Annotated in this window: 47 protein-coding genes and 1 pseudogene (1 of these 48 only partly in view); 33 read left to right on the forward strand and 15 right to left on the reverse strand. The window is 73.7% G+C overall.

Annotated features, from left to right (window positions below; translation table 11 throughout):
- Positions 1 to 700, reverse strand: the 5' portion of a protein-coding gene (locus IE257_RS10685) for a DUF2218 domain-containing protein (protein ID WP_189967114.1). 248 nt of this gene lie to the left of the window's left edge; the window shows 700 of its 948 coding nt (coding positions 1-700); the start codon lies at positions 698 to 700; the stop codon falls past the left edge of the window.
- Positions 701 to 820: 120 nt separating this feature from the next.
- Here IE257_RS10685 and IE257_RS10690 point away from each other — a divergent pair, with 120 nt between their 5' ends.
- From IE257_RS10690 to IE257_RS10700, 3 genes are all read left to right on the forward strand, one after another.
- A complete protein-coding gene (locus tag IE257_RS10690) occupies positions 821 to 1,423 on the forward strand; it encodes an ArsR/SmtB family transcription factor (protein WP_189967117.1) in 603 nt (200 codons plus the stop codon).
- 64 nt (positions 1,424 to 1,487) lie between these two features.
- Positions 1,488 to 2,324 carry a class I SAM-dependent methyltransferase gene (locus tag IE257_RS10695; RefSeq protein WP_189967119.1) on the forward strand — a complete coding sequence of 279 codons (837 nt, stop codon included), beginning with the start codon at positions 1,488 to 1,490 and terminating at the stop codon, positions 2,322 to 2,324.
- A 106-nt stretch (positions 2,325 to 2,430) separates the two neighbouring features.
- Positions 2,431 to 3,225, forward strand: a complete 795-nt coding sequence (locus IE257_RS10700) for a 3-hydroxybutyrate dehydrogenase (protein ID WP_189967121.1) — start codon at positions 2,431 to 2,433, stop codon at positions 3,223 to 3,225.
- Positions 3,226 to 3,256: 31 nt separating this feature from the next.
- Here the strand turns inward: IE257_RS10700 and IE257_RS10705 are convergent, their stop codons facing one another.
- The gene (locus IE257_RS10705; RefSeq protein ID WP_189967123.1) at positions 3,257 to 3,514 is read right to left on the reverse strand and encodes a hypothetical protein; all 258 of its coding nucleotides are present in this window, start codon (positions 3,512 to 3,514) and stop codon (positions 3,257 to 3,259) included.
- Complete coding sequence (locus tag IE257_RS10710) at positions 3,501 to 3,785, reverse strand: DUF6400 family protein (RefSeq protein WP_189967125.1); 285 nt, start codon at positions 3,783 to 3,785, stop codon at positions 3,501 to 3,503. Before IE257_RS10710 ends, IE257_RS10705 begins: the two co-directional genes overlap by 14 nt.
- 328 nt (positions 3,786 to 4,113) lie before the next feature.
- Between IE257_RS10710 and IE257_RS10715 the strand changes: the two genes are divergently transcribed.
- Both IE257_RS10715 and IE257_RS10720 read left to right on the forward strand, forming a co-directional pair.
- Positions 4,114 to 5,460: a serine hydrolase domain-containing protein gene (locus tag IE257_RS10715; RefSeq protein ID WP_372453060.1), complete on the forward strand. Its 1,347-nt coding sequence runs from the start codon at positions 4,114 to 4,116 to the stop codon at positions 5,458 to 5,460.
- 138 nt (positions 5,461 to 5,598) lie between these two features.
- Positions 5,599 to 6,654, forward strand: coding sequence for an NAD-dependent epimerase/dehydratase family protein (locus IE257_RS10720; protein WP_189967128.1), 1,056 nt, complete (start codon positions 5,599 to 5,601; stop codon positions 6,652 to 6,654).
- On the opposite strand, the gene IE257_RS10725 is transcribed toward IE257_RS10720, so the two are convergent.
- Both IE257_RS10725 and IE257_RS10730 read right to left on the reverse strand, forming a co-directional pair.
- On the reverse strand, positions 6,651 to 7,763 hold the full coding sequence (locus IE257_RS10725) for a sensor histidine kinase (RefSeq protein ID WP_189967130.1): 1,113 nt from the start codon (positions 7,761 to 7,763) through the stop codon (positions 6,651 to 6,653). The genes IE257_RS10720 and IE257_RS10725 overlap by 4 nt on opposite strands.
- Positions 7,756 to 8,598, reverse strand: coding sequence for a response regulator transcription factor (locus IE257_RS10730; protein ID WP_189967132.1), 843 nt, complete (start codon positions 8,596 to 8,598; stop codon positions 7,756 to 7,758). Before IE257_RS10730 ends, IE257_RS10725 begins: the two co-directional genes overlap by 8 nt.
- A 123-nt stretch (positions 8,599 to 8,721) precedes the next feature.
- On the opposite strand from IE257_RS10730, the gene IE257_RS10735 reads away from it, so the two are divergent.
- From IE257_RS10735 to IE257_RS10745, 3 genes are read left to right on the forward strand one after another with little or no spacing between them, the layout of a single operon-like run.
- Complete coding sequence (locus IE257_RS10735; RefSeq protein ID WP_189967134.1) at positions 8,722 to 9,438, forward strand: glycosyltransferase family 2 protein; 717 nt, start codon at positions 8,722 to 8,724, stop codon at positions 9,436 to 9,438.
- Positions 9,435 to 10,055, forward strand: a complete 621-nt coding sequence (locus IE257_RS10740) for a TIGR04282 family arsenosugar biosynthesis glycosyltransferase (protein ID WP_189967136.1) — start codon at positions 9,435 to 9,437, stop codon at positions 10,053 to 10,055. The genes IE257_RS10735 and IE257_RS10740 overlap by 4 nt, the downstream gene beginning before the upstream one ends.
- Positions 10,052 to 10,798, forward strand: a complete 747-nt coding sequence (locus IE257_RS10745) for a class I SAM-dependent methyltransferase (protein ID WP_189967138.1) — start codon at positions 10,052 to 10,054, stop codon at positions 10,796 to 10,798. The genes IE257_RS10740 and IE257_RS10745 overlap by 4 nt, the downstream gene beginning before the upstream one ends.
- 79 nt (positions 10,799 to 10,877) lie before the next feature.
- Here IE257_RS10745 and IE257_RS10750 read toward each other — a convergent pair whose 3' ends face one another.
- Both IE257_RS10750 and IE257_RS10755 read right to left on the reverse strand, forming a co-directional pair.
- Entirely contained in the window at positions 10,878 to 11,300 is a 423-nt protein-coding gene (locus IE257_RS10750; RefSeq protein WP_189967141.1) for a hypothetical protein, read from the reverse strand.
- Positions 11,300 to 12,442 carry a molybdopterin-dependent oxidoreductase gene (locus IE257_RS10755; RefSeq protein ID WP_189967142.1) on the reverse strand — a complete coding sequence of 381 codons (1,143 nt, stop codon included), beginning with the start codon at positions 12,440 to 12,442 and terminating at the stop codon, positions 11,300 to 11,302. Before IE257_RS10755 ends, IE257_RS10750 begins: the two co-directional genes overlap by 1 nt.
- Before the next feature lie 113 nt (positions 12,443 to 12,555).
- On the opposite strand from IE257_RS10755, the gene IE257_RS10760 reads away from it, so the two are divergent.
- Genes IE257_RS10760 through IE257_RS10770 form a run of 3 tightly spaced genes read left to right on the forward strand, consistent with a single transcriptional unit; the run spans position 12,556 to position 15,520 of the window.
- Positions 12,556 to 14,013, forward strand: a complete 1,458-nt coding sequence (locus IE257_RS10760) for a glycosyltransferase 87 family protein (protein ID WP_308278261.1) — start codon at positions 12,556 to 12,558, stop codon at positions 14,011 to 14,013.
- 33 nt (positions 14,014 to 14,046) lie between these two features.
- Positions 14,047 to 14,916: a metalloregulator ArsR/SmtB family transcription factor gene (locus IE257_RS10765; RefSeq protein WP_189967146.1), complete on the forward strand. Its 870-nt coding sequence runs from the start codon at positions 14,047 to 14,049 to the stop codon at positions 14,914 to 14,916.
- 22 nt (positions 14,917 to 14,938) lie between these two features.
- The gene (locus IE257_RS10770; protein WP_229920251.1) at positions 14,939 to 15,520 is read left to right on the forward strand and encodes a dihydrofolate reductase family protein; all 582 of its coding nucleotides are present in this window, start codon (positions 14,939 to 14,941) and stop codon (positions 15,518 to 15,520) included.
- A 63-nt stretch (positions 15,521 to 15,583) separates the two neighbouring features.
- Here IE257_RS10770 and helR read toward each other — a convergent pair.
- A pseudogene (gene helR, locus IE257_RS10775) lies at positions 15,584 to 17,746 on the reverse strand (RNA polymerase recycling motor ATPase HelR).
- 429 nt (positions 17,747 to 18,175) lie between these two features.
- On the opposite strand from helR, the gene IE257_RS10780 reads away from it, so the two are divergent.
- Entirely contained in the window at positions 18,176 to 19,489 is a 1,314-nt protein-coding gene (locus IE257_RS10780) for a hypothetical protein (protein WP_189967150.1), read from the forward strand.
- Here the strand turns inward: IE257_RS10780 and IE257_RS10785 are convergent.
- From IE257_RS10785 to IE257_RS10795, 3 genes are all read right to left on the reverse strand, one after another.
- Positions 19,484 to 21,130 (reverse strand): MFS transporter, encoded by a 1,647-nt coding sequence (locus tag IE257_RS10785; protein ID WP_189967152.1) that lies wholly within the window; start codon positions 21,128 to 21,130, stop codon positions 19,484 to 19,486. The two genes, IE257_RS10780 and IE257_RS10785, sit on opposite strands and share 6 nt — an antisense overlap.
- Positions 21,131 to 21,242: 112 nt before the next feature.
- Positions 21,243 to 22,676, reverse strand: coding sequence for a DUF2252 domain-containing protein (locus IE257_RS10790; protein WP_189967154.1), 1,434 nt, complete (start codon positions 22,674 to 22,676; stop codon positions 21,243 to 21,245).
- A 54-nt stretch (positions 22,677 to 22,730) separates the two neighbouring features.
- Positions 22,731 to 23,582, reverse strand: coding sequence for a YhjD/YihY/BrkB family envelope integrity protein (locus tag IE257_RS10795; RefSeq protein ID WP_229920252.1), 852 nt, complete (start codon positions 23,580 to 23,582; stop codon positions 22,731 to 22,733).
- A 222-nt stretch (positions 23,583 to 23,804) separates the two neighbouring features.
- On the opposite strand from IE257_RS10795, the gene IE257_RS10800 reads away from it, so the two are divergent.
- The 15 genes from IE257_RS10800 to IE257_RS10870 all read left to right on the forward strand — a co-directional run bounded on the left by IE257_RS10800 (position 23,805) and on the right by IE257_RS10870 (position 40,785).
- A complete protein-coding gene (locus IE257_RS10800) occupies positions 23,805 to 24,455 on the forward strand; it encodes a GAP family protein (RefSeq protein ID WP_189967380.1) in 651 nt (216 codons plus the stop codon).
- 102 nt (positions 24,456 to 24,557) lie between these two features.
- Complete coding sequence (locus IE257_RS10805) at positions 24,558 to 25,031, forward strand: DUF6325 family protein (protein WP_189967159.1); 474 nt, start codon at positions 24,558 to 24,560, stop codon at positions 25,029 to 25,031.
- A 27-nt stretch (positions 25,032 to 25,058) separates the two neighbouring features.
- Positions 25,059 to 25,358 carry an SHOCT domain-containing protein gene (locus tag IE257_RS10810; protein WP_189967161.1) on the forward strand — a complete coding sequence of 100 codons (300 nt, stop codon included), beginning with the start codon at positions 25,059 to 25,061 and terminating at the stop codon, positions 25,356 to 25,358.
- Between the two features lie 70 nt (positions 25,359 to 25,428).
- Positions 25,429 to 26,097 carry a DNA alkylation repair protein gene (locus IE257_RS10815; protein ID WP_189967381.1) on the forward strand — a complete coding sequence of 223 codons (669 nt, stop codon included), beginning with the start codon at positions 25,429 to 25,431 and terminating at the stop codon, positions 26,095 to 26,097.
- A gap of 319 nt (positions 26,098 to 26,416) precedes the next feature.
- Complete coding sequence (locus IE257_RS10820; protein ID WP_189967163.1) at positions 26,417 to 28,507, forward strand: AfsR/SARP family transcriptional regulator; 2,091 nt, start codon at positions 26,417 to 26,419, stop codon at positions 28,505 to 28,507.
- 150 nt (positions 28,508 to 28,657) lie between these two features.
- A complete protein-coding gene (locus IE257_RS10825; protein ID WP_189967165.1) occupies positions 28,658 to 31,858 on the forward strand; it encodes an AfsR/SARP family transcriptional regulator in 3,201 nt (1,066 codons plus the stop codon).
- A 163-nt stretch (positions 31,859 to 32,021) separates the two neighbouring features.
- Complete coding sequence (locus IE257_RS10830) at positions 32,022 to 33,296, forward strand: cytochrome P450 (protein WP_189967167.1); 1,275 nt, start codon at positions 32,022 to 32,024, stop codon at positions 33,294 to 33,296.
- Between the two features lie 2 nt (positions 33,297 to 33,298).
- Positions 33,299 to 34,432: an acyl-CoA dehydrogenase family protein gene (locus tag IE257_RS10835; RefSeq protein ID WP_189967170.1), complete on the forward strand. Its 1,134-nt coding sequence runs from the start codon at positions 33,299 to 33,301 to the stop codon at positions 34,430 to 34,432.
- Positions 34,422 to 35,693: a GNAT family N-acetyltransferase gene (locus IE257_RS10840; protein WP_229920253.1), complete on the forward strand. Its 1,272-nt coding sequence runs from the start codon at positions 34,422 to 34,424 to the stop codon at positions 35,691 to 35,693. Before IE257_RS10835 ends, IE257_RS10840 begins: the two co-directional genes overlap by 11 nt.
- Before the next feature lie 65 nt (positions 35,694 to 35,758).
- On the forward strand, positions 35,759 to 36,211 hold the full coding sequence (locus IE257_RS10845) for a type II toxin-antitoxin system RatA family toxin (RefSeq protein WP_189967172.1): 453 nt from the start codon (positions 35,759 to 35,761) through the stop codon (positions 36,209 to 36,211).
- A 59-nt stretch (positions 36,212 to 36,270) separates the two neighbouring features.
- A complete protein-coding gene (locus tag IE257_RS10850; protein WP_189967173.1) occupies positions 36,271 to 37,536 on the forward strand; it encodes a class-III pyridoxal-phosphate-dependent aminotransferase in 1,266 nt (421 codons plus the stop codon).
- Positions 37,537 to 37,594: 58 nt separating this feature from the next.
- The gene (locus IE257_RS10855) at positions 37,595 to 37,870 is read left to right on the forward strand and encodes an acyl carrier protein (protein ID WP_189967175.1); all 276 of its coding nucleotides are present in this window, start codon (positions 37,595 to 37,597) and stop codon (positions 37,868 to 37,870) included.
- Positions 37,867 to 39,132: a beta-ketoacyl-[acyl-carrier-protein] synthase family protein gene (locus IE257_RS10860; RefSeq protein ID WP_189967177.1), complete on the forward strand. Its 1,266-nt coding sequence runs from the start codon at positions 37,867 to 37,869 to the stop codon at positions 39,130 to 39,132. The genes IE257_RS10855 and IE257_RS10860 overlap by 4 nt, the downstream gene beginning before the upstream one ends.
- 18 nt (positions 39,133 to 39,150) lie before the next feature.
- The gene (locus tag IE257_RS10865; RefSeq protein ID WP_189967179.1) at positions 39,151 to 40,206 is read left to right on the forward strand and encodes an SDR family oxidoreductase; all 1,056 of its coding nucleotides are present in this window, start codon (positions 39,151 to 39,153) and stop codon (positions 40,204 to 40,206) included.
- 33 nt (positions 40,207 to 40,239) lie between these two features.
- Entirely contained in the window at positions 40,240 to 40,785 is a 546-nt protein-coding gene (locus IE257_RS10870) for an NADPH-dependent FMN reductase (protein WP_189967181.1), read from the forward strand.
- A gap of 8 nt (positions 40,786 to 40,793) precedes the next feature.
- Here the strand turns inward: IE257_RS10870 and IE257_RS10875 are convergent, their stop codons facing one another.
- Complete coding sequence (locus tag IE257_RS10875) at positions 40,794 to 41,894, reverse strand: winged helix DNA-binding domain-containing protein (protein WP_189967183.1); 1,101 nt, start codon at positions 41,892 to 41,894, stop codon at positions 40,794 to 40,796.
- A 12-nt stretch (positions 41,895 to 41,906) separates the two neighbouring features.
- Positions 41,907 to 42,332, reverse strand: a complete 426-nt coding sequence (locus IE257_RS10880; protein ID WP_189967185.1) for a VOC family protein — start codon at positions 42,330 to 42,332, stop codon at positions 41,907 to 41,909.
- A gap of 96 nt (positions 42,333 to 42,428) precedes the next feature.
- Here IE257_RS10880 and IE257_RS10885 point away from each other — a divergent pair, with 96 nt between their 5' ends.
- Entirely contained in the window at positions 42,429 to 43,517 is a 1,089-nt protein-coding gene (locus IE257_RS10885) for a helix-turn-helix transcriptional regulator (RefSeq protein WP_209468371.1), read from the forward strand.
- Between the two features lie 9 nt (positions 43,518 to 43,526).
- On the opposite strand, the gene IE257_RS10890 is transcribed toward IE257_RS10885, so the two are convergent.
- On the reverse strand, positions 43,527 to 44,138 hold the full coding sequence (locus IE257_RS10890; RefSeq protein ID WP_189967189.1) for a TetR/AcrR family transcriptional regulator: 612 nt from the start codon (positions 44,136 to 44,138) through the stop codon (positions 43,527 to 43,529).
- 96 nt (positions 44,139 to 44,234) lie between these two features.
- Between IE257_RS10890 and IE257_RS10895 the strand changes: the two genes are divergently transcribed.
- The 3 genes from IE257_RS10895 (at position 44,235) to IE257_RS10905 (ending at position 46,047) form a co-directional block, all read left to right on the forward strand.
- Positions 44,235 to 44,675: a nuclear transport factor 2 family protein gene (locus IE257_RS10895; RefSeq protein WP_189967191.1), complete on the forward strand. Its 441-nt coding sequence runs from the start codon at positions 44,235 to 44,237 to the stop codon at positions 44,673 to 44,675.
- Entirely contained in the window at positions 44,672 to 45,598 is a 927-nt protein-coding gene (locus tag IE257_RS10900) for an NAD(P)H-binding protein (protein WP_245385038.1), read from the forward strand. The genes IE257_RS10895 and IE257_RS10900 overlap by 4 nt, the downstream gene beginning before the upstream one ends.
- A 95-nt stretch (positions 45,599 to 45,693) precedes the next feature.
- Positions 45,694 to 46,047 (forward strand): carboxymuconolactone decarboxylase, encoded by a 354-nt coding sequence (locus tag IE257_RS10905; RefSeq protein WP_189967193.1) that lies wholly within the window; start codon positions 45,694 to 45,696, stop codon positions 46,045 to 46,047.
- A gap of 94 nt (positions 46,048 to 46,141) precedes the next feature.
- Here the strand turns inward: IE257_RS10905 and IE257_RS10910 are convergent, their stop codons facing one another.
- Complete coding sequence (locus IE257_RS10910) at positions 46,142 to 46,939, reverse strand: VOC family protein (RefSeq protein WP_189967195.1); 798 nt, start codon at positions 46,937 to 46,939, stop codon at positions 46,142 to 46,144.
- A gap of 346 nt (positions 46,940 to 47,285) precedes the next feature.
- On the opposite strand from IE257_RS10910, the gene IE257_RS10915 reads away from it, so the two are divergent.
- On the forward strand, positions 47,286 to 48,323 hold the full coding sequence (locus tag IE257_RS10915; RefSeq protein WP_229920254.1) for a trypsin-like serine peptidase: 1,038 nt from the start codon (positions 47,286 to 47,288) through the stop codon (positions 48,321 to 48,323).
- Positions 48,324 to 48,469: 146 nt separating this feature from the next.
- Positions 48,470 to 48,667, forward strand: coding sequence for a CsbD family protein (locus IE257_RS10920; protein ID WP_030387853.1), 198 nt, complete (start codon positions 48,470 to 48,472; stop codon positions 48,665 to 48,667).
- The last annotated feature ends 9 nt before the right edge of the window (positions 48,668 to 48,676 follow it).

Consider the following 48,676-nt stretch of genomic DNA (forward strand, 5'->3'; position numbering starts at 1 on the left):
TGTCGATGACCGGCTCGTCGTCGAGCGCGCGCAGGGTGTCCAGCGCGGGCGCGATGCGCAGGTCGATCCGGTCGGCGACGCCCGCACGCTCCCAGTGGGGCCGGCCGATCGCGGTCCACTCCTCGCTGACGTCGCAGGCGAGCAGGCGGCCGCCGGCAGCCAGGCCGCGGGCGATGCAGAGGGTCGAGTAGCCGGTGAAGACGCCGACCTCGACCGCGAAGCGGCCACCGGTCAATCGGGTCAGCATCGTGAGCAGGGCGCCCTCGTCGGAGGAGACCTGCATGTGCGCGGCGCCGGCGGTGGCCTCGCGGGTGGCCGCGGCAAGCTCGCCGAGGATGCCGTCCGCCGGTGTGTGGTGGCCGAGCAGGTACTCACCGACGACGGGGTGGACGGCCTCCAGCTCGCCCCCGTCGATCGCGGCGGTCCACTCGACGGTGAGTTCCTCCCGGGTGGCGAAGCGCACCAGATGGCGGGTGATGACGTCCTGGACCCCGGCCAGCGACTCGGCGTCGACCGCGGTGGCGGTCAGCTCCAGCCGGTCCAGGGTGGGAGTGAGGCTGCAGCTCCCGGCGGTGAGCGTGATGACCCCGCGACCGTCCGGGGTGAGAGCGGTGGCGGCCTTCTGGCCCATGTGCGAGACGAGCTGCTTGATGTAGCGGGCGGGGCGGGTGGTGACGACACGAGCTGTGGCGAGGGGCATCGGGCTCCTTGGGTCTCTCGGATCAAGTGACGAGAATCCTCGCCACTTCCTTGAGGGAGGATTCTGGGGTCGGCGGGAGGAAGTTGTCAAAAGCGTTTAGGTTCGTGGACACTTCGGCTCATGGCAGAAGACCAGCCGCCGGCGAACGAAAGCCCCGCGAACGGGAGCAATGTCCATCGGGACGAGCAACTCCACGACGAGCAGGGCCACCTCGTGCTGCGCTCGCCCGAGCAGTTCAAGGCCCTCGGGCACCCGGTGCGCCACCGCATGGTCAACGTGTTGCGCCAGCGCCCGGCGACGCTGCGCCAGCTCGCCGAGGTGCTCGGGATGAGCAAGGGCACCATCGGCTACCACGTGCGCGTGCTGCGCGAGGCGGGCCTGGTCCGGCTGTCCGAGACCCGCCAGGTGCGCGGCGGTACCGAGCAGTACTTCGCCCTGGTCAGCCATGGCTTCAAGCTGCACGAGGATGCGGCGGTCGGGCAGGAGTTCCTGATCAACGCCGCCCTCGGTGAGATGCTGCCCAGCCGGCCCGGCCAGGCCTCCCACACCGCACTGCGCCACCTGTGGCTGACCGACGCCGAGGCGCACGCGCTGGAGGCCCGGCTGCGCGCGATGGCCGCCGAGCCGCATCCGACGGACCTCGCGCACGGCGAGCCGTACGGGCTGCTGGTCAGCCTCTTCCGTGCCGACGTGCCCAACCTGCCGCCGGACGAAGGACCCTGAGCCTGCGGCCCCGGCTCGCCGGGAACACCGATCGGTGCTCGCACGGTGTGCCATCCTCGGGCTCATGACCGCAACCAGGCCCGGCACGGACGACGGACTCGCGCTCAACCGCGCCCTGTGGGACGTGCGCGCCCGCGTCCACGGCTCGACGTCCACCGACCTGTTCTACGACGTCGAGGCGTTCGTCGCCGGACACCAGACCCTGTACGCGCTCGAACGCGAGCTCGTCGGGGACGTGAACGGCCTGGACCTGCTGCACCTCCAATGCCACTTCGGCATGGACACACTGAACTGGGCCCGACTCGGGGCCCGGGTCACCGGCGTCGACTTCTCGCCGACCGCGATCGAACGGGCCCGCCTGCTGGCCGCGCGGACGGGTCTGCCCGCGACCTTCGTCGAGGCCGACACCCAGCGCCTGCCCGCGACCCTGGCCGGCGGCTTCGACGTGGTCGTCGCCACGTACGGGGTGCTGTGCTGGATCGCCGACCCCGGCGCCTGGATGCGCGGCGCGGCGAGGGCCCTGCGGCCCGGCGGAAGCCTGGTCCTGGTGGATCTGCATCCGGCCTGCCAGGCGGTCGCCACCCTTGATCCGCTCGTGGTCGACTGGCCCTACGGCGGGGGCGCGCCCCACCGGGAAACGGTCACCGGCACCTACGCCGATCCGGGGCTGCGCCTGCCGCCCCGGGAATCCGTGCAGTACCCGTACTCGATCGGCGAGATCGTCACCGCGGCCGCGACCGCGGGCCTCACGATCAAGCACCTCGGCGAACACGTCGCCGCCGAGTTCGACCCCCGCGGCATCCTGGTCCAGGGCGACGACGGCCGGTACCGGCTGCCGTTCGGGGACTCCCACCTGCCCGTCCTGTACTCGCTGCGCGCGGTGTCGCCGGACACGCACTGAGGGGGTGCCCGTCCGGGGCCCTGGTGGCGGCCGACACGCCCTGCGGCCCGACTGTGGTGGCCGCGCACATGGGAGCGGCCCACGGCCGTCCCGGATGATTCCGGGCATGACCAGTGGATTCCCTCCCGTGCCCCACGGGACAGCAGCCGCCGCGGGCCTCGACCCGGCGGGCCGTACCGCCCTGGTGACGGGCGCCGGCAGCGGCATCGGGCGGGCCTGCGCCTCGGCGCTCGCCGAGGCCGGAGCCCTCGTACACGTGGTGGACATGGACGCCGCCGCGGCGAAGTCCGTGGCGGCGGCGATCGGCGGGCGGGCGCACGTGGTGGACCTGGCCCGGGCCGAGGCCGTCGGGGAGCTCCCCGCCGACATCGACATCCTGGTCAACAACGCCGGACTCCAGCACGTCGCCCCGCTGACCGAGTTCCCTCCGGACCGCTTCGCACTGATGCAGCGCGTGATGGTCCAGGCGCCGTTCCTGCTGATCCGCCGGACCCTGCCGTACATGTGCGCACGGGGCTGGGGCCGCGTCGTCAACATCTCCAGCGTGCACGGGCTGCGCGCCAGCGCGTTCAAGGCCGGCTACGTGACCGCGAAGCACGGTCTCGAAGGACTGAGCAAGGTGACCGCAGTCGAGGGCGCCCCGCACGGAGTCACCAGCAACTGCGTGAACCCCGGCTACGTCCGCACCCCGCTCGTCGAGCGGCAGGTCGAGGCCCAGGCCGCCGCACACGGCATCGACGCCGGTCAGGTGGTGTCCGAGGTCCTGCTGGGACGCTCCGCGGTCAAGCGGCTGATCGAACCGGAGGAGGTCGCCGCCACCGTGCTGTGGCTGTGCGGCCCGCACACCGGGTACGTCACGGGCGCCTCGATCCCCCTGGACGGCGGCTGGACCGCCGCCTAGGCCGGATCGGCGCGGTGCCGCTCAGAAGCCCTCAGAAGTCGGGCCGGGTGCCCGAGACCCGGTCCCACAGGGAGCGGGTGGCCCCGAAACCGCTCTCGTGCACCCAGACGTGGGTGCACCCGGGGCATTGCAGGTGGAGCAGGCTGCCGGTGTTGGTGAGCAGGTAGCGCCAGTGCGTGGAGCAGGTGCGCCGCTGCTCGCAGGGCTCGCAGCCGCGGGCGTCCGCGCACTTCGGGCAGGCCACCCAGGCGCGGCGCCCGGGATCGGCCTGCGGGTCAAGCGGCAGCACGGCCGTCTCCGCGAGCGGGCAGCACACCGGCCGCGACCAGCTCGTCGTAGACGCGCTGCTGATCGGCGTCGAGCCCGGAGTACAGCAGGTCGTACGCGGCGTCCTCGCCGAGGAGCACCTCGACCGGATCCCAGTCCGGGCCGAGGGCCGCCATCACCTGGGCGCGCCGGAGCACCTCCTGGGAGGTGAGGTCGACGCTGAAATCGACCAGCTCGGACGCGTCGGGGGCACCGGAGGCGTCGGAGGGAGGGGTGGGATCGTGGGGGGCCATGCCATCGAAGTTAGGCAACCCTTCCTTCCCTGGTCAAGGGAGGGTGGGCGGAGTCACAGCGCCGGGCGGGCGACTGCGCGCGCGACTGCGGCCGGGCGGGGCGACGTGACAAATGTAATGGCCTGTCAAGGTGCTCATCGGTCTGGAGGTTGATGCCCGGTTCGTCCTGGCGGACGAGGCCGGACCACGGGGCGGCACGAAAAATGGGAGTGACCAAGATCGCCGGGCCCCACCGGGCCATCGACGAGGAGCCGCCGTGCCCCACACCCGTCCTGCCGACCGACCCGCACCACGACTGCGTCGAGCCGCCTCGGCCACAGCCGTCGCCATAGCCCTGCTCGCGGGCCTCGCCCCGGTCGCGAGCGCCGCGAGTCAGGAGGCGCCGAGCGCCTACGGTCCGGCCGCCGGCCGGCACCTCGACCGGACCCGGCTGCAGACGGGGCTGAACGCGATCCATGAGGCGGGCGTGTACGGCGTCTACTCCGCCGTCCGCGACGGCCGCGAGCGCTTCGACGGCGCCGCCGGCCTCGCCGACGTGTCCACCGGGCGCAAGGTCCGCCCGGACCTCCGGCACCGGGTCGGCAGCGTCACCAAGACGTTCACCGCCGTCGCCGTGCTCCAGCAGTCCGCCAAGGGGCGGGTGGACCTCGACCGGCCGGTCGGCGACTACGTGCCCGAGCTGCTGCCGGGCGAGCGCGGCCGCAAGGTGACCGTACGCATGCTGCTCAACCACACCAGCGGCATCCACGACTACGTCGCCGACGCCTTCCCCTCCCTCCTGAAGGGGACCACGGAGAGCCTGGACGACCACCGGTACCGCACGATCGCGCCCGCCGAGCTGATCGGGTACGGGGTGGCCCGGCCGCAGCTGTTCGAACCCGGCACCGACTGGTCCTACTCCAACACCAACTACGTGCTGCTGGGCGAGGTGCTCCGCAAGGTGACCGGCCAGGACCCGGAGCGGCTGATCACCCAGGACGTGATCCGCCGTGCGGGCCTGCGCGACACCTACTTCCCGGGTACCGACCCGCGCATCCGCGGCGCCCACGCCCGCATGTACGAGAGCTTCTACGGGATCATCGACCCGCCGCGCGACTACAGCGACTACAACATGACCTGGGCCGGTACCGCCGGCGCCCTCGTCTCCACCACGCAGGACCTCAACACCTTCTACCGTGCCCTGCTGGGCGGCGACCTCCTGCCCCGCCGCCAGCTGGACCAGATGCGCACCACCGTCGACGTCAAGGACGAGACGGGGGCCGTGGCCATGCGCTACGGCCTCGGCATCTACACCATGGACACGCCGTGCGGCCCGGCCTGGGGCCACGACGGGGGAGTCTTCGGCGCCGGCACCTGGGCCCTGTCCAGCCCGGACGGCCGCCGCCAGTTCGCCATCGGCTGCAACCTGATGAAGTACCAGCGCATCAACGAGAGCGGCACCGCCTTCGACCCGCACCCGGCCGACGCCGCCCTGAGGGACTACCGCGACCGGTCGCTGTGCGGCACCACCGCGCCGCGGACCCCCGACCCGGCCGGGAAGGACCGCTCCGCCGGCACCCCGCCGGTCCCGGTCCCGGTCCCGGCCCCGTCGGCCGAGGCCGCCCCGGCCGCTCCGCGCGCACTGCCCCCGACCATGCCCGCGCTCCCCGGACCGCTGTCGGGTCCCGTTCGCTGAGCGGGCGGCCAGGTGCGCCGCCGTCCGTCCGCCCGCCCCGGGGGAGCGGACGGACGGACGGCGGCGCTGTTCTTACGGAACCGTGACGTGCGGTCCGGCGAGCCCGTCGCGGGGCCGTACCCGGCATAGCGTCGGGGCATGCGTGTACTTGTGACTGGAGGCGCGGGCTTCATCGGCTCGCACATCGTCGCCGAGCTGATCGCCCGTGGGCACGAGCCGGCGGTCTTCGACCTGGCGGACGACGGGCGGGACGTACGGGACCCGGAGGCGGTGGCCGAGGCGCTGGCGGGCGTGCAGGCGGTCTGCCACCAGGCGGCCAGGGTGGGACTGGGGAAGGACTTCGGGGACGCCCCCGGCTACGTGTCGGCCAACGACCTGGGCACCGCGGTGCTGCTGGCCGAGATGGCGCGGGCGCGGGTTCCGAGACTGCTGCTCGCCGGATCGATGGTCGTCTACGGCGAGGGACGCTACGAGTGCCCCACCCACGGCACGGTCCGGCCCGGGCCGCGTGACGAAGCCGACCTGAGGGCGGGGCGGTTCGAGCCGCGCTGCCCGGTCTGCGGCGCCGACCTGGCGCCGGGGCTGGTCGCGGAGGACGCCCCGATGGACCCGCGGAACGTCTACGCCACGACCAAACTCGCCCAGGAACACCTCGCGTCCTCCTGGGCCAGGGCGACCGGCGGACGCGTCGTCTCGCTGCGCTACCACAACGTCTACGGGCCCGGGATGCCCCGCGACACCCCGTACGCGGGGGTGGCCGCGCTCTTCCGGTCCTCGCTCGCGCGGGGCGAGGCGCCGCGGGTCTTCGAGGACGGCGGCCAGCGGCGGGACTTCGTCCACGTGCGGGACGTGGCAGCGGCCAACGCGGTGGCCCTAGAGGCCCTGACCGGGGCGGACGCGGCCGGCGGGCCCGCGGGATTCGCCGCCTACAACGTCGGCAGCGGGGACCCGAGGACCGTCGGCGACATGGCCGAGGCGCTTGCGGCCGCCTGCGGAGGCCCGGCCCCGGTCGTCACCGGTGAGTACCGCCTCGGCGACGTCCGCCACATCACCGCCGACTCGGCGCGCCTGCGCCACGACCTGGGCTGGCGCCCCGCGATCCCCTTCACCACGGGCATGGCCGAACTCGCCGCGGCCGCGGACGCCCCGAGCCCTGCCTGGGCCGCAGACAGGGTACGGAAAGGGACTGCCTAGCCCGCGGCCGCGGGCAGGGTCAGTTCGAAGCGGCAGCCGCCCGAGACGTTGCGGACGTGCGCGTGGCCCGCGTGGGCCTCGACGATGCCCCGGACGATCGCGAGGCCCAGGCCCGCGCCCGAGGGCGGGGTGCGGGCCGGAGTGCCGCGCCAGCCGGTGTCGAAGACGCGCGGGAGGTCCTCCTCGGGGATACCGCCGCAGGCGTCGGTGACCGAGAGCACCACGGAGTCCGCCCGGCGTTCGGCGGCGATCGCGACCGTACCGTCGGCCGGGGTGTGGCGGATGGCGTTGACCAGGAGGTTCGACAGGACCCGGGTCATCTCCTTGCCGTCCACCTCCACCGGCAGCGAGGCCACCCCGTCGCCGACCAGCCGTACGCCGTGCTCGCGGGCCAGCGCGTCCGTGCCGGCCAGGGCGTCGCCCACCAGGTCGTGCAGGGACATCCGGGTGAGGGTGAGGGACAGCGCGCCCGCATGGATGCGGGAGAGCTCGAACAGGTCGCCGACCATGGAGTTGAGGCGGTCCACCTCCGTACGCATCTGCCGGTGGTAGCGGGCGGGGTCGGCGGCCATGCCGTCCTCCAGCGCCTCCGACATGGCGCGCAGCCCGGCCAGCGGGGTGCGCAGATCGTGCGAGATCCAGGCCACCAGCTCGCGCCGCGAGGCCTCCAGGGCCCGCTCGCGTTCCCGGGAGGCGGCCAGCCGCTCGCTGGTGAGGGACAGCTCGCGGCTCAGTGCCGTCAGCTCCGCGGGGGCGGGTATCACCGGCGCCGCGAAGGTGCCCTCCTCCCCGAAGACCCGCGCCGCGGCGACGAGTTCCCGGCAGCGCCGGACCACCTGGCGGCCCAGCAGCAGTGCGGTGGCCATCGAGACGGCGGCGGCCGTCGCGACGACCATGGTCACCACGAACAGGTCGTGGGAGGACAGGAACATCGCCCAGGCCACCGTCAGCGTCCCGGCGAGCATCGCGGTCACGGCGACCGCGGCGACGATCGCGAGGGAGACGGCAACGCTGCGTCGGCGCAGTATGCGCAGGGCCACGGCCCCGAGCAGGCCGGCGGCGCCCGCGCCGAGGAGGGCGTACAGGGCGATCAGCAGCAGATCACGCATGGCCGTCCTCCGCCCCGACCGCCGGCGCGGTGCCGGCCTCCGGGGCCGCCTCGAAGCGGTAGCCGGCGCCCCACACGGTCCGGATCAACTGCGGACTGCCCGGATCGTCCTCGATCTTCCCGCGGAGCCGCCGCACGTGCACGGTGACCGTCGACAGGTCGCCGAAGTCCCAGCCCCAGACCTCGCGCATCAGCCGCTCCCGGTCGCACACCTGACCGGGGTGCCGCAGGAAGTAGGCGAGGAGATCGAACTCCCGCAGGGTGAGCGCGAGTTCCCTGCCCTCCTTGTGGACCCGGCGGGCCGCCGGGTCCAGCGTCAGTCCCGCCACCGCGAGGCGCGGACCGCCCTCCGGAGCACCGGACGGGCCGCCGGCCTGCGCCCGGCGCAGGACCGACCGGACCCGCAGGACGAGCTCCCGCGGACTGAACGGCTTGGTCACGTAGTCGTCCGCGCCCACCTCCAGGCCCAGGATCCGGTCGTCCTCGTCGCCGCGCGCGGTGAGCATGATGACCGGGACGGGCCGGCCGCCGTTCTCCCGGCCGCCGCTCTCGCGGGCGCGCAGCCGTCGGCAGACCTCCAGCCCGTCCATCCCGGGGAGCATCAGGTCGAGGACCATCAGGTCGGGACGGTGCTCCTCGGCGGCGCGCAGGCCGGCCGGGCCGTCCGCGGCCAGGCGCACCGTGAAACCGGCCCGCTCCAGGTACCCGGCCACGACCTCCGAGACGGTCGGATCGTCGTCCACGACCAGAACGCTGCCCAGGGCGCCGCCCCGCTCGGTGTCGGTCCCGTCGGCGCGGGGCTGCTCGTTCGCACGGTCCACATTGCTCACTGCCATGGCTCCAGGCTGTCATCCACCGGGCCCCTCGTGTGGCGCGGACCCCCTCGGGCGGGACGGCGTCCGCGTTTCGTAAGGTCTACGGGCCCCTTTTCCGCCGTCGCGATTCCTACGGTGTGGAGGGTGACTTCATCAGCCAGTTCTCCGCCCCGCGCGGACCTCGTACTGCCGTGTCTCGACGAGGCGCAGGCGCTTCCCTGGGTGCTGGCGCGGGTGCCGGCCGGGTGGCGGCCCATCGTCGTCGACAACGGATCGACCGACGGCTCGGCGGAGATCGCCCGCAGCCTGGGCGCCACCGTCGTGCACGAGAGCCGGCGCGGATTCGGCGCCGCCTGCCACGCGGGGCTCCTCGCGTCCCGCGCCGACCTCGTCTGCTTCTGCGACTGCGACGGCTCCATGGACCCCGGGCTGCTCGCCGCCATGGCGGTGCGGGTCGCCGCCGGTGAGGCCGACCTGCTGCTCGGCCGCCGCCGCCCGCAGGGGCGCGGCGCATGGCCCGTGCACGCGCGTGCCGGGAACCTGGCGCTGGCGCGGATGCTGCGCCGCCGCACCGGGCTGCGGCTGCACGACCTCGGACCGATGCGGGTCGCGCGCCGCGAGGCGCTGCTCGGCCTGCAACTGACCGACCGGCGCAGCGGCTACCCGCTCCAGATGGTCGTCCGGGCCGCGGACGCCGGTTGGCGCGTCGCCGAGACCGACGTCCCCTACCTGCCCCGCTCCGGGAAGTCCAAGGTCACCGGTACCTGGCGAGGCACGTGGCAGGCGGTGCGCGACATGCGCAAGGTGCTCGCCGAGCCGCCGGGCACCCGCTCCGCACCCACCGAAGGGGTTTCCGCATGAGCACCCTCCTCGTCATCGCCAAGGCCCCCGTCGCAGGCCGGGTCAAGACCCGCCTCACCCCGCACTTCACCCCCGAGCAGGCCGCAGACCTGGCCCGTGCCGCGCTCCGGGACACGCTGGCCGCGGTACTGGCCACCCCGGCCCGGCGGCGCGTCCTGGTGCTCGACGGAGCGCCCGGGCCCTGGCTGCCCCCCGGCATCGAGGTCGTCCCGCAGTGTGCGGGCGATCTCGACGCCCGGCTGGCCGCGGCCTTCGCCGGGGCCGACGGGCCGACCCTGCTCGTCGGCATGGACACCCCGCAGGTCACCCCGGAACTCCTCGCGCGGGGACTCGACTTCAGCGAGGCGGACGCCTGGTTCGGCCCCGCCGACGACGGCGGGTTCTGGGCGCTCGGCCTGGCCGAGCCCGACCCGGCCCTGCTCCTCGGCGTCCCCATGTCCCTGCCGACCACGGGCGAGCTGCAGCGCGGCCGGCTGACCGCCTCGGGGCGCGCGGTACGGGACCTGCCCGAGCTGTGCGACGTGGACACGCCGGCCGACGCGGCGCGGGTCGCCGCCGCCGTCCCCGGTACCCGCTTCGCCGCCCTGCACTCCGGCCTCCGCGCGGTGACCCGATGACCGCCCAGCTCACCGAACCGGCCCGCACCGCATCCGGTCGCACCGCATCCGGTCGCACCGAATCAGGCCGCACACAATCAGGCGGCACCGAACCCGCCGCCACCGAATCCGTCCTCACCTGGCAGGCCGACCCCTACGCCGACGCGCTCCGCTCCGGCCGGGGCCCGCTCTACCTGCGACGCTCCGACGGCTGGCTGCTCCCGCTGGACGTGGAGCGCTGGTGCGCCGAGCCCGACGAGGCGGACGAGGGCGTCCTCGCCCGCTGCCGCGGACCGGTCCTGGACATCGGCTGCGGCCCCGGGCGCCTCGTCGCCACCCTTGCCGCACGCGGGCACCGGGCGCTGGGTGTGGACGTCACCCCGGAGGCGGTGGCCCGTACGACACAGGCGGGCGGCAGCGCCCTGTGCCGGTCCGTCTTCGATCCGCTGCCCGGCGAGGGCCGCTGGGGCACGGTCCTGCTCATCGACGGCAACATCGGCATCGGCGGCGACCCGGCCGCCCTGCTCCGCCGCTCCGCCCGGCTCGCCGCACCGGGTGGCTCCCTGCTCGTCGAGGTGGCCACCGCAGACATGGACGAACGCGTCGATGTGCACGTCGACGACGGCCGCGGCGGCCACGGAGCCCCCTTCCGGTGGGCCCGGCTCGGCGCCCGCGCCCTGTGCGCCGCGGCCCCGGACGCCGGCTGGACCCGGTCCGTGCCCTGGCAGGCCGCGGGGCGCGCCTTCGTGGCCCTGCAGCGCTGACCGACGTACGGGAAGGGGGGTGACGTGGCGACCACGTCACCCCCCTGCTGCGTCGACCGGCAGACGCCGTGGGCCGGCGTCAGCCCTGTGGTTTCGCAGCGCGTCGCCGCGCCACCCGCCGTACGCAGGCGCGCGCACCGGCGTACCCGGCCGCGAGCACGGCGAGGACCGCCATCGCCAGCAACCAGTTGCGCGGATAGTCCAGCGGCAGCACCGTCGCGTTGGCCACGCCGCCGGGCCGCAGGAGCGGCGGCAGGGCGATCACCGTCAGCGAACCGGCGACGATCAGCGCGGCGCGCGCCGCCCCGCGCAGCCGCAGACCCGCGGCCGCGGCGAGCGCCGCGACCGCGATCACCAGCGGAGCGACCAGTGCGTCGTGCACGAGGACGCCGCCCGCGAGCCACCCGGCGATCCGCCAGGGCTCGGGCTCCCGCACCAGCAGGAACCCGCCGAAGGCCATCACGACGAGACCGAAGCCGCCGACCGCGTACCGGAACGCCATCACACGACCTCCAGCCGGCCGACCCATTTGGTCTGGAGCACGCCCGGCCGGTTCGGAGCGATGATCCGCGCCGGGTATCCGTGGTCCAGCGACAGCACCTCTCCATTGAGGCGCAGCGCCAGCAGGGTGAGCGGGTCCTGCGCGTACAGGCGGCCCATTTCCATCACCCGGTACGCCCCCGCCGCTTCCATCGACACCACCCGGCAGCGCGCATCCGGTCCCGCTCCGGCACGCTCCAGCAGGTCCCGTACCCGCACGCCCGTCCACCGGGCGGACTTGCTCCAGCCCTCCACACACGCGATGGGCAGGGTCACCTCGTGCTGCGGGAGCGCGCGCAGTTCGGCCAGGGTGAGGCTGTACGGACGCGGCCCGGCCAGGGTCAGCCGCCAGTCGGCCAGCGAGGCTTCGGTGACCCGCGCGGCGGCCGCCGTACGGTTCACCGGAAGCCCCTGGGGCCCGTGGGCCGGGCTGCGCGGTGCGAACAGGGCCGCCGGGCCGAGCACGGTGACGGACTGTCCGACGGTGGCCAGCGTGACCGCGCCGACCCCGGCCGCGACGGCTGCCAGCAGCTGCCGCCGGTCCGGCCCGTCGGCCTCGGGCAGGGCCAGGGTGCCGGGGGAGCGGCGCGTGAAGTGCTCGCGGATCCGCGGCCATTGCACGGCGACGTGCAGCAGCATCGCCCCGAGCAGGAGCCAGGCGACGGCGTAGTGCACGGGCACGAAGGAGAACGGCCAGGGGTACCACTGAAAGGTGTTCAGCAGCCCGGTGAACAGCTCGAAGATCCCGGCGGCGACGAGCACGGCCACCGAGAGGCGCTCCAGGGCATGCCGTACGGACCGCACCGGGGGCCGGGCGAAGAGCCGCGGGTAGACGGTCCACAGCTTGGCCAGGAGCAGCGGGATCGCGGCGATGCCGGAGGCCACGTGCAGGCCCTGCGTGAGCCGGTAGCCCCAGTACGGGCGGCTCGGGAGCCGGTCGGCGAGCCAGGGCGGCGGGTGCTGGAGGTAGTGGCTGAGCACGCCGGTGGCGAAACAGACGAGGACGGCGAGGCCGAGCAGACGGCCGATGACCGTCGCCGTCCGGGCGTCGTGCAGCCGCGCCCCGAAGGTGACGGGCGGGCCGTGGGGTGGAGTGAAGGGCATGCGCCCATGACACCCCCGGCAGGGCTCCGGCGGGCGGTCGGAACACCTTACGGAATGCGGACATGCGGGGCTGCGGGCCCCACTTCCGGGGCGGTTGCTGGAACGCTGCGGGCGTGAAACCGCGTACCGCCCCCGCCACCGCCCCCGCCGCCGGTCGCGTCGCGACGGCAGGCTCCGCCGCCGCCACCGTCGTCACCGCCGCGGTGCTCGCCGCCCTCACGGCCGTCCTCGTCCTCACCGTCCGCCACGACGGCTACTTCACCGACCCCGCCGGGCTGTTCGGCCGGTACGCGGCCTGCTGGGCGCTGTTCGCCCTCGCCCTCCTCGCGCTGCGCAGGGTTCCGGTCGCCCGCGTCCTGCCGCTGCTGCTCGCGGGGGCCGTCGCCGTCACCGTGACCGGGCTGGTGGCAGCGCCGCGGACCAGCACCGATTCCTACCGCTATGCCTGGGACGGCCGGGTCCAGTCGGCCGGCATCTCCCCCTACGACCACGCCCCGCAGGATCCGGCAGTGGCCCCGCTGCGCGACCCCTGGCTCTTCCCGACCGGAGCCGCCTGCGCAGGACCGGACCGGGCCCGCATCCCCGGTGGCCCCGTCCGGCACTGCACCCGGATCAACCGGCCCGCCGTGCACACCATCTATCCGCCCGTCGCCGAGGCGTACTTCCTTGCGGTCGACCGGCTCTCCCCGGAGGGCGCCCGGCACAAGCCGCTCCAGATCGGAGCCGGTCTGCTCTCCCTCGGCGTGACCGGTGCGCTGCTGCTGATCCTGCGCCGCCGGGGCCGGGGCCGGGACCTGCGCCGGGCCGCCTACTGGGCCTGGTGTCCGGCGGTACCGGTCGAGGCCGTCAACAACGCGCACGTGGACGTACTGGGCGTGCTGCTCGCCGTGATCGGCCTCGGCCTCGTCGCGGCGCGGGGCACCGGCCGCCGGGCGGCCGGGGGCCTGGTCCTGGGTGCCGCCGTGGCCACCAAGCTGATGCCCGCCGTCGTGATGCCCGGGGCGCTGTCCGGGGTGCGGCGGGTCCGCGACGCGGCCGCCGTCCTGGTTCCCGCCGCCGTCTTCGTCCTGCTCGCCTACCTGCCCTACGTGTTCCTCTCGCACGACTCCGTCCTCGGTTACCTGGGCGGTTACGTGGACGAGGAGGGCTACGACGACCCCTCGGCGGGCTCCCGTTACGCCCTGCTCCGCCTCGTCCTGCCGGACGACCGGGCGTTGCCGGTGCTGCTCGTCGCGATGGCGGGGGTGTCCCTCTACGTGATGTGGCGCGGCGACCCGCGCCGTCCGTGGAGCGGGTCGCTCCTCGTCACCGGCTGGGCCTTCGCGCTCCTCACTCCCGGCTACTCCTGGTACGCCCTGCTCCTGATCGCCCTGGTGGGCCTGGACGGGCGCTGGGAGTGGCTGGGCGTTGCCGTGGCGGGGGCGGCCGTCTACCTCCTCGCACCCGTCTTCGGCCACCGGTCGGCACTGAGCGCGACCGTGTACGGCGCCGCGGTGCTCCTGGTCCTCATCGCCTCCGCGGTCCGGTGGCGGCACCGTACGAGCTGCACACGGTCCAGAAATATTCCTTGACGCGAATATGTGCCGTGGAGAATACTTGGACTCATGGACGCACTCCTCGCGGCACTGGCCGACCCGGCCCGCTGGCGGCTCGTCGGTCTGCTGGCCGAGCGACCCCGCCCGGTCGGGGTCCTCGCCCAGCTCGCCGAGGCCCGCCAGCCGCAGACGACCAAACACCTCCAGACGCTCGAACGCGCCGGCGTCGTCACCTCCCGGCGCACCGGCCGGCGCCGCATCTACGCACTGCAACCCGACCCCCTGCGGGACCTGGCGGCCGCGCTCGGCCGGCTCGCCGATACCGCCGAGCGGGCCGGTGGACCGCGCGAGACCTTCGACCGCTACGGGACCGGCGTCGACACCGAGCGGCTGGCCGCGCAGGAGCCGGGGTGGGCGGACGGCCGCTCCTTCGCGTTCCACCGGTCGCTGACCGGGGGTCCCGACCTGGTCTGGCGCCACCTGACCGAGCCCGACCTGCTCGCCCGCTGGTGGACACCCGACGACCTGCGCGTCGGCGAGCTCGTCTTCGAGGCGTGGCCCGGCGGGCGCATCGTCCTGGAGTACCGGGACGCCGAGGACACCGACGGCTCCGACCAGGTCGCCGGGCACGGGGAGGGCGTCGTCGACGACGCACGCCCCGGCGAGCACCTCGCCTACCGGCTCTCCCCCCGGCTGCCCGACGGCAGCATCGCCTTCACCGCGCACGTCGACTTCGACCTCCGGCCCACCGGTGCCGAAACCGGTAGCGGTACAGGCGCCGGCACGGACCTCGACATCCGTTACCGGATCACCGACAGCACGATCGGCTCCGCCGACTTCGTCGCGGGCATCGAGATCGGCTTCGGCCAGAGCCTCGACCACCTCGCCGATGCCCTCGGCGCCTCTCGGCACGCCACTCGGAAGGAAGTACAGCCATGACCGACCCCCCCCCGGACGCAAGGTGACCGCGAACATCGCACTCACCCTCGACGGGCGCTACAACGGGCCCGGCGGGCCCGGCGATCTGGGCGCCATCGTCCGCTACGCGACCACCGAGGTCGCACGGGACCACCTCACCCGTATCCGGGAGGGCGCGACCACGGCCCTCCTCGGCCGGCTCAACGCCGAGGGTTTCCTCGGCTACTGGCCGACGGTCGCCCAGGACGAGAACGCCGATCCGCGCGATCGGGGATACGCGAAGTGGCTGGTCGACACGGACAAGGTGGTCCTGTCGACCACCCTGTCGGAGGCGCCGTGGGACCGCACCCGCGTGGTGAACGCCCCGGCCGCCGATGTCGTCGCCGAGCTCAAGGCCACCGGTGAGGGCGAGATCCTCGTCAACAGCAGCCCGAGCGTCATCAAGCCGCTGCTCGCCGCGGACTTGATCGACCGGTTGTACCTCCTGATCTGCCCCGAGATAGCCGGGGGCGGGCAGCGGCTGTTCGAGGACGGTCTGCCCGGCTCGCAGTGGCGGGTGGCCCGCCAGGAGACCGGGGAGCTGGGCGAGATCGCCTTCGTCTACGACCGGGTCCGGCAGGGCTGAGCGCGGCGCCCCGCCCGCAGCGCGCCGACCACAGCGACCCGACCGCGGCCTCCCGGTTCTGCGTCAGGAACTCGTGAGGACGACGAGTTGCTGCGTCGCGCGGGTCATCGCGACGTAGCGGTCGACAGCTCCCTCGATGCCGGTGCCGAAGGTATCCGGGTCGATGAGGACGACCAGGTCGAACTCCAGGCCCTTCGACAGCGCAGGGGTCAGCGAACGGACCCGCGGCCTCGCCCGGAAGGCGCCCGCCTCGCCGGCGTGCGCGCCGATGACGCAGGCCACTCCGTCGGCGTGGGCTTCGAGCCAGCCGTCGAGGACCGAGTCCAGATCCGAGACGGATCCGTGGACGACGGGAACACCGCTGCTGCGGACGGAGGTCGGCACGTTCGCGTCGGGGAGCGCTTCCCGGATGGCCGGCTCGGCCTCCGCCATGACCTCCTCGGGCGTCCGGTAGTTGATGCTCAGGGAGGCCACGCTGATCCGGTCGAAACCGATCTGCTCCAGGCGTTCCTGCCACGACCGGGTGAACCCGTGCCTGGCCTGGGCACGGTCCCCGACGATGGTGAAGCTCCGGGACGGGCAGCGGAGCAGCAGCATCTGCCACTCCGCGTCGGTCAGTTCCTGGGCCTCGTCCACGACGATGTGCGCGAACGGTCCCGCGAGCCGGTCCGGATCCACGCTCGGCAGCGCGCTCTCATCGATCAGGCTGTCCTGGAGGTCCTTGCCGCGCAGCATCGTCACCGCGCCCTCGCCGTCGTCGTCGGCCGCGAGGATGTCGTCGATGACGCCGGCCATGCGCTCGCGTTCGGCGGCCACCGCGGCGTTGTGCCGCCGCAGCCTCCGAGCAGCCTCGGGATCGCCGAGCCGCTGCCGGGCCGCGTCCAGGAGCGGCAGGTCGGACACCGTCCAGGCCTGGGCGTCCGCGCGCTGCAAGGCCGAGACGTCCTCGCGGCTGAGCCAGGGGGCGCACATCCGCAGGTAGGACGGTACGGACCACAGGTCGCCGACGAGATCGGCCGCATCGATCGTCGGCCACGCGCGGTCGAGCGTCCCGATCAGCTCCTCGTCGTGCCGCAGCGCCCTCCGCAGCACGTCGGCCGACAGGTCCTCGTCGTCCAGTTTGTCGAACAGGATCGTCAGCAGCTCCTCCCAGATCTGCTCGCGCGCCTCGTTGTGCGGGGTACCGGCTGCCGCCCGGAAGGCCTCGGCCCAGTCCTCCGGGCCCAGCGGGACGTCGGACCAGGGGGTCGTGACCGTCATCTCCCCGGTCGGCGGCTCCTCGTAGATCCTGACGGCCTTCTCGATCGCCTTCACCATGTCCGCGGACGACTTCAGCAGCGCCACCCGCGGATCGGCCTCCGCCGCCGCCCCCGCACCCTCGGCGACGAGATCCCGCACCGTGCAGGTCTGCACGCCCTCCTCACCGAGACTCGGCAGGACGTCGGCGACATAGGCCAGGTAGGGCTGGTGCGGGCCGACGAACAGGACGCCGCCCCGACGGTGACCGAGGCGGGGGTCGGAATAGAGCAGGTGGGCGGAGCGGTGCAGCGCCACCACGGTCTTGCCCGTACCGGGACCGCCGTCGACGACCAGCGCGCCCCGGGAACTGGCGCGGATGATGGCGTCCTGGTCCGACTGGATGGTGCCGAGCACGTCACGCATCCGGGGCGACCGGCTGCTGCCCAGACTCGCGATGAAGGCGGACTGGTCGTCGAGCGCTGCGTGCCCCTCGAACCCGTCGGCGGTGAACACCTCGTCCTAGTAGTCGCCGATCCGGCCGCGGGTCCAGCGGTACCTGCGGCGGCTCGCCAGCCCCATCGGGTGGGCGTGGGTCGCGGCGAAGAACGGTTCGGCCGCGGGCGAACGCCAGTCGATCAGCAGCCGGCCCCCCGAGCCGTCGGTGAGGCCGAGCCGCCCGATGTACACGGGCTCCGGGTCGTCCGCACGGACGATGCGTCCGAGGCACAGGTCCAGGCCGAAGCGGCGCAGGGCCCGCAGACGGCCCGTCAGGCGGTGGATCTCCACGTCCCGGTCCATCGCCTCGCGGCCCAGCCCGCCGGGCGCCCGGCGCAGCTCGCCGAGACGGTCGGACAGCTCGGTGATCGCCTGCTCAAGGCTCTCCCCAAGGGCTGCGAAGTGCTTCTCGTCGCCCCCGACCAGGGCCGGGCCGGCCTTGGCGGAGAGGCGGTCGGGAAGGTCGAACGCACTGGTGGTCAGCGAGTTCATATCAGCGGCACGCACTCTGTGGATCTCCCGTTTTCGCAGGTCCTGGCTTCGAGGAGCGATTCTGCGGTACGACCGGGGCCTTGCCGCAAGCCCCCCTGTGCGCTATAAGTTGAGAGTGGAAAGAGGTGGGTTCTCCCCCTTTCCCCTGAGGGTCCGCTCCGTTCGGACGTCCTCCGTACCGATCTTCTCGCCGAGTCGCACCACGCTGCGCGCACCGGCCTGCCCGGCGCTCCCCGGCTTTCCCCTTCCGGCGAACCCCGCACCCGACCCCGTTCATCCGTCCGGCCGAGCACCGGATGCCGCCCGGCGCGGGCCGGGGCAGGCTGTGGGGGCAAGGAGAGCCGCCACCACCGCCTGCCCCGGCGCACCTTCAGCGTCATCCACCGATCCTTCGGGATCCACGGCTCCCGACCCCGTAGGAGGTCAGCCATGCAGGGTGACGAGAACGCGGGCGAACTCGCGGCACTGCGAGCCAGGGTCGCCGCCCTGGAGTCCGAGGCCGCGCAGCGGACCCCGCCGAAACACCGGATGAAGTCCCTGCTGTCCGCGCTGCTGATCATCATCGGCTGTGTGCTGGCCCCGCTGGGCATCGTGGCGTCGTGGACGTCCAGCATCGTGGGGAACACGGACCGCTACGTCTCCACGGTCGCCCCGCTGGCCTCCGACCCCGATGTGCAGGCGGCCGCCGCGAACCGCGTCACGGCCGCCCTCATGGAGCACCTCGACCTCGCCACGCTGCTGGAGGACGCGGCCCCCGAGCAACGGCCGCTGCTCCAGAAGGCACTGGGCAAGCTCGGCGGCTCGCTGGAGAGCGCGGTCAGCAGCTTCGTGAAGGAGAAGGCGCAGGACGTCATCGCCTCGGACCAGTTCGAGACGATCTGGACCAACGCCAACCGCACGATCCACACCTCGCTGGTCAAAGCCCTGACCGGCAGCGGCGACGGCGCGGTGGAGATCAAGAACGATGCGGTGACCATCGACCTCGCGCCGGTCATCGAACAGGTCAAACAGCGGCTCGTGGACGCCGGGATGGGCGTCGCGGCCAGGATCCCCGAGATCCACACCGACTTCACCGTCGTGCAGTCCAACGACATCGGCCGGGTCAAGACCGGCTTCCGGCTCCTCGAGATCCTCGGCCTGTGGCTGCCGATCATCGCCGTGCTGCTCGTCGCAGCGGGGGTCCTGCTCTCCGCCCACAGGCGCCGCATCCTGGTCACCGCGGCCCTCGCGGTGGCGTTCTCCGTCGCCGTCCTCGGCCTCGGGCTGACCGTCTTCCGAACCGTCTACCTCAACGCCCTCCCGGACACCGTCTCCCAGGCCGCGGCCGGCTCCGTCTACGACGCGATGATCCGCCTGCTGCGCACGACGATCCGCATGGTCGTGGTCCTCGGCATCGTGATCGCCCTTGCCGCCTGGCTGTCCGGCCCGGGCAAGTACGCCACCGCCGCCCGCCAGATCTGGCACTCCGGCATCGTCGCGACCCGCGCCACGGCCGACAGGCTGGGCCTGCGCACCGGACCGGTCGGCCCGTTCATCCGGCGCCACCGAGCCTGGTTCACCTGGGGCCTGGTCGCGATCGCCGTCATCGTCTACATCCTGTGGTCCTACCCGACCGGCTGGGTGGTCGTGGGCCTCGCCCTCGCCCTGCTCTTCGCCCTGGCCGTCACGGACTTCCTCGCCGAGGACACCTCCGCCCCCGTAGACGGGACGGACGAGAAGTCCCCGAGCCCGCACCCGTCATGACGTGGCGCCCGCCGGGTCGCGTGCAGCGCCCGGCTGGGCCGCCGGGATGCGCTGGGTGAAGAAGAGCGCGACCAGCGCGGCGAGAGCGAGGATGCCGAGCGAGGCTCGCAGCCCGTCGATCCGCGCCTCCTCGTTCGCGTCCAGCGCCGCCTGTGCCACCGCCGGGTCCGTTCCCGCCTCTTCGAGCGCCGTGGTGAGCTGTGCGTCCGACAGGAAGGGGGCGGTCCCGGCCAGTGCGGTGTGCGCCTGGCTCTTGACCTCGGCCGGGATCGCCGGGTTCTCGTCGATGGTGGCGAGGAACGACCCCGTCAGCACCGCGATCATGATCGATCCGGCGACGGCGGTGCCGATCGAGGCCCCGAGGTTGGTGACGGTGTTCTGGATGCCCCCGACCTCGGCGGTCTGCTCGTCCGGTACGGCCGACACGGTGACGGCCCCGAGCTGCGAGGCGAGCGCCCCGATCCCCAGCCCGATGAGCAGCATGGGTACGGTGACGACCTCCGGGCCGGAATCGGGGGTCAGGGCGGCCATCAGGATGACGGCCCCGGCGAACATCGCCAGGATGCCGAACCGCACGACGCGCCGGGGCGAGGCGTTCGGGCGGAACTTGGGGATCCCGATCGCGGCGGCGAGCAGGGTGACGGAGAGCGGCAGGATCAGCGCGCCCGTGTGGAGGGCCGACAGACCGAGGGCCACGGACAGGTAGAGCGGGACGACGAAGAACACGCCCATCTGCACGAGGTACTGGAAGAGGAACATCGTCAGCCCGCCGGAGAGCTGCTTGTTCCGCAACAGCTCCGGGTCGACCAGCGGTTCGACGCCCCGCGCCACCAGGCGTGCCTCCCAGCGGAAGAACAGCCAGACCAGCAGCAGCCCGGCCAGTACCAGCCAGACGACGGGCGAGAGGTGGAACCAGGAGGGGCCCTGCGGCTTGGGCCGGAACCAGCCCCATTCGCTCGTCCGGAGCACGCCGAACACGAACAGCCCGATGCCCGCGGCGGACAGGATCGCGCCCGGTACGTCGATCCGCGGCCGGTGGTCCGGAGGCGCGTCGGCGATCCGGCGGGCCAGCAGCAGGATGACGAGTACGACCACGACCTCGCCCGCGAACACCCAGCGCCAGGAGAAGAAGGTGGTCGCCGCGCCGCCGATGAGCGGTCCGACCGCGATCGCCACCGCGGCCGCCGCCGCGACGAGACCGTACGCGGCGGGCCGTTGCTCCTTGTCGAAGTTGGACGCGACGAGCGCCACGATCGCCGGCAGGATCAGTGCCGCTCCCACACCCTCCAGGAACGACCAGCCCAGCAGCAGGACCGGCAGGTTCGGGGCGATCGCGGTGGTGAAGGACCCGAGTCCGTAGATGACGCAGCCGATCATGAACGCCCGTTTGCGGCCGATGAGCGCGCCCACCTTGCCACCGCTGATCATGAGCATCGCCATGACCAGGGTGTAGGCCGTGATCGCGCCCTGCATCCCACTCACGGTGGTGCCGATGTCCTCGGCCACCGTGGCGATCGAGACGTTCATCACCGAGCTGTCCAAAGCCATCAGGAACTGCCCGGCAGCGAGCGTCAGCAGGATGGGTTTCGTGTTCCCCGCATTCCCCGCCGTCCCGGCCGGGCCCGCCTTCGACGCTGTCATGGGCGCAGCGTGCCACGGCCGGGCTGGTCGGCCGGGCACCTCGCCCGCCGGGTCAGCCGACTGGCGGTAGCGGCGGCCCGTTCCGGCGCAGGCCGTGGTGGCGGGGTCCGGCTCAGGCCGCGGCGGCGGTCACCTGGCCGGACGCGATGGCGTCCACCAGCTGCTGGTGGTCGCGCTCGTTCAGGTCCGCGTAGCTCTCCGCGAACCGCACCAGCGCCCGGTCGAAGACGTCGCTGCGGCCCAGGTACGCAGCGATCGCGACGCGGTCGCCGGACCGGGCGTGCGCCCGCGCCAGGGTGATGCCGCACAGGCCCGCGAAGGCCCGCATCCCGCGCGGCACCATCCGGGCGGGTTCGGCGATGCCCTTCCAGTCGCGCAGCTGGCGTACGTAGAAGTCGCGTTCGCGGCCGTCGATCCCGTGTGTCTGCTGCCAGCCGAGGAAGATGTCGCTGGCGGCCTGCATCAGCCGTTGGCCCGCGACGACCCGCTCGCCCTCGTTGGCGTACTCGCTGGCACCGGCGAACTCGGCGAGCACCGATTCACCGGCCTCCTTGGCCTGGAGGATCAGCGGGTCCTCGCCGTCGCGTCCCAGCAGCAGCACGATCCAGCAGCGCGTGCCGACACTGCCGACGCCCACCACCTTGCGTGCCATGTCGACGATGGTGAACTGCTCCAGCAGGTGTCGCCGGTCGCTCTGGAGGCTGTCGCCGTACCGTCCGACCAGGTTCCGGATCTGGCTTTCGAGGGCCTCCGGCTTCTGGTCCGGCAGCAGTTCGGACAGCGGTGTGATCAGCTGCGGCACGGCGGCGAAGCGGCGCCGGCCGTCGACCACTTCGGTGAGCTTCTCGAACGCCTGCAGGCTGTCGCGCCCGCGCGCCTTGCTCACCGCCTCCGATACGGTCCGGCGGCCGCGCGTGTGCAGGGCCTCCTCCGCCACCGCCTGGAGATGGGTCTCGTCCACCCTCGCGTACCAGACCTCGAGATTGCGCATCTTGGCGAAGCGACGCATCTGCTGCCGGTAGGAGCTCACCCCCGACCGTACGATGTCCGCGCGCTCGCGGTCGGAGTAGCCGTTCTCCCGGCCGGCGATGACCAGGCTCGTCGCGAGCCGCTTGACGTCCCATTCCCACGGCCCGGGCAGCGTCTCGTCGAAGTCGTTGATGTCGAAGAGAAGGTTGCGCTCCGGCGAGCCGAGCAGCCGGAAGTTCAGCATGTGCGCGTCCCCGCACAACTGGACCCGGATGCCCGAGTCGGGTGTGTCGGCCAGGTCGCTCGCCATGATCGCGGCGGCACCCCGGTAGAAGCGGAACGGTGCCTCGGCCATCCGGCCGTAGCGGATCGGCACCAGCTCCTGGATCCGGGTGGCGGACTGCCGCTCGATGATGTCCACCGGATCCGCCCGGTGGGAGGACGGCTCGAATTCCCCGTGGGCGGACCGTGGCGTCCGCGCCCGGGCGGCCCGGCCGTTCGCGGCCCGCTCCGCCACCGACGGGCCGGGCCCCTCGTTCTTCGGGGCTTTGGTCGTGGTCGTGTCGCGCTTCGTCATCGCTGTCAGCCTCCAGGCGACCAGGGCCCCGTCTCTCAGGATGGCACTCGCCCCCTAGGGGCGCTCCTCGCGCCGCCCGCTCGGCGCGGGACTGCCCAGTCGCCGGGCCAGGTACGGCTCCTGCGCCAGGGTGGCGCCCGTGGTGATGCCGATGGCGACCGCCACGCACAGCACGATCAGCCACGAGAGGATGACGAACACCGAGCCGGTGGACCCGTACGCGGCGAGCGACCGGTTGAGGGCGATCGGCATGTAGACGCGCGCGCCCAGCGACAGCGCGGTGATCGCGGCGGCCGTGAGCAGGGCCCCCGGCAGCAGCGGGGGCCACCGGATCATCCCGTCCAGCAGCAGGTGCTGGCTCCACCACCACGCCCCGGTCTGGAACAGCAGCGTGAGGGGGATCCCGAGCCACAGGCCGAGGCCGAACCCCTCGCGCACCGGTCCCTGGACGATCAGCAGGCCCATCCAGGCGGCGATCCAGACGAACCAGCGCCAGATCGCGATCCGGGTCCCGGCCCGCGGGACCTGCCAGGCCCGGCGGCACAGCCGCTGCATGGCCCGGCTCACGGCCGTGGCCGAGAGGAGCACGATCACGGCGCCGACCACACCCACCGCGTTGCGGACGTCGTCCTCGCCGGAGCCGTCGAACACGTCCTCCAGCTGGGCGTCCGCCTGACCGGTGAGCCCGAACATGGTGCGGACGGACGAGACCATCTGGTCCCGTACGGTCGCCGGGGCGAACGAGGCGATGACGAAGAACAGCGGCACGGCGGTCAGGAAGCACTGGGCGGCCAGCCGGGTGGCGGAGTCGAAGATGTTCACCACGACCATGCGCTCGGTGACGTTGGTGATCACCGGGAAGCGGGTCTCGGCCCGCTCCTGGAGTCGCTTGGCGGACGCGGCCACTTCCCGGGAACGGCCGCGCCACCTCGCTCTGCGCTCGGACGCCATCAGAGGCTCGCGACGGCATGCGGCACGGGCAGCGGATGCCGGGTCGTCGTCATGGCGGTCTCCTTCGTGTGCGTCCAGGTTGGTGGACGCAGCCGGAGGCGGCATCTCGATGGGCAAAAGGTGTCGAGTGCCCGGTGGGGTGCGTAGTGTCGAATGTCGTCGCACGATTGGGGCGCCATGGTCCTCGACCTCATGCTCATCGCACTGGCGATCGCCCTCTACCCGCTGCCCATGATGGCGTTCATCCTCGTCGTGTCCTCGCCGGGAGGCGTGTGGAAGGGGCTGGCCTTCATCCTGGCCTGGCTGGCCAACCTCGTCGTGGTGATCGCGATCGTGCTGGCGCTGACCGGTGGCGAACCTCCGTCGCCGCGCTCCCCGCCCGGTGTGGCGGCGCTCGCGGCCAAGCTGGCCATCGGGGTGTGGCTGGTGGCCTACGGAGTGCGCCGCTACCGCCGCCTGAAGGTGAGAGCCGTCCGGGACACCACGTCGAAGCCCTCCCGCATGGAGGTCGGCTCGCCATGGGCCGCGGCGGGCCTGGCCGTGCTGCTCCAGCCGTGGGGCATGGTCGCGGCGGGCGCGACGACGGTGATCCAGGCGGACACCTCGCACAGCACCACCTACCTCGCGCTGCTCGGCTTCTGCCTGCTGGCCAGCTCCGGCCTGCTGGCGGCGGAGCTGTACATGGTCTTCGCGCCGGAGGCCGCCCAGGACCGGCTGCTGCGGATGCGGACGTGGATGGAGGGACACAAGGACGAGGCCATCGTGTTCGTCTGCCTGCTGCTCGGCATGTGGCTGACCGCGCAGAGCATCTACGAGCTGACCGGGTGAGGCGGCGGGGTGATTCGTGGTCCGCGGTCCGCGGCCAGACGTGCGAGGGTGCGGGCGGCGTGCTGGAATGAAATGACTTTCCCCTCTCCGACAGGAGCTGCCATGAGCAGCGAGACCGAGGCGCTAGCCGATCTGGGCGACATCGAGGAACTGGGGCCCGTCGACTACATCGTGGTCGAGTTCCCGGGCAACCGGATGACGGGCGAAGGCCTCCCGATCCTCGTCGATCTCGTCGACCGGGGAATCATCCACATCTTCGACTTCGTCTTCATCCGCAAGGACGAGGACGGCACGGTCACGGCGGTGGAGCTCGAGGACCTCGGCAGCGAGGTCGACCTCTCCGTCTTCAAGGGCGCTTCGTCCGGCCTGCTCGACCACAGCGACATCCAGGACGCCGCCGGCGCCCTGGAACCCGGGAACGCCGCCGGGATCATTGTGTACGAGAACACCTGGGCGGCGCCCTTCGCCCGTGCCCTGCGCCGCGGCGGAGCGCAGCTCGTGGCCGCCGGGCGGATTCCCGTGCAGGCCCTGCTGGCGTCGCTGGACGCCCTGGAGGACCCGCCCGCCGGAGAGTGAAGCCCACAGAGCCTGGAGATGAGCATCATGCCCGGACTTCTTCGCGGGGTCGCCCGCACCGCCGTCGTCGCGGGCACCGCCACCGCGGTGTCCAACCGCGTGTCACGCCGCCAGGGCGGCCGATGGGCGCAGCAGGAACAGCAACAGCAGCAGGAACAGCAGCAACAGCAGGCGGCGGCAGCACCGCCCCCGGCGCCGGCCGCCGCGCCCCCCGCGGACGACATGACCACCAAGATCGAGCAGCTGAAGCAGCTCAGCACTCTCAAGGAACAGGGTGTGCTGACGGAGGCGGAGTTCGCCGAGCAGAAGCGCAGACTGCTGGGATAGGGCGCAGGCCGCCGTCCGTCATAGGCTGAATCCCGCACGTGACGGACGGGAGGCTGAGGTGGCCGAAACGATGGTGGCCGAGGTGATGGCCGAGCTGGCCGCGCTGGAGGACCCGAAGGCGCGCGCGGTGAACGAGAAGCACGGTGACGATCACGGTGTGAACCTCGGCAAGCTGCGCGCGATCGCGAAGCGCCTCAAGACGCAGCAGGACCTCGCGCGCGGGCTCTGGGAGACGGGCGACAGCGCGGCGCGGCTGCTGGCGCTCCTGATCTGTCGCCCGAAGGCGTTCGGGCGCGACGAGCTGGACGGCATGCTGCGCGACTCGCGCACCCGCAAGGTGCACGACTGGCTCGTGAACTACGTGGTGAAGAAGAACCCGCACTCCGAGGAGCTGCGGCCGGCGTGGACGTCCGATCTGGACCCGGTGGTCGCGAGTGCCGGCTGGGCGCTGACCACCGAACGCGTCGCGAAGAGGCCCGAGGGCCTCGACCTCGTGGGACTGCTCGACGTCATCGAGGCGGAGATGAAGGACGCGCCGGACCGTCTGCAGTGGGCGATGAACCACTGCCTGGCTCAGATCGGGATCGAGCACGCCGAGTACCGCGCACGGGCGATCGGCATCGGCGAGCGCCTGGAGGTGCTCAAGGACTACCCGACCTCTCCGGGCTGCACGTCCCCGTTCGCGCCCGTCTGGATCTCGGAGATGGTGCGCCGGCAGCAGGACGCGAAGCCGGCCTGACCGGCGCGGGCCCGCTGCTGCCCGGCAGCCCCCGGGAGGGTGTACCCCCGGTAACGAAGGCAGGTGGGGCAAGGATCCGGCCAGCCTCCACCTCCCGGCGGCGCGGCGGGGCGGGCCGGCGGGCCCGGCGCGGGTACGGTCGCCGCGGCCGTGCATCAGGGGCGGAAGGCGCGGCCGTCCCCGCGCACCGGTACCCGCACGCGACGCGCCGATGGCCGAACTCACGCGTCCGTATCCCTGTCATGGGAGAAACTTGCTGTTCAGGGGGCTTTGCGCGGTGGGGGCGGGCGCGTCGGCCGGACACGGCACAGCTCCCCGGGTGTTCGCCGGAACGTACGAGGCATGGGGGCACGACATGACCACCGGGGCGACAACGCCGAGATTCACCCTGCTCGGCCCACTGCGGGCCTGGCGCGGTCCACAGGAGCTGGATCTGGGTTCGCGCCAGCAGCGGACCCTGCTGGCGCTGCTGCTGGTGCGGCAGGGCCGGCCCGCGCCCGTCGACGCGCTGGTGGCCGACATCTGGGGCGACCGGCCGCCGGCCCGCGCCGTGGGGTCGCTGCGCACGTACGTCTCGCGGCTGCGCAAGGCGCTCGAGATACCGGACGGTGCAGGGGACGGCCCGCGGGTGCTGGTCTCCGAGCACGGCGCCTACGCCCTGCGGGTGCCGGCGGAGGCGGTGGACCTCGGGCTCTTCGGCCGGGACGTGGCCGCCGCCGACCTGGCCCGTGCGGCGCGCCGCCCCGAGGAGGCGCGGATCCTGTTGCGCACCGCCCTCGCCCTGTGGGGGGAGGAACCTCTGGCGGGGCTGGGCGGGCCCGGCGTCGAGGCGGAGCGGAGCAGGCTGGAGGGGCAGCGGCTCGCCGCTCTGGAGATGCGCCTCGCCCTGGACGTGGAACTCGGCGAACACATCCGGGCTCTGGGGGAGTTACGGGAACTGGCGGAGCGTCATCCGCTGCGGGAGCGGTTGAGTGCCCTCCTCATGCGGGCGTACGTGCTGAGCGGCCAGGACGGGGAGGCACTGGCCGTGCACGAGCGGACCAGGCGGCTGCTGGCGGCTGAGTTCGGGATCGACCCCGGGCGCGAGATGGCCGCGATCGCCGAGGGCATCACGAGCGGTGGCGGCATCGGCGTCACGGGGAGCGACCCCGCGGCAGGGGAGCCGGCGCACGAGGCCCCGCGCGAGCCGCAGGCCGCCGGGACCGCGCGGGCCGCCCTGCCCGGGCAGGGCGGGCCGACCGGGCCGGAACCCGTTCCGGACGGTTTCCGGCGCCCGGCCCAGATGCCCCGCGATCTGGCCGACTTCACCGGCCGGGAGCAGGCGCTCGCGGAGCTGACGGGCCAACTGACCGGTGGACAGGCCGGTGGAGCGGCCGGGGTCCGTCCGGCACCGGTCGTCGTCGTGTCCGGCTCGACGGGCGTGGGCAAGAGCGCGCTCGCCGTGCACGCCGCCCACCGGGTGCGCGGCCGGTTCCCCGACGGCCAGCTCTACGCCGACCTGCGCGCCCCGGACGGTACCGCGGTGCATCCGGCGGTGGTCCTGGAGTCCTTCCTCCGTGCGCTCAGGGGCCCCGACCGGCCCGTTCCCGAGCAGCAGACCGACCGGGCCGCGCTCTACCGGTCGGAGCTGGCCGAGGCTCGCGTCCTGGTGGTCCTCGACAACGTCGGCGACCCGGCCGCCGTCGATGCGCTGCTGCCGGGCGGGCCGGGCTGCGCCGCACTCATCACCAGCACGGCACGACTCTCCGGTCTCGCCGGAGCCAGGCACACCCATCTGGGCGTGCTCTCCCGGGCCGAGGCGCTGACCTGGCTGGAGACGGCCCTCGGCGCGGAGCGTGTCGCGGCGGAACCCGAGGCCTGCGTCGAGCTGACCGAGCGGTGCGGCGGACTGCCCCTGGCGCTGCGGATCGTGGCGATGCGGCTCGCCACCCGGCCGTCCTGGGCGGTTGCCTCCGTGGTGGCGGCCCTCCGCGGCCGGCAGCGGCTGACCGCGCTCGGCATCGCGGACCTCTCCGTGCGCGAGGCGTTCCGGCGGGAGTACGGGCGGCTGCCCGCGGCGCTGCGGCCGGTGTTCGCCCGGGTGGCGCTGCTGCGGGAGCCGGACGGACAGTTCGGGCCGACCGCCGTGGCACTGGCCCTCGGAGTGCCGTCGGGCGAGGCCCGCGCCCTGTGCGAGGAACTCGTGGACCGCAGCTGGCTCGAATCCGCCCGACCCGGCCGCTACCACGTGCACGGCCTGCTGCGCGAGTTCGCCGTAGCGGTCCAGCAGGACGGACAGGACGGCACGGGGCGGGCGGACGGGGAGCGGTCCGCGGCGGTGCTCTTCGCCCCCGAAGGGGCGGATCCCAGCCTGGGCAGCAGCCGGTCGTTGCGGCCCCCGCGCGGCACGCGGGAGGGCCTGGCCTCCTGACCGGCCGACGCTCCGTTCCCCGGCCTCCGACGACAGGCCGCAGCCGTACCCGTACCCGTACCCGACAGCACGACCGTGCCCGCGGGGCCCGCACCCCCGCGACGGTCGTGCCGTCGGTGTTCCCTCCCGTACCCCAGTTGGAGAGTCTCCGTGCCCGCCGCCCACCGCGCCCCCGCCGCCCCGCCGCCCGCCCTCTCCTTCCGGGTGCTCGGACCCGTACGCGTACGTTCCGAAGCGGGGGAGACGGACGTCCGCCCGCCCCTGGCCGCCGCCCTGCTCACCACCCTGCTGCTGCGCCACGGCCGGAGGGGCAGCACCCAGGCCCTCATCGACGCCGTCTGGGGCGACGCCGCGCCCGCCGCGGCAGCCGGAGCCCTGCGCGGCCACGTGGCCGGGCTGCGCCGTGTGATCGAACCCGGACGGGCGCCGCGCACCCCGGCGCGGGTGCTGGTCTCCCGTCCGAACGGCTACGCCCTGCACCTGCTGCCGGACGCCCTGGACCTGACCGTCTTCGACCGCCGGGCGGGCAGCGCCGCGCGTGCCGTGCTCGCCGGGAGGCCCGGCGAGGCGCTCGCGCTGTACGACTCCGCGCTGGCGCTCTGGGACGGAGTCCCCCTGGCCGGCGTACCGGGCCCGTTCGCCGCCGCCCAGCGGGGCGCACTGGTCGAGCAGCGGCTCGCAGCGCTGGAAGCCAGATGGGAGGTCGCGCTGCTGCTCGGAGGCCATGCGCGGGCCGTGGAGGAGCTGCGGGTGCTGGCCCGGTCCCACCCGCAGCGCGTACGGCTCCAGGAACTCCTGATGTCCGCCCTGTACGAGACGGGACGTCAGACCGAGGCCCTGGAGGTTCACGCGCGGGCCCGTGAGGCCCTGCGCGGTCCGGGCGGTTCGGGCGGTCCGGGCGGTTCGGGACCCGGCGCCGAACTCGACCGGATACGCCGGCTCATCCTGGCCGGTCCGGATGCGGGTACAGGAGTACGTACGGGTACGGGTACGGGTACGGGCGAGGACGGCCGTCCCGGCCCGGTGAGCGGCCCGGCGAACGCCGGGCCCCCGCCGCCGGTCCCCGACAACACCCGCCCACGGCAGTCCCGTTCGCGCGGCGGCCGTCCTGCCGCGCCCGTACCCGCCCCGGCGGCGGCAGCCGCACCGGTGTCCGTACCCGCGCCCACCGCCCTGGTGTCGCCGACGCTGAGCCTGCCGCCCGACACGGCGGACCTCGTGGGTCGCGACGCGGAGATCGCACGGCTGCGGCAGGCCCTGGAGAACGGCCCGGTCGCGGCGCTGGGCGCGATCAGCGGGATGGGCGGCGTCGGCAAGACGGCCGTGGCCGTGCGCGTCGCGCACGAGGTCGCCGCGAGCTTCCCCGACGGGGTGTTCTTCGCCGACCTCCGCGGGATGGACGCCCGCCCGGCCGATCCCCACCAGGTCCTGGGCGACCTCCTGCGCGCCCTCGGGGTGACGCCGGCGCAGCTGCCCGCCGAGACCGCCGAGCGCGTCGCGCTGCACCGCTCGCTCCTTGCCGACCGGCGCGTGCTCCTCGTCCTCGACAACGCCCGCGACCTGCGCCAGGTACGCGACCTGCTGCCGACGGCGCCCGGCTGCGGCCTCCTCGTCACCAGCCGCACCTGGCTCACCGGGCTCGGCGGCCTGGGCGGCGCGACCCTGGTGCACCTGGAGGAACTCCCGGACGCGGTCGCGCTGGACCTGTTGGTTCGGCTCGTCGGGGAGCAGCGCGTGCGCGCGGAGGAGGCGGCCTCCCGGGCGCTGGTCGCCGACTGCGGCCGGCTCCCGCTCGCCATCCGCGTCATCGCCGCCCGGATGGCCGCCCGCCCGGCGCTGCCGGTCGCGGAGACCGCCCGGCGGCTCGCGGACGAGCGGCGCCGGCTGGCGGAACTCAGCGGGGACAGCGCGGCCGTGGACGCCACCTTCCGGCTGGGGACCGCGCAGCTCGCCCCGGAACAGCTGCGCGCGTTCCGGCTGCTCGCCCTGCCCGACATACCGGAGCTGGGCGGGCTGAGCGCCGCCGCTCTCCTGGACCGGCCCCGGGACCGGGCACAGGCCCTGTGCGAGGACCTCGTCGACGTCGGTCTGCTCCGGTCCCCGGCGCCGGGCCGCTACCGCTACCACGACCTGCTGCGGCTGTTCGCCCGGTCGTCCGGGGCCGAGGAGCTGCCCGCGGCCGAATGCGGGGCCGCGCTGCTGCGGTTGCTGACCGCCTTCACCGACGTCGCCCGCGAGGCCTACCGCGCCTCGACCGCGGGGGACCCGTTCCCCGCCGACGACCTGCCGACCCCGCGGGCGGGGACGGAGGCGGAGGTGGATGCGTCGGCGGTCCGCCCCACCCCCGCCCCCGGCCCGTACCCCGTCCGCCGGTTCGCCTCCCCGGCGGAGGCCACCACCTGGCTCTACGACGAACGGCTGCACCTGCTCGCGCTCGTCGAGCAGGCGGCCGGCTTCCCCGAGGTCCCGGCGTCCGTCTGCGCGCGCCTGCTGCTGGCCAGCGACCCGCTGGGGCGCGACAGCACCGGCACCCGGAACCTGGAACGAGCCGCCCGCGCCGTACGGACCGCGGCGAAGCGCACGGACGACGCGGTGGCCGGCGGCATCGCCCGCCTGCTGCTCGGCGGCTCCTTCGCCATCCGCTTCGACATGGCCCGGGCCCTGCCCCACCTGCGCACGGCGGCCGACGTCTTCCGCCGCGAGGAGCGGGGGCCGCTGCTCGCGCACGCCCTGAACGCCCTCGGCGGCTGCGCCCTCGCCCACCGCGACTTCCCCACCGCCCTGCGCCACCTCACCGAGGCCCTGCCGCTCAGCCGGGAGCCGTACAGCCCGGCCTGCGAGGCCGCCACCCTCGGCTTCCTGGGCCTGGCCCAACTGGCCGGCGGACGCGCCGAGGAGGCCGTACGGTCGGGCCGCGCCGCCGTCGCCCTGGCCCGGTCCTGCGGCGACGGCCCCGGCGAGGCCAACGCGCTGCGCGCCCTCGGGCAGATCCTGCTGTACACGGGAGCGCGCCAGGAAGCCCTGGCCTGCCTGCGCACCAGCCTGCGGCTGTGGCGCACGACCGGCTCGGCCTTCCGAGAAGCGCTGGTGCTCGGCGGACTCGCCGAGGCCTTCAACCTGCTGGGCCGGCACGAGGAAGCGGTGGCCCACGCCACCGAGGCCCGGGACGTGGCGACCCTGCACGGCGACACCTACCTGATCGGGCGGGCGCTCATCCAGCTGGGCGACGCGGTCGGCGCACTGGGCCGGCCGGGCCAGGCGGCGTACTACCACCGGCAGGCACTCCAGATGTTCCGCGAGCTGCGCATGCCGGAGGCGGCGGACGCCGAGGCACGCCTCGGCGCCGGTTGACGTGCCGTTGATGCGCTGTTGAGGCCGCGCGAGCACGGCGGTGACAGGCTCCTGCCACCGCCCCCCGGCACGGACGTCCTTTCCCCCATCGACCTCCTGCCGGGGGCGGCCCGGGCACCCAGCGGTACCCCGGGACCGCACGCCGAACTGCTGAGGACTCCCTTTGGACCCCCAGGCTCTGCTCTTCTCGCTGTTCACGCCGGAGGGCCGGGAGAACCCCTTCCCGGCGCTGGAGGCGCTCCGCGAGAACGTACCGGTCTACTACGACAAAGACCTCGACACCTACTTCCTGACGACCTACGCCGATTGCCAGGCGGTGCTGACCGACACCTCCTTCCGCACCCCCGACCTGAGCTGGTGCGAGGACAACCTGCCGGACTGGCGCGAACACCCCGCCGCAGACTTCTTCTACGCCTCGATGCTCCGCGCGAACCAGCCCGCCCACACCCGGCTGCGGCGGCTCGTCGGCGCGGGCTTCACCCCCCGCCGGGTCGCCGCCCTCAGCGAGGCGGTCGAGCAGCTCACCGACTCCCTGCTCGACAGCTTCGCCGAAGCCACCGCGGACGGCGCCGCCGCCAACTTCCAGGAACTGGTCGGCTATCCACTGCCCGTGGCGGTCGTCGGCGAGTTGATCGGCGTCCCCGCCGAGGACCGCCTGCGCTTCCAGCGGCTGGGCGGCGACGCCGGCCGGCTGCTGGAACCGGTCCGCACCGAGGAGGACTGGGCCCGCGCCGACTCCGCCGTGACCGAACTGCGCGCCTACTTCGAGGACTTGCTGCTGCTCCGCCTGGTCGAGCCCCGCGAGGACCTCGCCACCGTGCTGCTGGAGACCGGGGAGGGACAGGAGCGGCTCACCCGCAAGGAGGTCGTCGACACCCTGCTGCTCACCTTCGTCGCCGGCTTCGAGACCACCGCCGCCATGCTGGGGATCGCCACCCACGCACTGCTGACCCACCCCCACCAACGGGCCGCCCTGAGCGCCGATCCCGCACTCGCGCCGCAAGCGGTCGACGAGGCCCTCCGCTGGGACACGCCCGTCCGGATGACCGAGCGCATCGCCTCCGCGGCGACCGAGATCCGCGGCGTCACCGTACCGGCCGGGGCCAACGTCACCACCGTGCTCGCCGCCGCCAACCGCGACCCGGCGCAGTTCCCCGACCCGCACCGGTTCGACGTGCACCGCACGGCGAGCAGGGTGCTGAGCTTCAGCGCCGGCCCGCACTACTGCCTCGGCGCGGCGCTGGCCCGGCTGGAGGGCGCCATCGCCGTCCGCCGCCTCTTCTCGCGCTTCCCCGACCTCGCCCTGGCGGGGCCGCCCGTGCGGCGCGAGTCCTTCAGCCTGCGCATGTACGAGGAACTCCCCCTGACCACGACCGCCGGATCCCGGGCGCCCCGTACCCGGGCCGCGGCCGGCGCAACGACAACGGCGAAGGACTGACCATGGGCTTCCTGGACACCGAACGCGCGGTGCTCGACGCGCTGCTCCCCGGCCTCGACGCCGAGCTGGCCCGTCACCGGCTGGCCGACCTGGAACGGACCGGCAGCCCGGCCGTCGCGGCCTTCCGGGAGGCGGGCGGCGCGGCCCTGCTGGTTCCGCGGCAGAACACCGGCATCGGCGCCGACCCCCTCCAGGCGGTGCGCCTGCAACGTGCGGTGGGCGCACGCTGCCCGTCCCTGGCCGTCGCCACGACCATGCACCACTTCTCCGTGGCGAGCCTGGTGGAGGCCGCCAAGAACGGCGCCGGGTTCGAGTGGATGCTCCTGGAGGCCATCGTCGGCAAGCGGATGCTGCTCGCCTCCGGATTCTCGGAGGGCCACACCGGTCAGTCCATCCTGCGGCCCGGCATCCGGGCCGTGCGCCGAGGTGGCGAGGTGGTGCTCAACGGCAGCAAGAAGCCGTGCAGCCTGGCCCGTTCGATGGACCTGCTGACGGCATCGGTGGTGATGACCGACGAGGCCGGAACCGAACGGCTCGGCGTCGCCATCGTCCCCGCCGACACCCCGGGGGTGTCCGTTCGGCCCTTCTGGCGCAGCACGGTACTGGCCGGCGCGGAGAGCGAGGAGGTCGTCCTCGAGAACGTCGTGCTCGACCCGCAGATGGTCGTGCTCACCGAGGTCACCGCCGATTCGGTGCTGGACTCCCTCAACGTGGCGGGCTTCCTCTGGTTCGAACTGCTGATGACCGCCGGCTACCTGGGCACGGCGAGCGCCCTGGTGGAACGCGTCCTGCGGCAGGGGCGCGCCCCCGCCGCGGTGCGCGCGGCGCTCGTGACCGAGCTCGACGCGTCGATGCTCGCCGTCGAGGCCGTGGCCCGGACCATGGGGGAGTCCCCGGACCGGGGCGAGCCGCTGCTGGTCGCCGCGCTCACCGCGCGCTACGCGGCCCAGGACGCCATCGCGCGGACCACGACGGCCGCCCTGGAGGCGCTCGGCGGCATGTCGTTCGTCGGCTCCGACGAGGGCGCCTACCTGGCCTCCGCCGCCGCCGGCCTGAACTTCCACCCGCCCTCGCGGGGGCGGATGGCCGAGCAGCTGTGCGCGGTGCTCGACGGCGGGCCGCTCCGTGTCGGCTGACCGCGGGGCCGCCGCACCCGCCGTACCCGCCGTACCCGCCGCACCCGCCGCGGTCGCCGTACCCGCCGCGGTCGCCGGGGCCCGGCGGGAACCGGCGTACACGGTGGAGCGGCTGGACCGCGCCCAGGACCTGCCCCGCCAGGTGTGGGACGAACTGGCCCCGGCCGACGACCCCATGTGGGGCCGTGACGTGTTCACCGCCATGCAGGGGGCGGAGATCGGCCCCGACGCCTACGCCTACCTGCTCGTGCGCGAGGACGGGCTGCCCTTCGCGGTCCTGCCGCTCAGCGCCGTGCACGGGCTGCGGCTCGACCGGGTCGTGGGGCCGCGCGAACGCCGCCTGATGGCACCGGTGGCCCGGGCCCTACCCCGGCTCGTGCGGGTGCCGATGCTGTTCTGCGGCAACTTCCTCGGGCAGGGCCACGTCATGGGCCGGGGCCGGCTCCCCGCGGCGGTGGCGCTGCTGCTGGTGCGGGAGGTCATGGACTTCGCCCGCGGGCACCGGCTGGGCACCGTCGTCTTCAAGGACTTCGCCCCGGACGACCTCGACGCGCTGCGACCGGGCCTCGACCGGGAGGGATTCTTCACCGTCGCCTCACTGCCGGACACCGAACTGCTGCTGGAGCAGCCGGACTTCGAGTCCTACCTGGCGACGCTGCCGGCCAAGCCCCGGCGCAACGCGCGCAACAAGATACGGAAGTTCCGCCGGCAGGAGGACCTGCGCATGGAGGTGCTGGACGGGTTCGGCCACCTCGTCCCCGAAATGATGGGGCTGTACCGCCAGGTCATGGACCGCGCCGACCAGACCCTCGACGTGCTCGACGAGGAGTTCGTACGGGCCCTGTCCGCAGGCAAGGGCGACGGCGACGGGGGCGAAGGAGGCCAGGGCGAGGGCGCCGGAGCCGAGCAACGGTTGGTCGCCTGCTTCCAGGGCGAGCGCCTCGTGGGCTACCTGCACTGCCTGTTCCGCGGCCGCGGCGCCGTCGGCGCCCGGATCGGCATGGACTACGCGCTGGCCCACCGGGCGCGGCTCTACCACAACCTCCACTACGCGGCGATCGAGCTGGCCATCGCCCGGGGCTGCCGGCACATCCGGTTCGCGCAGACCGCCTACGAGCCCAAGCGCGAGTTCGGCTGCGAACTGGTCGAGCAGACCTACGCGCTCAACCACACCGGCCGGCTGCCCCGCACGATCCTGCGCCTGCTGCTGCCGCCGGCCCTGGAAGCGGCCCGCGCCCAGGCCCTCGCGCCCAGGTCCTGACGGCGCCGCTTCCCGAACGTTGCCCGCGAGCCCCGTACGTCCACCACCGGAAAGAGACCGCACCCATGCCCCTCGTCCAGGTAGAGATCCCCATCGCCGCCCGCCCCGAGGACAGCTGGAACGCCGTCATCGACGTCGAGAGCTACGCCTCCTGCATGGACAGCGTCCAATCCGTCACGATCGTCGACCGCGCCGGCCCGGACGAGCGCACGACGGCCTGGTCCGTCCACCTCAAGGGCTCGGTCCTGGAATGGGTGGAGGCCGAGCGGCTCGACCACGCCGCCCGGCGCTTCGACTTCCACCAGGTCAGCGGAGACCTCGCCCACTTCGTGGGCCACTGGGCGGTCCGCCCGTCCGACGACGGCGGCAGCCACGTCAGCCTGACCGTCGAGTTCGAGATCGGGATCCCGCTGCTCGCCGACATGCTCAACCCCGTCGCCGCCACCGCCCTGCGGGAGAACGCCGAGCAGATGCTGCACGCCCTGGAGCGCCGACTCACCGGCGACACCGCCCGCTGAGGCGCCCGGCACACCGCGTCCGCCCCTTCCCCCACCCCACCCCCTCCAGGAGGTCCCCTGTGGCAGCCCCGACCACGACCGCCCCGCCCACCGCGGGCGAGGTCTTCGAACAACTCCGCCGCCACCAGTCCCCGAAGCTGGCCCTGACCGGCAAGTTCGCGGGCCGGGGAGCCGTGGAGGCCGGCGCCCTCGGCTCACGCGTCACCCTCTCCGACGGCCGCACGGCGCTCGACTTCGGCTCGTACGCGGTCGCCCTCCTCGGCCACCGCCACCCCGGCGTGGTGGCGGCCGTGGCCCGGCAGCTCGACGTGATGCCGACGTCGACGCGCAGCCTGGCCAACCCGGTGGCCGCCCGGGCCGCGGCCCGGCTCTCCGAGTACCTCGGCGGCCGCCTCCCGAAGGTCTACTTCGGCCTCAACGGTGCCGACGCCGTCGAGGTGTCGGTGAAACTCGCCCGGCTCGCCACCGGCCGGGACCGGGTGCTCGCGGTGACCGGGGGCTACCACGGCAAGACACTGGGCGCCCTCTCCCTCACGCACAGCCCGCTGTTCCGGTCCGGGCTGCGGGGCGCCGTCGTCGACGTGGTCCACATCGACCCCGAGGACCCGTACGCCGTACGCACGCAGCTGAAGTCGGCGCCGGTCGCCGCCGTGATCTTCGAACCCGTCCAGGGCGAGAACGGCGCCGTCCCGCTGCGGACCGAGGTCCTGCACCAGTGGTGCGAGGACGCGCACTCCCACGGGGCCTTCGCCATCGCGGACGAGATCCAGTGCGGGCTGCGCCGCTGCGGGGAGCCCTCGGTCGCCCTCGCGGACGGCCTGCCGGTCGACGCCGTACTCGTGGGCAAACCGCTCGGCGGCGGAGTGGTGCCGCTGTCCGCCGCGGTCTGCAGCACGGAGCTCTACGCCCCGCTGGCGCAGGACCCGTTCCTGCACTCGGCCACCTTCGGCGGCCACCCGCTGAGCTGCGCCGCGCTCCCCGCCGCGCTGGAGGCGATCGAGGAACTCGCCGAGCACGGACGGATGGTGTCGGCCCGGCTCGCCCAGGGCCTGCGCGCGCTGGCGGAGCGCCACCCCCGGGTGATGGGGGCCCATCACGGCAGAGGGCTGCTGTGGGGCATCGAGTTCACCACCCCCGGAGCGGCCGGTGAGGCCGTGGTGTCGCTCGCCGCCAACGGACTGCTGGTCTCGCCCTGCCTGGGCCGTCCGACCACGGTGCGGCTACTGCCCCCGCTCGTCACCACCGAGGCGGAGCTCGACGAGGCACTGGACATCCTCGACACCGCTCTGGCCGCGGCCGCCGCCCCGGCCGGCCTTCCCGAGTGACGGACACCGCCGCCCCGCACCACGACGACCACGCCCTTCAGCTCACCGGAGGAAGCAGATGAACCCCACCGAACCCGTCCCCGCACCGCCCGTCGACCTCTTCGGCCTCGTCCGTGAAACCATCGCCGACGTCCTCGGGACCACGCCCGACGTCATCGTGGAGAGCACGGACCTGCGGGCCGAATACGGCATCGACAGCCTGGAGATGATGTCGATCGGCGCGCAGCTCGAACGCGCGCTGGGCGTGCAGATCTCGGTCGAGGACCTGATGCGGGCCGACACCGTCGGCGAGGCCGTCACCCTCCTCGCCGAGCACCGGGCAGGCCGCTCATGATCTGGCACCGCCCCACCGCCGGCCCCGGCCGGCCCGACCCGCGCCCGCGCGTGGTCGTCACCGGGATCGGCGTGAAGTCCCCGGCCGGACTCACCCTCGACGAGGTCATGGACACCGTCCTCGCGGCGCGCCCCACCGCCGAGGTTCACAAGGACCTGATCGAGACCGGCTCACCCGTCCACATCGCGTGCCGGGTACCCGACTTCGACGTCGACTCCTACCTCACCCGACGCGAGCGCCGCCAGATCGACCGGCCCACCGAACTGGCCCTGTGCGCGGCGGCCGACGCCGTACGCCAGGCCGCTCTGCCCACCCTGACGCCCTCCCGGGTGGGCGTCCACCTGGGCACCGGCATCGGCGGACTCCCCACCATGGAGGCGCTCGTCCGGGACAACGACGCGAACCCGACGGCCATGCCCGTGCACTCCGTGCCCCGGACCATGGCCAACTCCGCCGCCGCCCGCGTGGCGATGCACTACGGCTTCCAGGGTTCCTGCGTCACCTACTCCACGGCCTGCGCCAGCGGCGCCACGGCCATCGGCGAGGCAACCCGCCGCATCCAGCACGGGGAGCTCGACGTCGCCGTCGCCGGCGGGTTCGACTCCGCGGTGACCGCCTTCATGCTCAGCGGCTTCTCACGGATGCAGGCCCTCTCCACCCGCAACGACGATCCCCGCAGCGCCAGCCGCCCCTTCGACGCCGCGCGCGACGGCTTTGTCATGGGCGAGGGCGCGGCCGTGCTCGTACTGGAACTGCGCGAGTCCGCACTGATGCGCGGAGCCACCGTCCTCGGGGAGATCGCGGGCTACGCCACCAACGCCGACGCCCACCACATCGTGGCCCCGCACACGGACGGGGCCGTCGCGGCCGCCTGCATGGCGGGGGCCGTCTCGGACGCCGGACTGCTGCCCTCCGACATCGGCCAGATCAGCGCGCACGGCACGTCCACCCAGGCCAACGACAGGGCCGAAGCAGCCGCGATCCACCGGTGCTTCAACGGGCAGGCCCCGCCGGTGACCGCAGTCAAGGGCGTCACCGGGCACCTCATCGGCGGCTCCGGGGCCCTGGAGGCCGCGATCGCCCTGGCCTGCGCGCAGCGGCGGATCGTGCCGCCCGTCGCCAACCTCACCACCGCCTCGGAGTCCGACCGGATCGATGTGGTCGCCGGAGCCCCGCGCGTCGTGGACAGTGCCCCGGTGCTCTCCAACTCCTTCGGCTTCGGCGGACAGAACGTCTGCCTGGTCCTGCAGCCCGCCACCTGAACCCCGGGAGTTCCTGCCATGCGCATCCTCGTCACCGGCGCCTGCGGCGTCGTAGGCACCGAAGTGGCCGGGCGTCTCGCGGCGGAGACCGTCGGCCGCACCGGTACCGACATCGTCCGCACCGCGCGCCGTGCGGGCGCCACCGCCACCACGGGCTCCGGTCCCGTGCCCTGGAACATCGGCGCCGAACCCGCCCCGGACCGCCTCACCGGGCGGCCCTGGGACGCCATCGTCCACACCGCGGCCTCCACCCGGTGGACCATGAGCCGTCAGGAGGCCACCGACGCCAACATCCGGACCCTGCGCGCGGTGCTCGCGCTCGCCGGCCCGGAGACCCACGTCGTCCACGTCTCCACCGCCTACGTGGGCGGAGTCCGCGCTCCCGAGGACCTCAGGGGAGAGGAGTTCGAGGGCTACCGCAACGGCTACGAGTGGTCGAAGTCCGTGTGCGAGGAGATCGTGGCCACCGATCACCGGGGACCTGCGACCATCGTCCGCCCGCCGCTGGTCCTGGGCCGACGCGGCGACGGCCGCATCGGCCGCTTCTCCGGCCCCTACAGCCTCTTCCCGGCCCTCGTCTCCGGCCTCGCGGCGGTCGTCGTGGGGGACCCGGAGGGCTACGCCGAGATCAGCCCAGTCGACGAGGTCGCCGAGGTGATCGCGGACGCCGCCCTCGGCGCCCCGCCCGCCGCGCCGCTCACCGAGGTGATCGCGGCGGGGCAGGACAGCATGCGCCTGTCCGACCTGGTCCGCATCACGTGCGACACGCTCAACGCCTTCCGGGCCGAGCACGGCGTCGACCCGATCGCGCAGCCGCCGACCGTGTCGACCGACAGCTGGAACCGCTTCTTCCTGCCGCTGGCCGCGCAATGGCTCTCTCCCGTCCAGCAGGAGGCAGTGAAGCTCCTCGCGATGTTCCAGAGCTACACGAGCATGAGCGAGCCCTTCGAACCCACCCGCAAGGTCGCCGATCCCGGCGAAGTGATGGCGGCATCGGTGCTGCACTGGGCGCGCAGCAAACCCCGGCAGGCGCTCGGCCGCACCGTGCCGTGGACATTGATCGACGCCGCATGAGGGAGGAACGGACAACGGAAAGGACGGCCGACCGTGCACGCCCTGCTGATCAGCGGAAGCCCCCGGGCGGGCTCCGGAACCAGCGCGCTCGCCGCGCTGGTGGGCGATGCCCTGCTCGCCCGGGGCGCCACCGTGACCCTGCTGGAACTGGCGGAGCCCTCGGCCCCGCGGCTCCGGGACACGCGGCGCAGCCACGACGCCGTGGTCCTGGCCAGCCCCGTGCACCACGCGAGTTACTCGGGCCTGCTCAAGCTCGCGCTGGACGAGGTACCGGGCGACTGGCTCGCCGACACGGCGGTCGGACTCCTCGCCCACGGCTCCGGGCCGCGCACCGGGAACGTGGTGTGCGAACACCTGCGTACGGTGGCCGGGGCGCTCGGAGGCTGGGTGGCCCCGACCCGGATCGCGGCCTGCCCCGCCGACTTCGCCCCGGGGCCGCACGGCGCCCCCGGGCCGCACGCAGCCCTGCTGCGCCGCTGCGACGCCCTCGCCGCGGAACTCCACCGCTGCGCGACGATGCTCCGCACCCCGGTCCCGGCCCCGGTTCGAGTGCCGGCCTCGGCTCCTGGGATCGCCTGACGGGGCGCTCACGCGGGCGGGCCGCCGATGCGTACGCGGTCGTGGGCGTGGTCGGTCAGGAAGGACGCCAGGGCCCGGCCCTCCTCCTCGACGGCGTCGCGGGCGGCGGGGGAGAGGCGGCGCAGCGGGGTGACGACGAGTGCGTCGTCGGACCGGGCCCATGTGGCGGACACGCGCCCGTCGACCAGGACGACGCGCTCGCCGGCGACCGACAGGCCCCGGTGCGCGTCGTCGATGATCCGGGTGCGGTCCTGGTAGCCGAGGATCGCGTTGTCGAAGGCAGGCAGGAACCTGACGGGCGCCGGGGTGTCCGGGTCCGGGCGCGGCGCGTCGGGCAGGTCGAGGAGTTCGCGGCCCCGCTCGTCACGGAAGGCGACGAGTTCCCCGCGCACGGCCTTGACCGCCGCGGGCAGCCCGGCCAGACCGCACCAGGCGCGCAGGTCGGCGGAGGCGGCGGGCCCGTAGGCGGCCAGGTAGCGGAGGACCAGAGCCTGGCCGACCGGGTCGGCGGCGTCCGGGTCGAGGGGCGCGATGTCGCGTCCCAGCCAGGTCGTGAGGAGGGCGTTGCGCACTCCGCCCCCGGTGCGCCACAGGCCGCGCGGGGGCAACTGGACCATCGGGAGGAGCGCCGCGACCAGCAGTTCACCGAGTACCCGGCGCGGCGGTGCGGGCCGGCGGTCGGGGAGGGCCCCGACGAGCTCGGCCATCGTGCGGGGCCGGCCGTCGGCCATGACCGCCCGGCCGGCCGCCGCCAGCTCCTCCGGATCGATTCCGGCGAGCTCGCGGCGGTAGGTGGCCAGGACCCGCCCGCGCAGCATCCTGTCGTGCCGGGCCCGCCAGGCCAGCGCGTCGTCGGCGCCGAGGAGGTGGACGGTGCGGCGCATCATGTGGGTGCGTACGACGTCCCGGCCGGTGAGCAGGTCGTTCAGGTCCACCGGTGCAAAGCCCCGCACCCGCGCCCACAGGCCGGTGAACGGCTCCTGCGGTTCCTGTGCCTGCATGCCGCACAGGTGTGTGACGACGTCGGCCGCCGGGGCGCCGGTGCGGTCGAGCAGGAACTGCCGGGCGAGCGTGGCACGGTTGAGGGCGCGGGTGTCGAGGACGGTCATCGCTGTCGGACCTCAGCCGTTGTACGGGGCGGCGACGACGTCCAGGACCCAGACGATGCCGAAGCGGTCCTTGAGCATGCCGTACAGCGGGGCCCACTGGGCGGGCTCCAGCGGCTGCACGACGGTCGAGCCGACGGACAGTTTCTCCCACAGGGCGGTGATCTCGTCGGCGCTGTCGCCGCGCACGGAGACGAAGACGGCGTTCTCGCCCGGGTTCCACGGCATCCGGGACGGCACGTCGTAGGCCATGACGGCGAAACCGTTGGCCGCGGTCACCTGGCCCCAGGTCACCCGGTCCGCCTCGGCGGGGTCCTGCACGTTGCCGACGTCCTGGTAGGTGACCACGGCGGCGGTCCCGCCGAAGACGGACGCGTAGAAGTCGAGTGCCGCGCGGGCGTCACCCCGGAAGTTCAGGTGGGTCGTGGTCGTGAGGGACATGAATGGCTCCTGGTCCTGGATTCACCGAGCGGTTCGCCGCTGTGTCAGCACGCTCCCACGGGTAGCGGACAGGATCTGTCCGCTACCCCGCGCAGAATGTGCACCGTGCCGAAAACCTCCGCGCGGCTGCTCGCGCTCCTGTCCCTGCTGCAGACCCGGCGCGACTGGCCGGGGCAGGAGCTGGCGACCCGGCTGGACATCAGTGCGCGTACCGTCCGCCGCGACGTGGACCGTCTGCGCGAGCTCGGCTACCCCATCGCGGCCTCCAAGGGTCCCGACGGCGGCTACCGGCTCGACGCCGGTTCGCAGCTGCCCCCGCTCCTGTTCGACGACGACCAGGCCGTCGCCCTCGCGGTGGCCCTCCAGACGGCCGCCGCGACCGGATCCGGAATCGGCGACGCGGCCGAGCGCGCACTCGTCACCCTCCGCCAGGTGCTGCCCAGCCGACTGCGCCACCGGATCGACCTGCTCCGGGTGACGGTCGTCGCCCCGCCCGAGGCCGGTCCGGCACAGGTCGACAGCCAGGTCCTGATGGCGATCAGCACCGCCATCCACGCCTGCGAGGAGCTCCGCTTCGACCACACCCCCGCCGTGCCGTCCTCTTCCTCCGTCCCGTCCGTCCCGTCCGTCCCGTCCGTCCCGTCCGTCCCGTCCGTCCCGTCCGTCCCGGTCCAGGGCGACAGCTCCGGCAACCGGCGCCGGGTGCAGCCCCATCACCTGATCACCCGGGGCGGGCGCTGGTACCTCCTCGCCTGGGACCTCGACCGCCACGACTGGCGCACCTTCCGCGTGGACCGCATTGCGCCCCGCAGTCCCACCGGCCCCCGCTTCACCCCGCGGGAGCTGCCCGGAGGCGACGTGGCCGCCTTCGTCACCGGCCGGTTCCGGGGATCCGACGGACCGGCCGACTGGCCCTGCCGCGGCGAGGCGATCCTCGACCTGCCGGCGGCCTCCGTCGCTCCGTACGCCCGCGACGGATTCGTCGAGGAACTGGGCCCCGAGCGCTGCCGGCTGGTCCTCGGCTCCTGGTCCTGGATCGGCCTGGCCTCGACCATCGGCCGGTTCGACGCCGAGGTCCACGGCGTCCGGCCCGCCGAGCTGAGGGAGGCCTTCGCGCACCTCGCCCGCCGCTGCGCCGGTGCCGCGGCCGAGGATCCCTCCCCACCCGCGCCCGGGGCGGTCTGACGCAGGCGGTCAGCCCTCGACGGCCGTCCCCCGCCGGGTCCGCGCATCGAGGACCGCGGCGGTGAAGCCCGCCAGTTGGGCCCTGAGCTCCTCACGGGGTACGCCCTTGTCGCCGGCCAGGTAGGCGACCAGGTCTGCCCGGGTGGCCGCGAGCAGCGCGTGGGCGGTGAAGTCGCTGTCGGGCGGACCGGGGAGGCGCCGCAGCAGGTCCCGGACCAACGCGTGCCAATGGTCGTAGTGGTCCGCCCGGTAGGGGCTGTCCGCGCCGCTTCCCTCCAGCGCCAGCGCGAGGTGGCGGTTGTCGAGCTTGAAGCAGAGGACGGCGTCGAGCAGGGCCGGTACGCGTTCGAGTGGTGGTGTGGCCGGTCCCAGTGGCTCGGGACCCTCTTCGATCGCTGCCCTGACCGGGGCCAGCCGTGCCTCGTACAGCGCGCGGATCAGCCCGGTGCGATCGCCGAAGGCGCGAAAGAGCGTCGCCTTGCCCACGCCGGCCGCCGTCGCGATGTCGGCCATGGTCACTTCTTCGGGGCTCCGGCACTGGGCGAAGAGGGCGTCGGCGGCGGCGAAGACGGCCGCCCGGTTGCGGACCGCGTCCTTGCGCGGCTTGCGTTCGGCGGTCATGGGACTGTTCCTCCATTTGCGATACGGACCCACGGTCCGTATCTTCGGAGCGAGAAGCGGACCACTGGTCCGTATCGTAGTGGACGGAGAGCCGCCATGCCCGCAACCACCTCACCCCCGGACCTGTACCGGCACAGCCTGCGCCTGCTCCTCGACAAGGACATCGCCTCCTGGGTCGGTCTGTGGTCGGAGCACGGAACCATGGAGTTCCCCTTCGCCCCGCCTGGTTGGCCCGGCCGGCTGGAGGGGCGGGAGGCCGTCGCCGCCTACATGCGGGACTATCCCGACCACATCGACCTGCACGACTTCCCCGACCTGCGGATCCACGAGACCACCGACCCGCGGACCATCGTGGTCGAGATGCGCGGAGTGGGCCGCGTGGTCGCGACCGGGGGCCCCTTCGACATGACCTACATCGCCGTCGTGACGGTCGAGGACGGGCAGTTCACCGCCTACCGCGACTACTGGAACCCCCTGACCGTCCAGGAACCCGGGGTGGACTTCGCCACGGATCCCGCGAGGAGCAGCGCCCGATGAACACGATCGACCCCACCGGCACCACCCTGGTCATCGGCGCCACCGGCACCACCGGCGGCCGCACCGTCGAGCGGCTGATCGCCGAGGGCCGGCGGGTCCGCGCCGCAAGCCGTCGCGCCACCCCGATCCCGGGCGCCGAACCGGTCCGCTTCGACTGGTACGACCCCAGCGCCTTCGACGCCGCCGTGACCGGCGCCGATCGCGTCTACCTCGTACCGCCCATCGGCGAACCGGACCCGGCCGCGGTCATGCTGCCCTTCCTCGACCGGGCCCGCGCCGCGGGCGTACGCCGCGCCGTACTCCTGAGTTCCTCGGCCATCGCCGAGGGCGGCCCCGCGGTGGGGCAGGTGCACGCGGCCCTGCCCGGTCTGTTCGACGAGTGGGCGGTACTGCGCCCCTCCTGGTTCATGCAGAACTTCACCGGTACGCATGGCCATGCCGACAGCATCCGCACCGACGGAGCCATCCTGACCGCCGCCGGGACGGGCCGGGTCGGATTCGTCGACGCCGACGACATCGCCGCCGTCGCCGTACGGGCTCTGACCGACGACCGGGCCCCCGACGCCGACCTGGTCCTCACCGGGCCGGAAGCGCTCAGCCACGACGACATCGCCGCGGTCCTCACGGACGTCACCGGACGCCCGGTGGTCCACCACCGGCTGACCTACGAGGCCATGCGCGAGCGCCTGGCCGCGGTCGTCCCACGCGAGTTCGCGACGATGCTGGCCGGGATGGACCGGGCCATCGCCGGAGGGGCCGAGGACCGCACCACCGACACGGTCCGGCGCCTCACCGGCCGCCCGCCGCACGGATTCCGGGCGGTCGCCGCACGCGAGCTGTCCGGTCGGGCGGCAGCGGCCGTCGGCGCCGCTCCGGAGGGTGCCTCCCACCCGGACAGCCCAACGGGCGCGGCCTCCGGGTGACGCCTACGCTGAAACGGCAACCCCACCCACGCGCCCCGGTCCCGCGGTCGGGGGCGACGGGCCGGACCGGTTCAGCACCGAAAGGCGGTTCCGCCATGGCCACCAGGTCTGACGCTCCCGTTCTCGACACGCTCGCCGCGATGACCATCGACTCCGTCGAGCACTGCACCATGGACGAGAAGACACTCATCACCACCCGCATCGCCGCCCTCGTCGCCATGGACGCACCGGCCATCTCCTACTTGGCCCACATCAGCCCCGCGGTCAAGGCCGACTTCACCGTCGAGCAGCTCCAGGACGTACTCGTCGCGATCGCGCCCGTCGTGGGCACGGCGCGCGTCATGTCGGCGGCCGGGCACATCGCCCAGGCGTTCGGCGTCGCCATAGCCATGCTCGAAAGCGAAGCCGAAGCCATGGCCAACGCCGAGGCCGAGAGCCGCAACTCCTGAGCCGCGGTCGGCGGCTCCTTCGCGTTCCGACGCTCCCGCACGAGCGGGGTCACGGCCCGGGCCCGGGCCGTGACCCCGCTCGTCCCGTCTCCGCTCAGCCCCGGGCCGGTGCGAGCAGCACGAAGTCGGCGTTCGCCGGGTCGAGGCAGACGGCGAGCCGGCCCACGCCCTCCGCGTCCACCGGCCCCATCTGCACGCTGCCGCCGTTCTCGGTGACCCTGGCGACGGCGGCGTCGCAGTCGGTGACGGCGAAGACGGGGTGCCAGTACGGCCGTCCGTCCGTGAGGGCCAGGTGCTCCGCGGGCAGCTCCATGAGGCCGCCGTGCACGCGTTCCTCGGGGAGCCCGGCCGGGGTGATGAGCGTGTACGTGCCCTCGCCGCCGGGCATCGCCGTGTCGCTGTACTGCCAGCCGAACACACCGCCGTAGAACTCCTTGGCGGCTTCCGCGGCGGTCGTGTACAGCTCGGTCCACGACAGTGAGCCGGGCTCGTCCACCAGCTCGACGCCCGTGTCCTTGCCCGGCTGCCAGGCGGCGAACTGTCCCCCCAGCGGGTCGGTGTACTGCGCCATCCGGCCCCACTCGCCGAGATCCCTGGGAGCCACCCGAACCGTGCCGCCCGCGCTCTCCACCGCCCGGGTCGTGGCGTCCGCGTCGGTGACGCTGTAGTAGATCATCCAGGCCGGACGCGCGCCCTCCTCGGTGAGCTTGCCGAGCCCGGCGACGACCTTGCCGTCCTTGCGGAACATGCCGCCTTCCATGTCCTGAGCCCCCTCCATGGACTCGTACTCCCAACCGAGCACGGTTCCGTAGAAGGCCGCGGCGGCGCCGACGTCGGGCGTGCCGAGGTCGAGCCAACAGGGAGAGCCGGGGGCGAAATTCGTGGTGATCATCGTGCTGCCTTTCTGGGGGCCGGTACGGCCTCAGCCTGGCACCGCACCCCTGCCGTCGCCCGTCGGCGCCGTCCCGGGTGCCCGCCGATTCATCACGAAGTGCCAAAACGGCCGGACAACCGAACCCGACCGGGCCGGCGGACGTGTCCGCGGGTGTCCTCGTTCCGCAGCTCTGCGGGCGGCCGAACATACCGAAGCAACAAGGGGATTCCGATGTTCCGTACGCGTACCCGTACCCGTACCCGAGCCGCGTCCCTCGCCGCTCGTGCGACCGCCGGCGCTCTCCCGAGGGCCGCCGTCGGGTTTCCGGCCCCGAAGTCCGCCCGCTTCGGCGGCTGATCGCATCGTGAGCGCGCACTCCGGGCGCCCCAGGGGCGCCGTACGTACCGACGTCCTGGTCGTCCTGCTCACGGTCCTGGCCGTCCTCGGCGGCGCGACGGCCTGCTCCGTCCAGGCCGGTTCCCCGCTCGGCCGGGCCGTACCGGCCTTCACCAACCCCGTGATCCCCGGCCTCTGGACCCCGGAGCGCATGGCCGACGCCGATGCGTCCGGCCGTTCCGTCGCGGACGGGCTCGGCGCGGACCTGGGGGAGACCGACCCCGAGCCGGCGGCCTTGCCGGCCCGGCCCGAGCGGGCCCCCTACCGGGCGAGTGCTCCCGCGGTGGGCAAGGTCTTCTTCGACGGGCCCGACGGTCCGAGCGTCTGCTCCGGGACCGCCGTCGAGGACCCGGCCCGGCCGGGCCGCTCCAGTCTGGTGTGGACGGCGGCCCACTGCGTCCACGGCGGCAAGGGGGGCACCTGGCACCGCAACATCGTCTTCGTGCCCTCCTACAACGACCGGGGCCTGGCCGGCGCATCGCGCCGCACGGCCGAGGTCGCGCCGCTGGGCACCTGGTGGGCGGACCGGGCCGCGACCTCCGAGGAGTGGATCGCCGAGGGCACCACCACCGGCGGCGGCGGCTCGTCCGGGGACTTCGCGGTGCTGCGCGTGGCCCGCAAGGACACCCGCGCATCCCTCCAGGAGACGGCCGGGGTGGCCGTGCCGGTCTGGTTCGACGCCCCGCCCACGGCCGCGATCCCGGCGATGAAGGCTTTTGGCTACCCGGCCGCCGACCCCTTCGACGGGGAGCGGATGTTCACCTGCCAGGACCGCCCCGGACGGTTGTCCCTGCGCCCCGACCGGCCCTCGCTGTACCGCATCGGGTGCACGATGACGGGCGGCTCCTCGGGCGGCGGCTGGTTCGCCCGGCGTCCTGACGGCAGCTCCGCCCTGGTCAGCAACACGTCGATAGGCCCGCTCGGGTCCACCTGGCTCGCCGGGCCGCGGCTGGGCAGGGAGGCCAGGTCCGTGTACGCCTCGGTCAGCAGGGGTGACACGGCCTGAGGGATGTCTCCTGGACCGGGCCGGGCTCGCGGGCTCCTGCTTCCGCACGGCGGACGCAGCCCCCGCCGTGCGCCGGCCTCGCCGTGCGAGATGGTCTGACTTCGCCTAATTTATCCCCGTCAGGGTTTCCTCAACAAGGAGTTCACATGGCTGACAAGGGAAAGATGGACCAGGCCAAGGGCAAGGCCAAGGAGGCCGTCGGCAAGGTCACCGGCAATGACCGGATGAAGGCCGAGGGCAAGACGGACCAGGCGAAGGGCAAGGCGAAGGAAGCCATGACCGAAGCCGAGAAGCGAGCCCGCGGCGTCCAGGACTCCCTGCGCGACAAGGACGACCGGATCTGATCCCGCCCC

Source organism: Streptomyces avidinii, assembly GCF_014650695.1.
In the GTDB taxonomy this organism is placed as follows: Bacteria; Actinomycetota; Actinomycetes; order Streptomycetales; family Streptomycetaceae; genus Streptomyces; species Streptomyces avidinii.

Excerpts from the sequence above, each read along its gene's own strand:
- IE257_RS10690 (WP_189967117.1), top strand. The coding sequence starts at position 821 with ATGGCAGAAGACCAGCCGCCGGCGAACGAAAGCCCCGCGAACGGGAGC.
- IE257_RS10695 (WP_189967119.1), top strand. The coding sequence starts at position 1,488 with ATGACCGCAACCAGGCCCGGCACGGACGACGGACTCGCGCTCAACCGC.
- IE257_RS10700 (WP_189967121.1), top strand. The coding sequence starts at position 2,431 with ATGACCAGTGGATTCCCTCCCGTGCCCCACGGGACAGCAGCCGCCGCG.
- IE257_RS10710 (WP_189967125.1), bottom strand. The coding sequence starts at position 3,785 with ATGGCCCCCCACGATCCCACCCCTCCCTCCGACGCCTCCGGTGCCCCC.
- IE257_RS10720 (WP_189967128.1), top strand. The coding sequence starts at position 5,599 with ATGCGTGTACTTGTGACTGGAGGCGCGGGCTTCATCGGCTCGCACATC.
- IE257_RS10725 (WP_189967130.1), bottom strand. The coding sequence starts at position 7,763 with ATGCGTGATCTGCTGCTGATCGCCCTGTACGCCCTCCTCGGCGCGGGC.
- IE257_RS10730 (WP_189967132.1), bottom strand. The coding sequence starts at position 8,598 with ATGGCAGTGAGCAATGTGGACCGTGCGAACGAGCAGCCCCGCGCCGAC.
- IE257_RS10740 (WP_189967136.1), top strand. The coding sequence starts at position 9,435 with ATGAGCACCCTCCTCGTCATCGCCAAGGCCCCCGTCGCAGGCCGGGTC.
- IE257_RS10745 (WP_189967138.1), top strand. The coding sequence starts at position 10,052 with ATGACCGCCCAGCTCACCGAACCGGCCCGCACCGCATCCGGTCGCACC.
- IE257_RS10750 (WP_189967141.1), bottom strand. The coding sequence starts at position 11,300 with ATGGCGTTCCGGTACGCGGTCGGCGGCTTCGGTCTCGTCGTGATGGCC.
- IE257_RS10755 (WP_189967142.1), bottom strand. The coding sequence starts at position 12,442 with ATGCCCTTCACTCCACCCCACGGCCCGCCCGTCACCTTCGGGGCGCGG.
- IE257_RS10765 (WP_189967146.1), top strand. The coding sequence starts at position 14,047 with ATGGACGCACTCCTCGCGGCACTGGCCGACCCGGCCCGCTGGCGGCTC.
- IE257_RS10780 (WP_189967150.1), top strand. The coding sequence starts at position 18,176 with ATGCAGGGTGACGAGAACGCGGGCGAACTCGCGGCACTGCGAGCCAGG.
- IE257_RS10785 (WP_189967152.1), bottom strand. The coding sequence starts at position 21,130 with ATGACAGCGTCGAAGGCGGGCCCGGCCGGGACGGCGGGGAATGCGGGG.
- IE257_RS10790 (WP_189967154.1), bottom strand. The coding sequence starts at position 22,676 with ATGACGAAGCGCGACACGACCACGACCAAAGCCCCGAAGAACGAGGGG.
- IE257_RS10800 (WP_189967380.1), top strand. The coding sequence starts at position 23,805 with ATGGTCCTCGACCTCATGCTCATCGCACTGGCGATCGCCCTCTACCCG.
- IE257_RS10805 (WP_189967159.1), top strand. The coding sequence starts at position 24,558 with ATGAGCAGCGAGACCGAGGCGCTAGCCGATCTGGGCGACATCGAGGAA.
- IE257_RS10810 (WP_189967161.1), top strand. The coding sequence starts at position 25,059 with ATGCCCGGACTTCTTCGCGGGGTCGCCCGCACCGCCGTCGTCGCGGGC.
- IE257_RS10815 (WP_189967381.1), top strand. The coding sequence starts at position 25,429 with ATGGTGGCCGAGGTGATGGCCGAGCTGGCCGCGCTGGAGGACCCGAAG.
- IE257_RS10835 (WP_189967170.1), top strand. The coding sequence starts at position 33,299 with ATGGGCTTCCTGGACACCGAACGCGCGGTGCTCGACGCGCTGCTCCCC.
- IE257_RS10845 (WP_189967172.1), top strand. The coding sequence starts at position 35,759 with ATGCCCCTCGTCCAGGTAGAGATCCCCATCGCCGCCCGCCCCGAGGAC.
- IE257_RS10855 (WP_189967175.1), top strand. The coding sequence starts at position 37,595 with ATGAACCCCACCGAACCCGTCCCCGCACCGCCCGTCGACCTCTTCGGC.
- IE257_RS10860 (WP_189967177.1), top strand. The coding sequence starts at position 37,867 with ATGATCTGGCACCGCCCCACCGCCGGCCCCGGCCGGCCCGACCCGCGC.
- IE257_RS10865 (WP_189967179.1), top strand. The coding sequence starts at position 39,151 with ATGCGCATCCTCGTCACCGGCGCCTGCGGCGTCGTAGGCACCGAAGTG.
- IE257_RS10875 (WP_189967183.1), bottom strand. The coding sequence starts at position 41,894 with ATGACCGTCCTCGACACCCGCGCCCTCAACCGTGCCACGCTCGCCCGG.
- IE257_RS10880 (WP_189967185.1), bottom strand. The coding sequence starts at position 42,332 with ATGTCCCTCACGACCACGACCCACCTGAACTTCCGGGGTGACGCCCGC.
- IE257_RS10885 (WP_209468371.1), top strand. The coding sequence starts at position 42,429 with ATGTGCACCGTGCCGAAAACCTCCGCGCGGCTGCTCGCGCTCCTGTCC.
- IE257_RS10890 (WP_189967189.1), bottom strand. The coding sequence starts at position 44,138 with ATGACCGCCGAACGCAAGCCGCGCAAGGACGCGGTCCGCAACCGGGCG.
- IE257_RS10895 (WP_189967191.1), top strand. The coding sequence starts at position 44,235 with ATGCCCGCAACCACCTCACCCCCGGACCTGTACCGGCACAGCCTGCGC.
- IE257_RS10900 (WP_245385038.1), top strand. The coding sequence starts at position 44,672 with ATGAACACGATCGACCCCACCGGCACCACCCTGGTCATCGGCGCCACC.
- IE257_RS10905 (WP_189967193.1), top strand. The coding sequence starts at position 45,694 with ATGGCCACCAGGTCTGACGCTCCCGTTCTCGACACGCTCGCCGCGATG.
- IE257_RS10910 (WP_189967195.1), bottom strand. The coding sequence starts at position 46,939 with ATGATCACCACGAATTTCGCCCCCGGCTCTCCCTGTTGGCTCGACCTC.
- IE257_RS10920 (WP_030387853.1), top strand. The coding sequence starts at position 48,470 with ATGGCTGACAAGGGAAAGATGGACCAGGCCAAGGGCAAGGCCAAGGAG.